Annotated in this window: 43 protein-coding genes, 1 tRNA gene, 1 pseudogene and 2 riboswitches; of the genes and pseudogenes, 17 read left to right on the top strand and 28 right to left on the bottom strand. The window is 64.0% G+C overall.

Annotated features, from left to right (window positions below; genetic code table 11):
- The 18 genes and pseudogenes from BM136_RS24145 to BM136_RS24060 form a co-directional block, all read right to left on the bottom strand.
- Positions 1-277: pseudogene (locus BM136_RS24145) on the bottom strand (transposase); the annotation flags it as partial.
- Positions 278-501: 224 nt separating this feature from the next.
- Positions 502-1,839, bottom strand: a complete 1,338-nt coding sequence (locus tag BM136_RS24140) for a hypothetical protein (RefSeq protein WP_139219405.1) — start codon at positions 1,837-1,839, stop codon at positions 502-504.
- A 70-nt stretch (positions 1,840-1,909) separates the two neighbouring features.
- Entirely contained in the window at positions 1,910-2,506 is a 597-nt protein-coding gene (locus BM136_RS24135) for a hypothetical protein (RefSeq protein ID WP_254775745.1), read from the bottom strand.
- Positions 2,507-3,017: 511 nt separating this feature from the next.
- A complete protein-coding gene (locus BM136_RS24130) occupies positions 3,018-4,073 on the bottom strand; it encodes a serine hydrolase domain-containing protein (protein ID WP_092976778.1) in 1,056 nt (351 codons plus the stop codon).
- 132 nt (positions 4,074-4,205) lie between these two features.
- A tRNA-Ala gene (locus tag BM136_RS24125) sits at positions 4,206-4,281 on the bottom strand.
- A 48-nt stretch (positions 4,282-4,329) separates the two neighbouring features.
- A complete protein-coding gene (gene soxB / locus BM136_RS24120; protein ID WP_092976775.1) occupies positions 4,330-6,051 on the bottom strand; it encodes a thiosulfohydrolase SoxB in 1,722 nt (573 codons plus the stop codon).
- Positions 6,048-6,560: a TlpA family protein disulfide reductase gene (locus BM136_RS24115; protein ID WP_092976772.1), complete on the bottom strand. Its 513-nt coding sequence runs from the start codon at positions 6,558-6,560 to the stop codon at positions 6,048-6,050. The genes soxB and BM136_RS24115 overlap by 4 nt, the downstream gene beginning before the upstream one ends.
- 12 nt (positions 6,561-6,572) lie before the next feature.
- Positions 6,573-7,235 (bottom strand): sulfur oxidation c-type cytochrome SoxX, encoded by a 663-nt coding sequence (soxX, locus tag BM136_RS24110; protein WP_092976769.1) that lies wholly within the window; start codon positions 7,233-7,235, stop codon positions 6,573-6,575.
- A 16-nt stretch (positions 7,236-7,251) separates the two neighbouring features.
- Positions 7,252-8,052, bottom strand: coding sequence for a sulfur oxidation c-type cytochrome SoxA (gene soxA, locus BM136_RS24105; protein ID WP_092976766.1), 801 nt, complete (start codon positions 8,050-8,052; stop codon positions 7,252-7,254).
- A 40-nt stretch (positions 8,053-8,092) separates the two neighbouring features.
- Positions 8,093-8,548: a DsrE family protein gene (locus tag BM136_RS24100; RefSeq protein ID WP_092976763.1), complete on the bottom strand. Its 456-nt coding sequence runs from the start codon at positions 8,546-8,548 to the stop codon at positions 8,093-8,095.
- A gap of 16 nt (positions 8,549-8,564) precedes the next feature.
- Entirely contained in the window at positions 8,565-8,876 is a 312-nt protein-coding gene (gene soxZ, locus BM136_RS24095) for a thiosulfate oxidation carrier complex protein SoxZ (RefSeq protein ID WP_004628733.1), read from the bottom strand.
- 19 nt (positions 8,877-8,895) lie between these two features.
- Positions 8,896-9,366: a thiosulfate oxidation carrier protein SoxY gene (gene soxY, locus BM136_RS24090; protein ID WP_092976761.1), complete on the bottom strand. Its 471-nt coding sequence runs from the start codon at positions 9,364-9,366 to the stop codon at positions 8,896-8,898.
- A 10-nt stretch (positions 9,367-9,376) separates the two neighbouring features.
- Complete coding sequence (locus BM136_RS24085) at positions 9,377-9,724, bottom strand: c-type cytochrome (RefSeq protein ID WP_092976758.1); 348 nt, start codon at positions 9,722-9,724, stop codon at positions 9,377-9,379.
- A 158-nt stretch (positions 9,725-9,882) separates the two neighbouring features.
- On the bottom strand, positions 9,883-10,770 hold the full coding sequence (locus BM136_RS24080) for an EamA family transporter (RefSeq protein ID WP_092976756.1): 888 nt from the start codon (positions 10,768-10,770) through the stop codon (positions 9,883-9,885).
- 122 nt (positions 10,771-10,892) lie between these two features.
- Positions 10,893-12,185, bottom strand: coding sequence for an NAD(P)/FAD-dependent oxidoreductase (locus BM136_RS24075; RefSeq protein ID WP_092976753.1), 1,293 nt, complete (start codon positions 12,183-12,185; stop codon positions 10,893-10,895).
- On the bottom strand, positions 12,182-12,538 hold the full coding sequence (locus tag BM136_RS24070; RefSeq protein ID WP_092976750.1) for a c-type cytochrome: 357 nt from the start codon (positions 12,536-12,538) through the stop codon (positions 12,182-12,184). Before BM136_RS24070 ends, BM136_RS24075 begins: the two co-directional genes overlap by 4 nt.
- A 133-nt stretch (positions 12,539-12,671) precedes the next feature.
- Positions 12,672-13,490, bottom strand: coding sequence for a BON domain-containing protein (locus BM136_RS24065; protein WP_092976747.1), 819 nt, complete (start codon positions 13,488-13,490; stop codon positions 12,672-12,674).
- Between the two features lie 51 nt (positions 13,491-13,541).
- Complete coding sequence (locus tag BM136_RS24060; RefSeq protein WP_045204725.1) at positions 13,542-13,919, bottom strand: YraN family protein; 378 nt, start codon at positions 13,917-13,919, stop codon at positions 13,542-13,544.
- 35 nt (positions 13,920-13,954) lie between these two features.
- Between BM136_RS24060 and rsmI the strand changes: the two genes are divergently transcribed.
- Positions 13,955-14,857, top strand: coding sequence for a 16S rRNA (cytidine(1402)-2'-O)-methyltransferase (gene rsmI, locus BM136_RS24055; RefSeq protein WP_092976744.1), 903 nt, complete (start codon positions 13,955-13,957; stop codon positions 14,855-14,857).
- 26 nt (positions 14,858-14,883) lie between these two features.
- Here the strand turns inward: rsmI and BM136_RS24050 are convergent, their stop codons facing one another.
- Positions 14,884-15,615: a septal ring lytic transglycosylase RlpA family protein gene (locus tag BM136_RS24050; protein WP_175537211.1), complete on the bottom strand. Its 732-nt coding sequence runs from the start codon at positions 15,613-15,615 to the stop codon at positions 14,884-14,886.
- A 201-nt stretch (positions 15,616-15,816) separates the two neighbouring features.
- Between BM136_RS24050 and BM136_RS24045 the strand changes: the two genes are divergently transcribed.
- The 3 genes from BM136_RS24045 (at position 15,817) to BM136_RS25780 (ending at position 17,742) form a co-directional block, all read left to right on the top strand.
- The gene (locus tag BM136_RS24045; protein ID WP_092976787.1) at positions 15,817-16,473 is read left to right on the top strand and encodes an MBL fold metallo-hydrolase; all 657 of its coding nucleotides are present in this window, start codon (positions 15,817-15,819) and stop codon (positions 16,471-16,473) included.
- A complete protein-coding gene (locus tag BM136_RS24040) occupies positions 16,470-17,201 on the top strand; it encodes a 3'-5' exonuclease family protein (RefSeq protein WP_092976738.1) in 732 nt (243 codons plus the stop codon). Before BM136_RS24045 ends, BM136_RS24040 begins: the two co-directional genes overlap by 4 nt.
- A gap of 274 nt (positions 17,202-17,475) precedes the next feature.
- Positions 17,476-17,742 carry a hypothetical protein gene (locus BM136_RS25780; protein WP_092976735.1) on the top strand — a complete coding sequence of 89 codons (267 nt, stop codon included), beginning with the start codon at positions 17,476-17,478 and terminating at the stop codon, positions 17,740-17,742.
- Between the two features lie 125 nt (positions 17,743-17,867).
- On the opposite strand, the gene arsC is transcribed toward BM136_RS25780, so the two are convergent.
- From arsC to alc, 4 genes are all read right to left on the bottom strand, one after another.
- On the bottom strand, positions 17,868-18,218 hold the full coding sequence (arsC, locus tag BM136_RS24030) for an arsenate reductase (glutaredoxin) (RefSeq protein ID WP_092976732.1): 351 nt from the start codon (positions 18,216-18,218) through the stop codon (positions 17,868-17,870).
- Between the two features lie 177 nt (positions 18,219-18,395).
- On the bottom strand, positions 18,396-19,670 hold the full coding sequence (locus tag BM136_RS24025) for a M20/M25/M40 family metallo-hydrolase (RefSeq protein ID WP_092976729.1): 1,275 nt from the start codon (positions 19,668-19,670) through the stop codon (positions 18,396-18,398).
- Between the two features lie 93 nt (positions 19,671-19,763).
- The gene (locus tag BM136_RS24020; RefSeq protein ID WP_092976726.1) at positions 19,764-20,291 is read right to left on the bottom strand and encodes an ureidoglycolate lyase; all 528 of its coding nucleotides are present in this window, start codon (positions 20,289-20,291) and stop codon (positions 19,764-19,766) included.
- Positions 20,288-21,298: an allantoicase gene (gene alc / locus BM136_RS24015; RefSeq protein WP_092976723.1), complete on the bottom strand. Its 1,011-nt coding sequence runs from the start codon at positions 21,296-21,298 to the stop codon at positions 20,288-20,290. Before alc ends, BM136_RS24020 begins: the two co-directional genes overlap by 4 nt.
- A 343-nt stretch (positions 21,299-21,641) precedes the next feature.
- Here alc and BM136_RS24010 point away from each other — a divergent pair, with 343 nt between their 5' ends.
- From BM136_RS24010 to BM136_RS24000, 3 genes are read left to right on the top strand one after another with little or no spacing between them, the layout of a single operon-like run.
- Positions 21,642-22,982 carry a C4-dicarboxylate transporter DctA gene (locus BM136_RS24010; protein WP_092976719.1) on the top strand — a complete coding sequence of 447 codons (1,341 nt, stop codon included), beginning with the start codon at positions 21,642-21,644 and terminating at the stop codon, positions 22,980-22,982.
- Positions 22,983-23,019: 37 nt separating this feature from the next.
- Positions 23,020-23,718, top strand: a complete 699-nt coding sequence (locus BM136_RS24005) for a GntR family transcriptional regulator (RefSeq protein ID WP_092976784.1) — start codon at positions 23,020-23,022, stop codon at positions 23,716-23,718.
- A 6-nt stretch (positions 23,719-23,724) separates the two neighbouring features.
- A complete protein-coding gene (locus tag BM136_RS24000; protein ID WP_092976716.1) occupies positions 23,725-24,309 on the top strand; it encodes an IMPACT family protein in 585 nt (194 codons plus the stop codon).
- A 3-nt stretch (positions 24,310-24,312) separates the two neighbouring features.
- On the opposite strand, the gene BM136_RS23995 is transcribed toward BM136_RS24000, so the two are convergent.
- Both BM136_RS23995 and BM136_RS23990 read right to left on the bottom strand, forming a co-directional pair.
- Positions 24,313-24,738 (bottom strand): hypothetical protein, encoded by a 426-nt coding sequence (locus tag BM136_RS23995; RefSeq protein WP_254775744.1) that lies wholly within the window; start codon positions 24,736-24,738, stop codon positions 24,313-24,315.
- A 112-nt stretch (positions 24,739-24,850) separates the two neighbouring features.
- Positions 24,851-25,762 carry a LysR family transcriptional regulator gene (locus tag BM136_RS23990; protein WP_024973988.1) on the bottom strand — a complete coding sequence of 304 codons (912 nt, stop codon included), beginning with the start codon at positions 25,760-25,762 and terminating at the stop codon, positions 24,851-24,853.
- 345 nt (positions 25,763-26,107) lie between these two features.
- On the opposite strand from BM136_RS23990, the gene gcl reads away from it, so the two are divergent.
- The 5 genes from gcl (at position 26,108) to pyk (ending at position 33,719) form a co-directional block, all read left to right on the top strand.
- Positions 26,108-27,883, top strand: coding sequence for a glyoxylate carboligase (gene gcl / locus BM136_RS23985; protein WP_092976710.1), 1,776 nt, complete (start codon positions 26,108-26,110; stop codon positions 27,881-27,883).
- Positions 27,884-27,926: 43 nt separating this feature from the next.
- Positions 27,927-28,709 carry a hydroxypyruvate isomerase gene (gene hyi / locus BM136_RS23980; protein ID WP_024977272.1) on the top strand — a complete coding sequence of 261 codons (783 nt, stop codon included), beginning with the start codon at positions 27,927-27,929 and terminating at the stop codon, positions 28,707-28,709.
- 622 nt (positions 28,710-29,331) lie between these two features.
- Positions 29,332-30,243 (top strand): 2-hydroxy-3-oxopropionate reductase, encoded by a 912-nt coding sequence (gene glxR / locus BM136_RS23965; RefSeq protein WP_027678495.1) that lies wholly within the window; start codon positions 29,332-29,334, stop codon positions 30,241-30,243.
- 65 nt (positions 30,244-30,308) lie between these two features.
- Positions 30,309-31,628 carry a glycerate kinase type-2 family protein gene (locus BM136_RS23960; RefSeq protein ID WP_092976707.1) on the top strand — a complete coding sequence of 440 codons (1,320 nt, stop codon included), beginning with the start codon at positions 30,309-30,311 and terminating at the stop codon, positions 31,626-31,628.
- A gap of 612 nt (positions 31,629-32,240) precedes the next feature.
- Entirely contained in the window at positions 32,241-33,719 is a 1,479-nt protein-coding gene (gene pyk / locus BM136_RS23945) for a pyruvate kinase (RefSeq protein ID WP_092976704.1), read from the top strand.
- Positions 33,720-33,743: 24 nt separating this feature from the next.
- Here pyk and hemN read toward each other — a convergent pair whose 3' ends face one another.
- Both hemN and BM136_RS23935 read right to left on the bottom strand, forming a co-directional pair.
- Positions 33,744-35,228: an oxygen-independent coproporphyrinogen III oxidase gene (gene hemN, locus BM136_RS23940; RefSeq protein ID WP_092976701.1), complete on the bottom strand. Its 1,485-nt coding sequence runs from the start codon at positions 35,226-35,228 to the stop codon at positions 33,744-33,746.
- 580 nt (positions 35,229-35,808) lie between these two features.
- Positions 35,809-37,929: a UvrD-helicase domain-containing protein gene (locus BM136_RS23935; protein ID WP_092976698.1), complete on the bottom strand. Its 2,121-nt coding sequence runs from the start codon at positions 37,927-37,929 to the stop codon at positions 35,809-35,811.
- A gap of 275 nt (positions 37,930-38,204) precedes the next feature.
- Here BM136_RS23935 and BM136_RS23930 point away from each other — a divergent pair, with 275 nt between their 5' ends.
- The 5 genes from BM136_RS23930 to BM136_RS23905 all read left to right on the top strand — a co-directional run bounded on the left by BM136_RS23930 (position 38,205) and on the right by BM136_RS23905 (position 45,403).
- On the top strand, positions 38,205-38,531 hold the full coding sequence (locus BM136_RS23930; RefSeq protein WP_092976695.1) for a hypothetical protein: 327 nt from the start codon (positions 38,205-38,207) through the stop codon (positions 38,529-38,531).
- 398 nt (positions 38,532-38,929) lie between these two features.
- A riboswitch (glycine riboswitch) is annotated at positions 38,930-39,027 on the top strand.
- A gap of 12 nt (positions 39,028-39,039) precedes the next feature.
- Positions 39,040-39,167, top strand: a riboswitch (glycine riboswitch).
- Between the two features lie 129 nt (positions 39,168-39,296).
- Positions 39,297-40,424, top strand: a complete 1,128-nt coding sequence (gcvT, locus tag BM136_RS23920; protein WP_092976693.1) for a glycine cleavage system aminomethyltransferase GcvT — start codon at positions 39,297-39,299, stop codon at positions 40,422-40,424.
- Between the two features lie 47 nt (positions 40,425-40,471).
- Positions 40,472-40,852 (top strand): glycine cleavage system protein GcvH, encoded by a 381-nt coding sequence (gene gcvH, locus BM136_RS23915; RefSeq protein ID WP_092976690.1) that lies wholly within the window; start codon positions 40,472-40,474, stop codon positions 40,850-40,852.
- An 84-nt stretch (positions 40,853-40,936) separates the two neighbouring features.
- Positions 40,937-43,876, top strand: coding sequence for an aminomethyl-transferring glycine dehydrogenase (gcvP, locus tag BM136_RS23910; RefSeq protein ID WP_092976687.1), 2,940 nt, complete (start codon positions 40,937-40,939; stop codon positions 43,874-43,876).
- Positions 43,877-44,026: 150 nt separating this feature from the next.
- Positions 44,027-45,403 carry an L-serine ammonia-lyase gene (locus BM136_RS23905; protein WP_092976684.1) on the top strand — a complete coding sequence of 459 codons (1,377 nt, stop codon included), beginning with the start codon at positions 44,027-44,029 and terminating at the stop codon, positions 45,401-45,403.
- 168 nt (positions 45,404-45,571) lie between these two features.
- Here BM136_RS23905 and BM136_RS25530 read toward each other — a convergent pair.
- The coding region (locus BM136_RS25530) for a hypothetical protein (RefSeq protein ID WP_217649371.1) at positions 45,572-45,756 on the bottom strand (185 nt) is incomplete at its 5' end.

The raw sequence follows: 45,756 nt of genomic DNA, 5'->3' as shown, positions 1-45,756 counted from the left end.
ACCCGGATTGCTTGGCAAAGTACGCTGCGGCCTTTTTTAGGATGTCGCGCTCCTCGGTCACCCGCTTGAGTTCAGCCTTGAGCCGGCGCACCTCCTCGGATTGCGATACCTGCCCTTGCGGCTCTGCCACGGGCTGGCGTCGCTGTTTGATCCACTGGTACAGGCTGTGCTGGCTCACGCCTAACCGCTGCGCGACCTCGGCCACGCTGTGGCCTCTATCCACGACCTGATTGACCGCCTCGACCCTGAATTCTTCGGTGTATCTCTGTGCACTCATCGCACCTCCTGTCTAACCTCTAGTTTGAGGCTCACAGGTGTCTACTGGGGCCGGGGCGATTCAGTTGGAGTTTTGCTTGACAAGCAATGTCGGTGAGTTGGTGCCGAGAGGTGGCCGGGCAATATCAAAAAGCGGCGGTTCAGTCGAATCGCTATGCGCACGCTCATAGCCCTTAAGGTTATGAGCCTCCTCCGATGGAGGAGGGCATCGCGTGTCCGTCATGGTCAAGTTTGTGCCGCTCCTGCTGCGGCCTTTTCAGATGTGGCCGCTTCCTCGGACGGGTCTTTGCTGACTACTGCTTTCAAGCGGCGAGCGGCATTCGGAAAGCGCTGCATGAACTCGAGAAACTCTTTGGACTGCAGCAGTTCGTGCCATGGACTTCCCGGGACATTAGTTTCGATAAGACGCAATGGAATCTCGTCCAATCGGCCCAAAGCTGTCGAGAACAATTGGGCTTGCAATTCTGCGTCAAGTGTCTTGGCTTCCGCTTTGTACCCCTCATAAGCCTTCGCCAAAGCAGCCTTATACCCATAGTCTTCGGCCAAGCGGAAGCGCTGCCCAATTTGCTTAGTGGCGACCCATGAAATCCATACGGCGGGAGCAAGGGACAGACAACTGAGGGTAATGTGCACCGCCACGACACCCCAATCCGGCTTACCTGTAACGGCAGCCAATATGACGGGAAAGCGTAACCATCCAATCACACCGCCCGCTGCGAGCGCTATCGCCAGAATGCCAGTCCATAGCCAAGTCGACAGACCGAGGGATTGGGATTTTTTGGCAAAGGCGGAAGCCAGACCTTGCGACGTGGCAGCGCTATACGCACTGTCCAACTTGCTCCGAACATCCATGGCCCCAGAAAGGGCCTCAGCAAGAGCAATTTTGGATTTTTCCGCTTCTTCTGCACTTTGCTTTGCTTCGACTTCATGTCGGACTGCAGCCTTCTTCGCCTCCGCCACCTCTTTGAGCGCATCGGCCAGATCTTTCTGCGTAGCAGGAAGGTCTTCCGCAGCATCGTGAGCATCTTTGATCGTTGCCAACATCAATCTGACTTGATTGATGTCACCCATCGCATCCTGCAGGTTACTCAAAGCAACTCTGGATTGCCGACGAAGAGTGACGGGGAGGGCCAATACGCCCTTCATATCCGATACCGAAACAGTTCGTCCGACCCACAACTCAAGGGCATACAAGAACGCGACAATAGAACACGCCGCCAGAGGCCCTTGATTTAGATTCGCCGCATTAGTGCTCGTTACGATTGACGTTCTGTCAGCGAAACTTTGTAGCTGCCCGGCGACCTGCTCGCTTGAAGTCGACCAGTCCAGGGCTTCAATCTTCGCAGCAACACCTAACGCAGCGTTGACCAAATCGTTGCGATCTAAAGGCGGTGCTTGCCATCCCCACACGTCACTGAATCGCCGAGGTTCCGGGGCCTCCTTTAACGTAGCCGCCAATTTTTGAAGGCCTTGTACAAGGGCGTCAGCGATCGATTGACTGGATGTTGATTCCGGCATGATAGGTAAAGAGTATTTTTTGACGATATCGAATATAGGACACAAGCTTATTCCGTCCTAACCGAGCGAAGACGCATATGTTGCTGTGGGGACTATTCTTCCGCGGATCGGCTCCCTAGCAATGCAACTCATTCATCCGCTTACGGATGTAGTTCAAGTTGTCCCGCCACGGCGACATCTGCTGCGTAGTCACAGACAGCCGCAAAATCCCATCTCGATCCGCCTTAAGCCGCGCGCATTCCGCGTTAACACTGCTGACCTGCTGCTGAACCGCAACCGCCTCAGCCGCCAAGTCCCGATCCCGCTGCGCCATCCGCTGATCCCACTGCCGCGCAAGCTGCTCTTCCGCGCGCTTCGCTGCTGCCGCAGCCTCTTCGATCTCGCGTTGACGAGCATTGCCCGGCGCATCGGTGGGCGCATTGCCCACGAGCGCGCGCATCGCCTGCCCGCACGGCGCTTCCGTGTAGACCGTCTGCCCGTTGATCACGCATTTGTTCACACCGGCCGGAGGCGTGGTGGCCCGCGCTGTGGGTTGCTGCACCGGGGGCATGGGCTGACGCTGTGGCGGCGCCGTGGTGGGTGCCGGCTGTGTTGAAGCAGCCTGCTGGCTAGGCACGGCTGCGCCATTGCCAGTGAGCCGCAATTGCTTCGCGGCGATGTAGACGACCAGAAGAACGGCCACCCACACCATCAAGGAAACGATCCAGTGCACGCCTTGCTTGGCGCCCTGGGGTGGCTTGCCATACCAGCGGGCGTATTCCTTCTGCCAGTCTGGATTGCGCAGCTGCGGCGCTCGACGGTCTCTGAACCAATCGCGATCTTGTACTCCCACGACCCTCACCCCTTTCTATGGCGGCTTGTTTGTTATTTGCTGGAACCGCGCCAGACATAATCCGCTGGCCGGATATAAGTGGTGCCCCTGCTCCCGGCGACGATCTACGCTACAACGAATTTATCCGGCGCGAAATGCCACAAATTGGGGTATCGAACACACGCCTTGCCAAGGCTCAAAAATACATAACGCCTTGCAACTGGCAAACGCCACCACCGGCTATTCGCCTGCTTTGATATTTCTCTTTGATTTTTAGTGGGAAAGCGCCGAGTACCTATGCGACGAGAACCGCGAGCCTCCCCGCTGGCGTTAGTCTCGTCGTAAATCAAATGGGTTAGGCAGCTTGTGACTGTGCGTAGAACTTAGGCCTTCAGTCGCCCGACCTTGGCTCTCAGCCCAGCATCGAAAAACGAAAGACACCGTGCTCTGCGGGAATGGTGGCCTGCGCGAGCGGAGCGGCCAATGGCATTCCGTCCGCGCTATTGGTAAAGAGGACGAATCCGTTTCGCGATGACAGCGACACCATGGCAAATGCGCGATACCCAGGGTTGTTTCCCCAATGCCAGAGGTAGGCGTCGTGGTTGGTCGTCTCGATGCCCCATCCGTATCCCCATGTCAGGCCCAATGCAGGGTCAACGGCGATGGGCTTGGCGAGGGTCAGCTCCAGCAAGGCGGTGTCGGCCAGCAGTGCCGAAATGAGCTTCGCGTAGTCCTCCGCCGTGGTGTAGAGCGACGCAGCCGCGTTGGCCTCGCTGAACACCAACTGCGAGCGTGAACTGCCGTTCACCAGGCGCTCGCGAATGTTGTCCGTCAGATGCAGTGCGGAATGCCGCATGCCGATCGGCTGGAAAACAGACTTCGACACGCAGGTTTCATACGCCTCGCCAGTGACGGCACTGATGACTGCCTGCAAGAGCACATAGCCCTCGCCCGAGTATTGCCACCGCGTGCCCGGCTCAAACGCAGGAACGAGCTTGCCGCTTGTCCAGTTTGGTAGACCCGAGCTGTGATTCAGCAGCGTCGCTACAGGAATCTGCGCCAATGTGCTCGCAGGGACGAGATCGACCAGGGCGGCCTTTTGGGGGTTAAAGGGGTGCTGACGGTGTTTGTAGCCATCGGGCAGATAGCGCGAAACCGGCGCCTGCAGATCGAGCCGCCCCTCGCGCACCAGATTCAGCGCAACAAACGCGGTCACGGGCTTGGTCAGAGAGGCCGCTTGATATACAGCTCCAGGCCGAATCGGGGGCTCTTGCGAGCAACTTGACACCACCGTGGCGGTGCTGGGCTTTCCAGCCGCGAGGATGGCGTAGCTTGCCGCGCAAACGCGGAGCCGACGAGCGAGAGCGGGAAAGGGTTCGCCGCCGAACTTGGAAAGGTCGGTTGCGCAAGACGCCAGGAACGGCGCCAGCGCTCCGGCTGCAATGAATGCTCGACGCGGAATTGCCATCTATCGCCTTCTCGTTGATCGTTGATCGTTGCCCGCCTATCTAACCCACGCCACGCCGGCAATAAAAAACCCGCGACGCTCAACGCTTCGCGGGTTTTTTGGGGCATCGCTCATCAAACGCTGCCAGTAACTTGGTGGACCGAAGGAGGATCGAACTCCCGACCTCCGCATTGCGAACGCGGCGCTCTCCCAGCTGAGCTATCGGCCCGTGGAAAATGAGTCTACCCGAACTCCCGGGGCGCTTTCAATCGGGGGTTTAACCCGCGTTTTCCATGCCCGGATTGCCTTCCATGCCCACAATGCGCGGCGTGTTCAGCGGCCTTGCGGTCACTTCGCGCTGGTCGCGCAGCCAGTCGGCCAGCACGTCCCACACGGGGCGCCCGCCCGCCTTGCGAGCTTCGGGCGACACGGCGGCCCAGCCGGCCACTTTGTAGCGGCGGTCGGCGTCGATGGGCTTGCCGTCACCCGGCCCCAGGCGCATGTCGGTAATGCGCTGGCCCATGGGCTTCATCGGGTCGATGGTGTAGCGCAGGCCGCCGGTGCGCACCATGTCGCCGCCCTGCTGGTAGTACGGGTCTGGGTTGAACAGGTTGTCGGCCACGTCTTCCAGCACGGTCTTGATGGTGGCACCCGTCATCTCGGTGAGCGTGGTGGCCGGGTAGGTGATGGCGGTCTGGGCCATCAGCGCTTCCATGGTCAGGGCCTCGCCGGGCAGCAGCGTGGTGCCCCAGCGGAAGCCGGGCGAGAAGGCAATCTCGGCGCCCTGCGCGTGCATGAGGCCATCAACGATGAGCTGGTCGAACGTGCCGTTGAAGTTGCCGCGCCGGTACAGCAGGCCGCGGTTGGTGGCCAGCGTTTCGCCCAGCTTGTCTTGGTACGGCGCCCGCACGCGGTCAATCAGCGCCGTCATGGCGGGGTCGGGCGGCAGCAGGTCGGCAAACACGGGCAGCAGCGTATAGCGGATATCGCGCACGGTGCCGCCGCGCACATCCAGATCGAGCACGCCGACAAACTTGCCGTTGGCGCCCGCATTGGTGACGAGCGTCACGCCGCCCGGGTTGCTGACCTTGACGGGCGCGGGCACGGCATCGTGCGTGTGCCCGCCCAGGATGGCGTCCAACCCGCGCACGCGCGAGGCGAGCTTCAGGTCGACATCCATGCCGTTGTGCGACAGCAGCACGACCACCTTGGCGCCCTTGGCGCGCGCCTCGTCAATCATCTTCTGCAGCCGCTCTTCCTGAATGCCGAAGGTCCAGTCGGGCGTGAAATCCGCCGGGTGGGCGATGGGCGTGTACGGAAACGCCTGCCCGATGATGGCGACCGGCACGCCGTTCAGCTCGCGCAGCACATACGGGTCGAACACCGGGTCACCAAAGTCCGCGGTCTGGATGTTCTGCGCAACAAAGGCGACCTTGTTCTTGAAGTCGTGATCGACCACGTGGCGCACGCGGTCTGCGCCGTAGGTCATCTCCCAGTGCGGGGTCATGACGTCCACGCCCAGCGCCAGGGCCGCGTCGACCATGTCCTGGCCGTTGGTCCACAACGCGGTGGCGGAGCCCTGCCACGTGTCGCCGCCGTCCAGCAGCAGCGCATTCGGGCGCGTGGCGCGCAGCCGCTTGATGAGCGTGGCCAGATGCGCGAAGCCGCCCATGCGGCCGTAGCGGCGGGCGGCCTCGGTAAAGTCGAGCGCGGTAAAGGCGTGCGCGGCGCGCGAGCCCGGCGCAATGCCGTAACGCTTGAGCAGCGCGTGCCCCACCAGATGCGGCGGCTGGCCGGCCCATTGCGCCACGCCCAGGTTGACGCTGGGTTCGCGGTATTCGATGGGCAGCAACTGCGCGTGGCAGTCGGTGAAGTGCAGCAGGTGGATGTTGCCGAAGCGCGGCACGTCATAGCTGAACGTATCTGCGTGCGCGTCGGTCAGGCGCAGGCCGGCGGCTGCGGCAATCGCCAGGGCTTGAACGAATTCGCGACGGTTCATTGCTTGGGGCTGTGTGCGTAGCGGGCCAGGTCGGCCACGTCGTCTTCCAGCATCTCGCCAACTTCCTTGCGCACCACGCGGCCCTTGGCGTCGAGCACGAGCAGTTCGGGCAGGCCCTTGCGTGGGCCGGTGGCGGCGCACAGCGCGTCGGTTTCCATCGTCACCGGAAAGGTGAAGGCGCGCTTGGCGACGTAGTCCTTCGCGAGCTGCGGGTTGGCGTCGATGCTGATGGTGAGGATGCGCAGGTCAGTACCGCGCGTGGCGTCGTAGAGCTTTTGCAGGCGCGGGTTCTGCAGCGCGCAGAACGGGCACCACGACGCCCACGTGGCGATGATGACGGGGTGCCCGCGCCATGCATCGCCCGGCACGCGCGTGCCGTCGAGCAATTGCACGTCGGGCAGCGTCACCACATCGCCCACTTCGACGGCCTGCGCATGATTGGCAAACTGCGTGGCGGCAAACACCATCGCCACTGCCGTCCACATCAGGAACCGTCGAAGCGTATGCATGGCGTTATCGCCTTACTGGTTCACAGGCGAGGCCGGGTCGAACAACAACGCCATCACGTCGCGAATCTGCTGCTCGGTGAGGATGCCCTTGTGCCCAAAGCGCGGCATGTTGGAGCACGCCGCATACGCGTTGGAGTTGTAGATCTTGCCCCACGTGTAGCGCAGGATCGCTTCCGAATCCCCACGCAGCTTGCCGTACTGGTACAGCGACGGGCCGATGGTGCCGTACGACACCTCGTCTTTCGACAGGCGGTGGCAGGCATAGCAGTTGGCGCCGTTCGCGCCGCCGGCCGGGTCGGAGAACTGCATGCCGCGGCCGCTCTGCGCAGTCTTCTCGCCTTCCTTCCAGTCGCCCAGCCAGGTGTTGTCAGCCGGGTAATGGATGGTCTTGAGCTGCGCATCTTCCAGCTTCTTGGCCACGGCGGCGGGCACGGCGTTGCGGTCTGCAAACTGGCTGCAGACCTTCTGCACGTCGTCGCGGTCGGTCACGCCTTCCACGGTGGCCGGGCCCTTGGAGACAAAGCTCTCTTGGATGACCTTGGCGAGGGCCGCGTCGGCCTTTGCATCGGGCTTGGGCGCGGTGACGGCCTTGGAGGTGGCGTCCGCTGCGTGCGCGGTGCCGGCAGCCAGCGCCAATGTGAGCGCCGTCAGAACGATGGGGGTCAGTCGGGTCATACGTGGCCTCATCGTGTCATCGTTTGATGGACGGCGCGTCCATCTTGCCGCCGTTGGCGTTGCGGGCGAGGAACATCTCCAGCGCGGTAATCACCTCGCTGCCGTAGAGCGGTTCCGGAAAGCGCTGCTGGCGCAGGCAGTCGTACAGGCGGTGCTGCATCGTGCGTACCTCGCCCTGCGACACGCGATACCCCGGCCATGTGGAATACGCAAAGCGCGCACCGTCGGCGGTCAGCAAGTCAGGCAGCTCCTGCAGGCGGATGCGCAAACCCGGCTGGGCATGGCACGTGGCGCAGGCAAAGTCATACGCGCCGCCACGGTAGAAGAACATGCGGCGGCCGAGTTCATACACGCGCTTTTCTTCGGGGTGGGCGAGCGGAATGTCGATGGCCGCGCCGCGCGATTCCGAAGCCACGTACGCCATCAGGCGTTCAATGTCCGACGCCTTGCCGGGCGACGAGAACGGGCGGGCCGATGCCTCTTCCTTGGTCAGCCCCTGCAGCGTCATGCGGCAATGCATGAGGCGCTGTTCGGCGTCCATCACGCGGCCGGTGTCTTTGAAGAAGCGCGGCAGCTTGGCGTAGGCGCCCTTCACCACGCCGGGGCCCAGGCCCAGGTCGCACGCTTCGAGCGAGGCCTGCTTGGGGCCGGCGGGCTTCTTCCAGAGTTCTTCGCCGGCGGCTTCCCAGAGTTCGGCCGGGTTGCCGTCGGCCAGCATCTCGCGGTACTGCGCGATGCCGGCGGCGGTGCTGTCCTTGGCGTCCTGCGCGGATGCCATTACGGCGCCGCCGGCTGCCAACGCCGCAGCCAGCACCATCGTCCATGTCTTGTGTTTCACGGTCCCCTCCGTGGGTCGCCTACGGTTTGATATAGGCGAAACCTTCTTCCTGCTGCAAGCGGGTGATTTCCACCACACCGGCCGGCACCACCTTGGCTTCGAGCAGCAGCTTGTCTTCCGGCACCTTGAACGCCATCAGCGAGTTGTGGCACACGCGAAACTCCACGCCCATGCTGGCCAGCGCCGCCACCGGTGCATCAAACGGGCGACCCTGCGCATCCTTGGCGCCTTCAACCAGAAACTCGATGCCGTGGCCGAGTGCCACCACCACGATCTTCGTGCCGGGCGCGCCGTTCAGATGGTTGCGCAGGTTGCCGATGGCGCGCATGGCTTGGTCGATGCCTTCGCTCAGTTGGTAGACCACCTTGTAGCGGGCACCGGCGCCGCCAGCGCGCGGGGCATTCTGGGCTGCGGCCTTGCCGGCCACACCCAAAGCCGCCAGCGCGGCGGTCACACGAAAGAAGCTGCGTCGCATTTGGGCCTCCGGGCCTTTACTGGATAGACGTCTCGTCGGTGCGCTTGTCGCCGTGGTTGTCGACCCACGTGACCGTCACCTTGTCGCCCTTGGCGCCGCCCTTGAACTTGAAATTGAGGAACGGATCCTTCGACACGGCCGGGCCAAACTGGGCGTCGAGCACCGTCTTGCCGCTGTGCTGCACCGTCACGTTGGTGATGTGCCAGGCCGGTACGACCTTGCCGGACGCGTCTTTGCGCTGGCCGGTTTCCATGTCGTGCTTCATCAGGATCTTCACGTCGGTGGTGCCGCCGTTTTCCATTGCGCGAATGCGCATCGGGTCTGCCATGGTGTGTTTCTCCTGATGTTTAACCGCCGCAGCCACCAAGGGTGACCTTCACTTCCTTAGCTGCCAGCACCCATTTGCCGTTGGCGCGCACGGCGGCGTAGACCGTTGACGTCTCGCCCATCTTCACGCGCGTGCTCACAAACGGGTCGGTCCCGGCCGGAATGGCGAACGTTGCAGCCAGCGTGTTCGGGTTCTTTTCAACCAGGATGGCGATGAGGTCGGTGCCGGGCAGCGTGCTCGTCACGACCAGCGGCACCACGGCGCCGTTTTCGGCGATGTCCGGTGCGGTGAGCTGGATGCCCGCGCCGCCCTTGTCGACCGCGCCGCCGCCCAGTTGCTTGAGCACGTCGTTCACGCCCTTCACGGCAAAGGCGGCCTTGTTCCATTCGGCCGCCTGGGCCGGCGTGGCGATGCCGGCGGACACCAGCAGCGCCATCATGGCGCCGGCGCGCAGCACGTCGCGGCGGCTCAGGTTGATTGCGTCGTTCATCGTCCGTTCCTCACTTGGCCGGGGCGCCCGCGAGCACCCAGTCAATCACGGTCTTCAGATCGGCATCGGCGATCTTCGGGTTGGCCGGCATCGGGATCTGGCCCCAGTTGCCCATGCCGCCTTCGCGCACTTTCTTGATGAGCTTGGCTTGCGCGCCCGCATCGCCCTTGTATTTGGCGGCAACGTCCTGGTAGGCCGGGCCGACGAGCTTGCGGTCGACGGCGTGGCAGCCCATGCAGGCGTTCTGGTTGGCGATGGACTGCGCGCGGGCAGCATCAACGGCAGCCAGCGCGTGCGTGGCGGACAGCGCCAGGCCGGCCAGCACCGCCGCAGCGGCGAGCGTGGGGGCGAACTTCATGTGGTCTCCAGAAGACGAGGCTGCCCGCATGCGTGTGCGGGCGAAATGGCGGGAATCGGACCCGGTATTGTGCCCGAAACGGGCCAAATCCTATGTCGCCCGCAAAGCAAAACGCCCGGTACCTTTCGGCCCGGGCGCTTGTTTTGGGAATGCGGCGATCAGGCCATCGCCCGCCGCGCGGCCAGCCGACCACCAAATACGTTGAGCAGCAGCCCGGCCATGACCACGGCGCCGCCCAGCCATTGGGCAGGCACCAGGCGCTCGCCAAGCAGCACGGCCGCCGACACCAGTCCCACCACCGGGACCAGCAGCGTGAGCGGCGCGACCTGGCTGGCCGCATAGCGCGCCAGCAGGCGGCTCCACAGGCTGTAGCCGAAGATGGTGGCACCAAAAGACAGGTAGACGATCGCGCCGATGCTCGACGCACTGATGTTCGCCAGGCTGTGCGCGATCTGCTCCGGCCCCTCCAGCCAGTACGACAGCAGGAAGAACGGAACCGGCGGGATGACGGCGCCCCACACCACCAGGCTCACCACATTCACCGGCCCGATCCGCTTGGTGACGATGTTGCCGCTGGCCCACGAAAACGCCGCGCACAGCGTCAGCAGGAAACCGGCGGTGGTCATGCCCGTGACCGAGCCGCCACCCGCCATGCCGATGATCGCCAGACCGCCCGCGGCCACCGCCATGCCCCCCAGATGGAACCAGCGGATCGGCTCGCGCAGCACGATGGCGGCAATCGTCAGCGTAAAGAAGGCCTGCGACTGCAGCACCAGCGAGGCCAGCCCCGCCGGCATGCCCACGTACATGGCCGAGAACAGGAACGCGAACTGCCCGAAGCTGATGGTGGCGCCATAAGCCACCAGCCACTTGAGCGCAATCTTGGGGCGCGGCACGAACAGCACGGCCGGGAACGCGACCAGCGCAAAGCGCAGCGCACCCAGCAGCATGGGCGGCACGCCATGCAGGCCCACCTTGATGACGACGAAGTTGACGCCCCACACCAGCACAACGGTCAGGGCCAGCAGCAGATCCTTGGGAGACATGATGATCGGAAGGTTCAGACGGCCGCCCGTGCGGCCACATGACGCACTGTAGGCGCGGGCCGCTTAGGCGACTTGCACAATCTTGCGCATTGTTTGTGCCGGGCGCCTCGGCCTTGCCCTCCTTAGCCCAGCATGTCCGACCAGATGGCGCGGCTCCAGCCCTGGGCCAGCTTGCCCTCCGCTGCGGAAGGTGCATCGGAAAGCCCACCGGCGCCGGGCACCGTCACCATGGTGTGCTCGGCCACGTCGTAGCGGTGCACGGTTGCCACGTGCATCGCTTCGTCGGGCGTGGCAAAGCTGTAACAGGTGTTGGTGTACAGCGGTGACGCATCGGGCGCGTGGCCGGCCAGCATCGCCACCACGGCGGCGGCGGCCACCTTGCCGTGCTGATTGGCCATGTGACCCGACTTGGGCATCAGCGGCGCAGTCTGGATGGCATCGCCAATCACATGCACGCCCGGCGCCACCTTCGATTCGAACGAGAGGAAGTCCACCTCGCACCAGCGCCCATTGGCCGTCGCCAACCCGGCTTGCACGGCAATCGCTCCGGCGCGCTGCGGCGGGATCAGGTTGACGACATCGGCCTGCACGTCGTCTTGCACATCGAACTTGAGCACGCGGCCCGTGGCATCGATGTCGACGGCGTTGTATTGCGGGCGATATTCAATGTGCTGCGGATAACGTTCAGCCCAGACGCGCTTGAACAGCGCGCCCTTGGAGGTGACGTCATCGTTGGCATCGAGGATGAGTACGCGCGAATCCGGCTTGGCGCGCTGCAACCAATGGGCGATCAGGCACGCGCGCTCGTACGGCGCGGGCGGGCAGCGGTACGGCGCCAGCGGAATGCTGATCGCCACCGTACCGCCGTTGGGCATGGCTTCGAGCCGGTGGCGCAACGCCTGCGTCTGCATGCCGGCCTTCCATGCGTGCGGCGCCTGTGCGGCAGTGGCCGCATTGGCGAGACCGGGAATCGCCCCCGGCACGAAGTCGATACCGGGCGAGAGGATCAGCCGGTCGAAATCGAGCGTGCCGCCGCCGGTCAGCCGCACCTGCTTTGCGCCAAGGTCGATGGCCGATGCGCGATCGCGCACCCACCGCACGCCGTGGCGCTCAACCAGTGCGTCATACGGCACGGTGATGGACGCCATGTCACGGTCGCCCGACAGCACGAGATTCGACAGCGGGCACGAGACGAACGCGGCGTTCGGCTCAACCAGCGTCACGTCGACACGGCCACCGGAAAACACTCGCACGTATTTGGCTGCCGTCGCGCCGCCGTAGCCGCCGCCCACCACCACCACGCGCGCATTGCGCACGCCCGACAGCGATGCGCATGCGGCCAGCGGCCCCGCCAGCGCGGTTGCCCCGAGCGCGCGCAGGAGTGCGCGTCGATCCTTGCGCAAGGATTCACTCATGGCGCCTCCTGCGGTTGGCGCGACAGCCAGCCGGCAATGGCAACAATCTGCCCATCGTCATAACCGCGGGCGATCTGGCCCATCACCGTAGACGGGCGCGTGCCGCTGCGGAAGGCCTGCATCGCGTCGATCAACTCGGCTTGGGAGCGACCGGCCAGCGGCGGCAGGGTCTGCGCGGGAAGCTTGGCACCGGGCGCGGTATCGGCGTGATGGCAGCTGGCGCACGTGGCAGCCCAGGTGCGGGCCTGCAGATTGGTGGGGGGATGATCGGCCGCATGGGCCACATCGGGCGCGGGGGCCGTAAGCAGCGCCGCAAGCAATGCTGCGAGGGCAAGGCGGTGGACGACGGGCATCGGGAGGCTGCGAAGTCGCGGAAGCGTCATACGCTAACACGCACGGCCAGCCGTGTGCCCTGTGATGCGTGCAGCCAACAAAAAACGCAGCGCGGTGGCTGCGTTCCTTGCGAATCGATGTTGCGGACGTGGCTTACGGCAATTGCTTGCCCGGCGGCAGCGCTGGTGAGTTGGTCGGCTGCACCGTCACGCCCGGCGAGGCCGATGTGACGGGTGCCGGTGCCTGCGTGGCCGTCGGCGTACCCTGCACCGGCGCCGGCGTGCCTTGCGATGCATCGGGCGCCGTCGACGCGTTGGTCGACGTGGCGTTGGCGTCCAGGCGCTTGCGCTCGTCTTCGCTCACGTAGTCGAACACCTTGACGACCTTGTTCACGCCGCCCACCGTGCGCACGGCTTCGGTGGCCTTGTTGCCTTCGGCCTCGGTCACCACGCCCATCAGGAAGACGGTCTGCGCTTCGGTCGTCACCTTGATGGAGTTCCAGGGCACGCCTTCCGTGCCGGCCAGCACGCTCTTCACCTTGGTGGTGATGTACGTATCGTTGGTGCGCGAGCCGAACGTGCTCGACACCGGCGTCACCACGATCTCGTTGACGACCTCACGTGCGTTCTGCAACTTCTGTGCGTATTGGCCGATCTCCTGCTTGGTCTGCTCGGTGCCGGCCTCGCCGGTCAGCAGGACCTTGCGGTTGTAGACCGTCACGTTCACGTGGGCGCGGCCGTCGTAGCGCGAGATCAGCGTGTTCTCGGCTTCCATCTGCAGGCCGCGGTCGATGGTCTGGGTGGCGGTCGGGCGGCGGTCGGTGGCGAGCGCCACGCCGCCGGCCACGGCACCGGCAAACAGCGGGAAGCAGGCGGTCAACTGCGTTGCGGTAATGCCGGCCAGGGCGGCCAGCACGGCGGTGCGCTTGACCGTGTGACGGAAGCGGGCAAACGTAGGCGACGAGAGTTTCATGCTGTCCTTGAATGAAGTCCGGAAGAAAGAAGAGCGAGGTTCATGCGAGGTTTAGGCGTCGGCACCGAAGGCATCGCGCATCCATTCGATACGCGCACCATCGATGGCGATAACGTCAAAACGGCAGGCGGGCACCTCTTCAGCCTGCCGTGCGAGAAAATCTTCGGCCGCGGCAATCAGGCGACGCTGCTTGGCGGGCGTGACACTCGCGGCCGCCCCGCCGAAGCGCTGCGTGGAGCGCGCCACGCGGGCACGCACTTCGACGAATACCAGGGCGCCAGCCGCATCGCGCATCACCAGATCGATCTCACCGCCCTTGCAGCGATAATTGCGGCTGACCACCGCCAACCCGCGCGCTTGCAAGTAGCGCAGCGCACGGTCTTCACCGGCTTCACCGGTGGCGGCTGTGATGGTCTGCGGCGCATGCATGTGCGGTTTGAACCAAGTGACTGAGAGAAGTTCTCGTGAGTGATCCTGACTGGACCCTGCTGGCGCATGACCAGCACTATCCCGCCGGCGCATTATATGTGGTGGCCACCCCCATCGGGAACGCTGCCGACGTGTCGCTGCGGGCGCGTTACGTGCTGGGCCTCGTCGACGCGGTGGCCTGCGAAGACACGCGCAACACCGGGCAACTGCTCAATCGGCTGGGCCTGTCTCGACCGATGCTCGCGGCGCACCAGCACAACGAGCGAGAAGCCGCTGCACGCATCGTCGCGCGCTTGGCGCAGGGCGAGCGCATCGCCTATGTGTCCGATGCAGGCACGCCCGGCGTGTCGGACCCGGGCTCGCGCATTGTCGAGGCGGTGCGCGCGGCGGGCCAGCGCGTGATTCCGCTGCCTGGCGCCAGCGCCGTGGTGACGGCGCTTTCCGCCGCGGGCGAATTGCTCGACACGTCGGAAGGGCAGTTCACCTTTGTCGGCTTCCTGCCACCCAAGGCCGGCCAACGCGAGGCGGAGATCCGCCAATGGGCGGCGCACGGACCGGCATGGGTTCTGTACGAGGCGCCGCATCGCATTGAGGCCACACTCGCCGCGTTGGCCGAGCACCTGCCCGCGCGACGCATCCTGATCGGCCGCGAGTTGACCAAGCTCTTTGAGCAGATCGTCGTGCTGCCCGCTGCGCAGGCACCTGCATGGCTTGCCGCCGACGCCTCGCACGGCAAGGGCGAATTCGTGTTGGTGGTGGAAGGCGCAGGCGCGCAGGACGCGGCACCGACCGCGATGGCGGCGGATCAGGTCTTGCGTCTGCTGTTGACCGAGCTGCCCGCCAAGCGCGCAGCCAAGCTGGCCGGCGCGATTACAGGCGCGTCGGTCGACACGCTGTATCAGAGCGCGCTGGCGCTGAAAAACGAAGGGAAAGACTGAGGCAGGAAGGCGGCCGGATCAGCGGATCAGCGGCGCTTGGCGCGACGCTTGATCGCCTTCTTCTTGACCGGTGCGGGCTCGTCACCGCCCACATCGGCATCGCCGTCGTTGCTGGCGACATCGGTTTGCGTCAGCTCAGGGCGCAGCGCTTCGACTTCAGCGCGCGACAGGCGGCGGATTTCCACCTGCGTCGAACCGCGCTTGACGAAGTCGAGTCGCTTGGCAGCGGCATACGACATGTCGAGGATGCGCTTGCCGTAGTACGGGCCGCGATCCGTCACCTTGGCCACGACCACGCGGTCGTTGGCGAGGTTGCGCACCAGCACCCAGCTCTGCAGCGGCAGCGACGGGTGCGCCACCGTGAAGGCGTTCATGTTGAAGCGCTCGCCGCTGGCGGTGCGGCGGCCGTGGAAGCCGCGGCCGTACCACGAGGCCAGGCCGCGCTGTTCAAACGTACCGAGGTCGGCGCGCAGGCCGGGGCTCGTATCGGTGTTCTCGTCGAGCTTGAGGCTGCTCGAGTCCGGCACGCCGCGGAACGACAGCGTGCCCCATGCATCGGGGTTGTCGCGCGGGTCGGCCACCTTCAGCGCGGGCGCGGCGGGCTTGCTCGCCTGCAGACCGGATTGCCCACCCGCGGGCGGCTCGCCAGGAACAGCGGCACAGCCCGCCAGCACCAGCAGCGCGGTGCCATGCGTCAACCAGACACGCAGCGTGCGGCCGGCCGAACGGCTGGAATTGAGGTGGGTCAACTTAAGCATGGCCGCGAGTCTAACATGCATGCTTCGACCGATTATTTACATTTCCTATTAAAACGATCACATCATGCTGTCATCTCGCACCAATTTTGTAAAATTTTCTTTCCGATGTAACAGCACACCCCGCGAGCCCAGTGCTGGCGCGGGCTCGGGCCGATACAATCGGGTTATCCCTGCCATTTGCAAATGCGCACACAAGATCACATGAAAGTCGTTGTCGTCCCCGTTACGCCGTTTGAACAGAACTGCACGCTGCTGATTGGCGACGATGGTGCTGCCGCCGTCACCGATCCGGGCGGCGATATCGACCGCATCCTGGCCGCCGCCCAGCAGCACGGCGCGCGCATCGAAAAAATCCTGCTCACGCATGGCCACGTCGACCACTGCGCCGCCGCCGATGCCCTGCGCACGCAGCTTGGCGTGCCCATCGAAGGGCCGCAGAAGGATGAGGCGTTCTGGATCGATCAACTGCCCATGCAGAGCCAGCGCTTTGGCTTCCCGCCCGCCAAGGCCTTCGTGCCCGACCGTTGGCTGGAAGACGGCGACACCGTAGAAGCCGCCGGCCGCACGCTGCAGGTGTTCCACTGCCCCGGCCACACGCCCGGCCACGTGGTGTTCTTCAGCCCGGAAGACCGCGTTGCCATCGTCGGCGATGTGCTGTTCGCGGGGTCGATCGGCCGCACGGACTTCCCGCGCGGCAACCATGCGGACCTGATCAACGCAATCCGCACCAAGCTTTGGCCGCTCGGCGACGACGTTACGTTTGTGCCGGGCCATGGGCCTGTTTCGACCTTTGGCGATGAGCGTGCCAGCAACCCGTACGTCGCTGATCGCCTGTTTGCCAACGAAGGCTCAACATGAGCGGGACCGCCAACACCAGCCCCAAGGACGGCGCCAACGAAAGCGACGACCCCTTCGCCGACACCGCACCTGCTGCGCCGGCCGACAAGCCCCGCCGCAAGCGCGGCAACCAGCCGCCCGATACGCGGCCCGAAATCTACGTCAGCACCGACATCGAGGCCGACGGCCCCATCCCCGGCCCGCATTCGATGCTGAGCTTTGCCAGCGCGGCGTACCTGGCCGACAAGACGCTTGTCGGCACCTTTGAAGCGAACCTCGAAACGCTGCCGGGCGCCGAGGGCCATCCGATCCAGATGCAATGGTGGAAGACGCAGCCCGAGGCGTGGGCGGCATGCCGCGCCAACCTTGAAGCGCCCGAGCTGGCCCTGCCGCGTTACGTGGAGTGGGTCGAGAGTCTGCCGGGCAAGCCGGTGTTCGTGGCGTTTCCGGCGGGCTTCGATTTCACGTTCATGTTCTGGTACATGATGCGTTTTGCCGGGCGCTCGCCGTTTGGCTGGGCGGCGCTCGACATCAAGACGCTGGCCTTTGCGCTCACGGGTATGCCGTATCGGCGCAACGTCAAAGCGGCCTTTCCCGATCACTGGCACGACCCGCTACCGCACACGCATATCGCGCTGGATGACGCGAAAGAGCAAGGCGCCCTCTTCTGCAACATGCTTACCGAGTTGCGCAAACGCGAAGCCGAGCGCGCTTCGGCACAAGTGTCCCAGCAATCTGCTCAGGATTGAGCGCCGGGCACGTCACGCATTTCACGAAGACCCGCACGCGGTTTGCCTCTTGCCCGCGTGATGCGCGCACCATGCCGCAACGCAACTTGCAGCGCCGCAAACCCCCGTCTACGCTGGGCTTGTGCGAGCGACCAGACGACTGCGCCACCAGGCGCCGACAAGCAAAGCCACTCGCATACGCCATTTGCTTGCCGTATCGTTTTCGGGCCGCACGTGCCCCCGACGCCGGTGCGTGCCGGCGTCGGCTATCAGCCAACAACGGGGAGGTACCGCGATGCGATTTTCCCGTGACGCGTTTGACACGCAACACTTGCGAGCGATGACGGAGCGCTTGCATTGGCATCGCAAATCATCTGCGAAGGCGGTTCCGTTGAGCATGCGTGCGCAGCATCTGCATCACACGCACAGCAACGCACACCACGACGCAGACGTCATGAAAGTCGCCATGGTCTCGACCGCGGCGGCGCTGGCAGTGGTGCTTGCCGCCCTGCTGGCAATTGGTTTCGGGTCAGAAATGGCCCGATGGATGGGCCTGGAATAAACCGGTGCCCTTGCGCGTCTTGACGGACGCAGCCCCGGCCCTCGCGCAAGGCGAGATACGGCCACCCCTGAACGGCCTGTCCGATGGAAATCGGCAGGCCGTTCAACTTTGTGGGGCACGGTGAATTACTTCAAGAACGCATCGAGCGCCTCGGGCGTGCGACCGATGGTGGCGCGGCCATTGCGAACGAGCACCGGACGCTGCAACAGCTTGGGATGTGCTGCGATCGCCTTGAGCAGCGCGTCGTCGGATGCATCGGCCAGATTGAGCTGCGCGTATTCGTCTTCGTTTTGGCGGACAAGGCTGCGCAGCGGGGTGTCGAGTTGCGCTGCGAGCTTTTTGAGGTCAGCCAGCGTGGGCGGCGTCGTCAGATATTCGATGACGTCGAGTTGTTCGCCTTTTTCTGCGGCGAAGGATTGCGCTTGTTCGAGGGCGGTGCGGGATTTGGAGCAGCGGGGGTTGTGGTAGATCTGCATGGGCTCTGGTGTTGGCTTGATGGAACGTGCCCCAATCTTAAGGGCTGGCGCTTGGTGGTTGGTTTCGTGGTTGGTGTTGGGGGGATTCGTGATTTTTGTTTTTGTGGTGCATCCCTTGTTTCATCCCCTGCCGGGGCTGAAAGGGGGATGGACCACCAAGACAAAAACAAAACAACATCACCCGCCCAACAACTCCCCCACAGCACACCCCACCACCACAGTCGCGCCCCGCAAATCATTCAACCGCAGGTTTTCATCGGTGTTGTGCCCACGCGCTTCCATCAATGTACGCGGGCCCGCGCCATACAGCACCGTCGGCACGCCATGCGCCGTGTAATGCCGGGCATCGGTATACAGCGGCACGCCGTGCACCGGCACATCGCCACCGAACACCGCCAACGCATTCCGTCGCAGCGCGCCAATCAGCGCGTCCACACCCGGCAGTTCAGCAAGCGGCTGCGCCAGCAGAATGCGTTCGACTGAAACCTCGATCCCCGGCCGTTCTGCAGCCGCGCGCTCAATCACCGCGCGCAGTTCGCCTTCTGCATCGCGGCCGGCTTCTTCAGGAATCATCCGGCGGTCAACGCGGAACGTCACCAGATCGGGCACTACGTTGGTGTTGATGCCACCTTGGATCAACCCGACGTTGAGCGTCGCGTGGTCAATGCCCGGCACGGCGGATTTGCGCGTCGCGAGTTCCGCGCGATAGGCATACACGGCTTGCAGGATGTGCGTGGCCGCTTCGATGGCGTCGATGCCCGTATGCGGCATGGCGGCGTGCGCCTGCTTGCCGCGCACCGTCACCTGCACGTGCAGGCAGCCGTTGTGCGCCGACGTTATGCCATAAGCAAAACCCGCCGAGATCGCGTAATCGGGCTTGCTCAGGCCTTGATCGAGCAGCCACTTCGGGCCGATGTCACCGCCGGTTTCTTCGTCGTATGTGAAGTGCAATTCGACCGTGCCGTTGAGCTTTGCGCCACGCTTCTCCGCATCGATCAGCGCGAGGAGCGCCCACGTGTAGGTTGCAAAATCTGACTTCGACACCGCCACGCCGCGGCCGAACATGGTCGGGCCGTGTTCGGTCTCGACGATCTCGCCACCGTAGGGGTCGTGCGTCCAGCCCAGGCCCGGCGGGACGACATCGCCGTGTGCATTCATGGCGACCGTGAGGCCGCCACTGCCGAACGTGTGACGCACGATCAGGTTGGTGGCGCTGACCATGCCGGCGGCGCGTACCTGCGCCTGCGGCACGGCATGCGCCTCGACCTTCAGGCCCAGCGCCTCCAGCAGCGCCTTGGCACGCGCGGCATGCGGTGCGCAATCGCCGGAAGGGTTGTCCGACGGCACCTTCACAAGCTCGCGCAGGAAATCAATCTGCTGCGCGTGCGCGGCCTCGACAAACGCGCGGATATCCGCATCGATGCCGGGGGTGGCGAGTTGAGCCTGGGTCATGTCGATGTCTCCCTGCTTGTAGTGGGACGAAGATTGAAAGTGACTGAGCCCCCGTTGTGCGGGGGCTCAGTATTGATGCCGATGAAGAGAGACTTATAGCGCGGCCTGCATGGCCTCGGCGGTCAACCACACCGATTCGGCCAGGTCTTGCTCGTCGCAGTTGTGGCCTTCGCCACCGCGGTCGACGACAAGGAAATCGCTCACCTCGCCCAGCGCCAGCAGCGGGTGATGCCACACGCCGCGCGCGTAGTTCACCCCTTGCCAGCCGCGTGAGACGAACGCGCGCAACTTGGACGGGTCCAGCTCGCCGGCCGGCGCCACGACCACCAGATACGGCTTGTCGTTCTGTGGGATGAAGGCCTGGCTGCCACGCGGGTGGCGCTCCAGCATCTTCACCTCGAACGGCAGCGCACGCGGCTGGCCACGGAACAGGCTGATCAGCGCGCGGCCGCCCTCGCCCACATCCACGTTGGCGAGGTCATGAAAGCGGATGGTCGTGCCCTGGTTGATGGGGAATTGCTTGGCCCCGTCCAGCTCGATTACATCGCCGAACGGCGCGAAGGCTTCGCGCGTGAGCGGCTCGATTGTCAGCGCAACGCGTGCAGCGGTCTCTTGGCTCATTCGAGCACCCCCCACAAGCGCAGACGCGACACGCCGCCATCCGGGAACATGTTGAAGCGCACGTGCGTCACGATGCCGAGGTCGGCGATTTCCGCCTCGTAGTAGTGCTGCAGATCCATCTGCAGCTTCTGCTCGGGCAGCAGCGTCTGCCAGAACATCGCTTGCGTCTTCAGCGAGCTGTCGGTGCCGCCCACCACGCGTGCGGCCTGGATGGAAACGCGGTCAGCGAAGTTGCCCTTGAAGTGCGCGGTGTCGACTTCGATCTTGCGGATGCGGCCCGGGTTGGCCAGGGCGATCACGCACCAGTCGTTGCCCGGTTCGCGGCGGCGGCGCGTTTCCCAGCCGTCGCCCATGTTCACGCCACGGCCCGGCATCAGCATACGCGAGGCCGGCCCGAAGTGTTCGTTGTTGGCTTCGACCACATAGGCGCCGTTTTCCATGGCGGCCAGGTCGAACAGCTTGGTGCGGTCTGCGCCCTTCCAGTCGACTTGCGGCTGGCCGTACACGCGCAGCCGCGCGATGCCGCCGTCCGGGAAGATGTTCACGCGCAGGTGCGTGAAGGCTTGCGCGCACGTCACGGCCACGTAGGCGTGGCTGTTGCCTTGCAGCGTGGTCGACGGAACGATTTCGGTCCACTGCGTAGCTTCGGTCGGCTCGCCATCCGGCAGATAAGCGGCTTCAATGGAAGCGGCCGGCGGGAAGTTGCCGGTGAAGTGGCTGGTGTCGATATCCACACCCTTCACCACGCCCGGGCGGGCCAGGCGGACGATGCAATGGTCATAACCACCGTTGCGGCGACGGCGCGTTTCCCAGCCATCCATCCACTTGCCGTGATCGTCGTACTTGCCGGGAATGAAGACCGCCGGCTCGGGGTTGAGCATGCGGTCTTTCGGCGCGAAGAATTCGTCGGTCGCGAACGTGGCCTCTGCGCCAAGGCGGGGGTCCGCCAGGTTCGGATATCGGCGCGTGAAATCCGGCGCGTTCGGATCGAGCGTGGGCATCGCCATGTGGAACTCCTTGGTATTTGTCTCTGGATGTTATACGGCCGCCCCATCGAACAAAAACGGCGAGTAAGAACACTCGAAACTGTAGCGATGGGAACGCCGGAAGTGCAGCGTAGATGGCGGAAACACAAGGCTTCGCGGGACTGCATGAGTCGATCCTAGCATGTGAATTCAAAAATTGCATACAAAAATTGGATGACCTATGATGCCGTCAACGCTCAACAATTCATCGCGACAATTTGTTGCGACGCAGCGAGCGAAACAAGGCCGTGACGACAATCGCAACCAACTGAATTAGACGATTGGGCGCGGCTTGAGACATCAGTAATCCAAAGGAGGATTCACCATGCAACGCTTTACGCGCCCGTTGTTCGGGCAGGTTTTGATTGCCCTGGCGGTGGGCATCGCGCTGGGCATCTGGGCGCCGGAGTTTGCGCAGAAACTGCAGCCGCTCGGCGATGGCTTTCTGAAGCTGATCAAGATGCTGATCGCGCCGATCGTGTTCTCCGTGGTGGTGGTGGGGATCTGCGGTGCCGGCGAGCTGAAGAAGGTTGGGCGCGTAGGCGGCAAGGCCGTCATCTACTTTGAGATCGTCACGACGATTGCGTTGGCACTGGGCATTGCGCTGGCCTATCTGTTCGGGCCGGGCCATGGCATGAATGTGGACCCGAAGACGCTCGATCCGGCGGCCATGGCGTCGTACATGACGACCGCCAAGCAGGTGGAATCGACCGGCGTGGCAGCCTTCTTCCTCAAGCTGATTCCCGATACGTTCGTCAGCGGTTTTGTGAAGGGCGACATCCTGCAGGTGCTGCTGGTGTCGATCCTGTTCGGCTGCTCGCTGTCGCTGCTGGGTGAGCGGACCAAGCCGCTGGTCAACCTGATCGATCAGCTCTCGCATGTGCTGTTCCGCATGATGGCCGTGATCATCCGTCTGGCACCGCTGGGCGTCCTGGGCGCGGTAGCCTTTACCGTTGGCAAGTACGGCGCGGGCTCGCTCAAGCAGCTCGGCTTCCTGGTGCTGCTGTTCTATGCGGCAGTGGCGCTGTTTGTGTTCGTCGTGCTCGGCACCATCCTGCGCATGGCGGGCTTCAACATCTTCAAGCTGATCCGCTTCCTGCGCGCTGAACTGCTGGTGGTGCTGGGCACGGCGTCGTCCGACGCGGTGCTGCCGTCCATCATGAACAAGCTGGAGAAGATGGGCATCAAGCGCTCGGTGGTCGGCCTTGTCATCCCGACCGGCTACTCGTTCAACCTCGATGCGTTTTCGATCTACCTGACGCTGGCTGCCGTGTTCATTGCACAGGCGACCAACACGCCGCTGGCCTTCCAGGACTTGCTGCTGATCCTGGGCGTGGCGCTCGTCACCTCCAAGGGCGCGCACGGCATTCCGGGTTCGGCCATCGTGATTCTGGCGGCCACGCTGTCGGTCATTCCGGCCATTCCGGCGATCGGCCTGGTGCTGGTGCTCTCCGTCGACTGGTTCATCGGCATTGCCCGTGCGCTGGGCAACCTGATCGGCAACTGCGTCGCCACGGTGGTCATCGCCGCGTGGGAAAAAGACATCGACCGCGTGCGCGCCAATGCGGTGCTCGACGGCAAGATCGACATCACCGAAGAAGGCGAAGCGATTCCGCACGGCCTTGGTGTGGCGGCACCGGCAGCACATACGCTGCCGCATGCCTGAAGCCGCGCTGTTGTCGGACGGCGGTAAAATCGGCGCCATGACCGAAACCACCGCCGCCGCCGACATCTCCTCCGAAGGCATTGCCGACGACATCGCGCAGGCGATCGTCGCGCATCGGCTGCCGCCGGGCACCAAGCTGCGCGAAGAGGCGCTGGCGCGGGTCTACCACGTCAGCCGCACGAAGATTCGCGCGGCGCTCCTGATGCTGGCCAAGGACAAGCTGATCCGCATGGAGCCGGATCGCGGTGCGTTCGTGGCCAAGCCAGACGAGACCGAAGCGCGCGAGGTGTTTGCCGTGCGCCGCGTGCTGGAAGTCGCGCTGGTGCGCGAGTTCATCGCCAAAGCGACGCCGGCCGATTACAAGCGGCTGGAAAAGCACCTGGCCGAAGAACACAAGGTGGCGGCAAGCGGCGATTTGTCCGACGTCCCGCGCCGCAACCGCCTGATGGCCGACTTTCACCTCCTGATGGCCGACGTGGTCGGGAACAGTGTGCTCAAGGAAATGCTCTACGAGCTTTCCGCGCGCAGCTCGGTGATCACGATGATGTACCAGTCCACATACGATGCCGTGCGTTCATCCGACGAACACACCGCTTTCCTGGAAGCCGCCAAGCGCGGTGATGTGGAAGGCGCCATCGCCCTGATGGAAGAGCACATGGCGCACACCGAGGCGTCGCTCAAGTTCGAATCGCCGGGCGGCCGGGCGACAGATCTCGTAGCCGCCCTCCTCGCCTGACCGCGCGTGCCGACGTACACGCTGCGCGCGCCGGTTTCTGCCGAGCTGGAAATCAAGAAAAGCCGCTTTATCGGGTTGGCAATGCCGGTTGAAGACCGGGCCGCCGCCATGGACGTCATTGCACGCCTGCGCGCCGAACACCCCGCTGCCACGCACGTCTGCTGGGCGCTCCTGGCAGGTGGCCAATCCGGCATGTCCGATGACGGCGAGCCCTCCGGCACAGCGGGTCGCCCCATCCTGGAAGTGCTACGCCATCACGATCTGGACGGCACACTGGGCGCCGTGGTGCGTTACTTCGGCGGGGTCAAGCTCGGCGCGGGCGGTCTTGTGCGCGCCTACACGGATGCCATTGCCACCGCGCTCATGCACGCCGAACGCGTTGAACGCATCGCCAGCGCCACGCTCACCCTCGCCACCGATTACGCCGATGAGGCGCGCATCCGCCGCTGGATCGATGATGGCGGGTATGCGCTGCTGGATGCTGCGTACGATGCGGGCGTCACGCTCACGGTGCGATTGCCGGTGACGGACGAAGCGGCTGCGCGGGTCGCGTTGCGGGATTTGACGCAGGGGCGTGTGGCAATTACCTAGCGCTTATCGCTGGGGAGCGAGCGGAGTGGCGGGCGCGGCGCCCGGGCAACACGGGTTCTGACAGTCCGGTTGGAAAACTACGTAGGCGGCTGTCGGCATTTTGGGCGCGACACCCTCGCGCTCCACGGCACGTAGATGCGTATCGGCTTCGGACGACTCGACTTTGTCGCCCTCGATTCCGACAGCGTCCAGCACGGCCTGGATGCTTCTGAGGCGCAGCACAGCCAGCTCTGGGTCAGGAGCAGGCTCGGACGCCTCCCGCAAGCGCACCCGGTACTTGCCACCGCTGCGGAAATCTTCTTTGAGCTGCGAATCCCATTCCGCCAGTTTCAGGATTTCGGTGGTCGGCAGCGCAGACTCGCCGGGCGAGAACACCAGCGGGTGCTCAAGCCCGGTCAGATCGCACGCCAGGGCGGACGTGCTGAGCATGAGAGCGCCGACAACTGCAGTTCTGTGTAGCATCTTCAGTCTCCGGCATTGAGCGCGCCACCCGCGACGCGTCTGATGACAAGTTTAGGAACCGTCATCCATTTCCGCACGCTCAACCCGTTCGCGACCAATAACCTGCCTGCCCATACACCGTCTTCAGGTGTTCGATAAAGAAGCGGATCTTCGCCGGCACCGGCCGCTGCTGCGGGTACACGGCGAGGATGTCGTAGTCGGGCAGCGCGTAGTCGTCCAGCACCGTCATCAGCGCGCCGGATTCCAACTCGGGCTGGATCTCCCACGTTGAGCGCCAGCCCAGGCCGAGGCCTTCGCCCATCCAGCGGTGCAGCAGTTCACCGTCGTTGCAGTCGAGGTTGCCGTTCACCTTCACGGTGACGGCCTTGCCGTTCTGCTGGAAATACCAGCCGCGCTGCTGCCCGCCCTGCAGGTTGAAGGCGAGGCAGTTGTGGCGCGCGAGATCATCCAGCGTGCGTGGCACACCATGCTTGGCGAAATACGCAGGCGTGCCGCAGACCACGCGCTTGTTCGACGCCAGGCGGATCGCCACGAAGTTCGGATCGATCGCGCCGCCAATGCGGATGCCCACGTCGTAGCCTTCGCGCACGAGGTCGACCACGCGGTCGGTCAGGTTGAACGAGATGCGCACGTCGGGGTTGGCACGCAGGAAGTCCGGCGCATGCGGCGCGACGTGCTTGCGGCCGAACGCTGCCGGCGCCGAGACGATCAGGTGCCCAGTCGCCTTGTGGCGGCCTTCGGCAACGAGCAGCTCTGCGCGGTCCAGCTCGCCCAGCGCCTTCTTGCACTGTTCCATGAACACCGCGCCCTGCTCCGTCACCGCAATGCGGCGAGTTGACCGGTGCAGCAGCTTCACGCCCAGCCGGGCTTCCAGCGCGTTGATGCGGCGGCCGATCATGACGGGCGTCACGTCCTGCGTGAGCGCGGCGGCGGCCATGCTGCCGTGTTCCACCACGGCGATGAACGCCTCGATCTGCTTGAGCTTGTCCATTCCATCATTCCAGTTCGCAATGTCTGACCATTTTAGTGAGCATTCCGTACCCGGATTGCGGCTTTCTGGCGCATATCACTTGTGATGAATGGCAAAAATGGCGAAGGACGATGTGATCGATGCAGATAGCTCCCGGCGATATTTTGCATCGCACAAAATCAAGGAAGACGGCTTCACTGTGCGGTTTTCCGTCTCCCTGATTACCCCTTGATTGGTGCAGCACGCAAAATGATTCGATATGCTGAGTTAGCAATCAACTGACGAAAGCTGCGTTTATCGATATCGGCATGCGGGAATAGGATCAACTCCAACGTATTCCCACCTTCCCCTTCCTGGAGACACCCCATGCCGAAGATGAGAGCGATTGATGCCGCAGTTGCGGTGATGGAAAAAGAAGGCATCACCACGGCCTTCGGCGTGCCCGGTGCCGCCATCAACCCGTTGTATTCGGCGTTGCGCCGCGCCGGCAACATTGACCACGTGCTGGCGCGCCACGTTGAAGGCGCCTCGCACATGGCCGAGGGCTATACCCGTGCCGAACCCGGCAACATCGGCGTGTGCATCGGCACGTCGGGCCCCGCAGGCACCGACATGATCACCGGCCTGTACTCGGCCTGGGCAGACTCGATTCCCATCCTGTGCATCACCGGTCAGGCACCCCGCGCCCGCCTGTACAAGGAAGATTTCCAGGCCGTCGACATCGAGTCGATCGCCAAGCCGGTCACGAAGTGGGCCGTCACCGTGCGCGAGCCGGCCCTGGTGCCGCGCGTGTTCCAGCAGGCGTTCCACCTGATGCGCTCGGGCCGCCCGGGCCCGGTGCTGATCGACCTGCCGTTCGACGTGCAAGTCGCTGAGATTGAATTCGACCCTGACACGTACAGCCCGCTGCCGGTCTACAAGCCTGCGGCCACGCGTGCGCAAGCCGAGCGCGCCATCGAGATGCTGTGCCAGGCCGAGCGCCCGCTGCTGGTGTGCGGCGGCGGCGTGATCAACGCTGATGCGGCCAAGCTGATGGTCGAGTTTGCCGAGCTGGTGAACGTGCCCGTGGTTCCGACGCTGATGGGCTGGGGCGTGCTCGCCGATGACCACCCGCTCAACGCTGGCATGGTCGGCCTGCAAACGTCGCACCGCTACGGCAACGCCACGCTGCTGGCGTCGGACTTCGTGTTCGGCATCGGCAACCGCTGGGCCAACCGCCACACCGGCAGCGTCGACGTCTACACCAAGGGCCGCAAGTTCGTGCACGTCGATATCGAACCGACCCAGATCGGCCGCGTGTTCGGTCCGGACCTGGGCATCGTGTCGGACGCCAAGGCAGCGCTGGAGAGGTTCATTGAAGTGGCCCGCGAGCTGAAGGCCGCCGGCAAGCTGCCGTGCCGCAAGTCGTGGAATGCCGATGTGCAGAAGCGCAAGCGCACGATGCTGCGCCGCTCGGACTTCGACAACGTGCCCATCAAGCCGCAGCGCGTGTACCGCGAGATGAACCAGTACTTCCCGCGCGACGTTCGCTATGTGTCGACCATTGGCCTGTCGCAGATCGCTGCTGCGCAGTTCCTGTCGGTCAACCAGCCGCGCCACTGGATCAACTGCGGCCAGGCAGGCCCGCTGGGCTGGACGATTCCCGCCGCCATCGGCGTGAAGGTGGCCTCGCCCAACAGCGACGTGGTGGCCATCTCGGGTGACTACGACTTCCAGTTCATGATCGAAGAGATGGCGGTGGCCGCGCAGTTCAAGGTGCCGTACATCCACGTGGTGGTGAACAACTCGTACCTGGGCCTGATCCGCCAGGCGCAGCGCAACTTCGACATGGACTACTGCGTCCAGCTCGCCTTTGACAACGTCAACGCACCCGAGCTGAACGGCTACGGCGTCGACCACGTGAAGGTAGTGGAAGGCCTGGGTTGCAAGGCGATCCGCGTGTTCAAGCCGGAAGACATCGAACCCGCATTCGCGCAGGCCCGCCTGCTGATGGCCGAGTTCTCGGTGCCCGTGATGGTGGAAGTGATTCTCGAGCGCGTGACCAACATCGCCATGGGCACGGAGATCGACAACGTGGTCGAGTTTGAAGACGTGCTCGACCTGGAAGACACCCTCACGGAAGCCGAAGGCGTCACCGCATAAAGACGGCGCGCTGTTCCCTCACCGTCCGATACAAGGAGAAACCATGACAAAGCTGGCAGCCAACCTGACCATGCTCTTCAACGAGCAGGCCTTCCTTGACCGCTTCGAAGCCGCCGCGCGTGCGGGCTTTCGCGGCGTGGAATTCCTGTTCCCCTACGCGTTCCACGCAGACCAGATTGCCGATCGCCTGAACCGTTTCCAACTCGACCTCGTCCTGCACAACCTGCCGGCCGGCAACTGGGACGGCGGCGAGCGCGGTATCGCCATCCTGCCGGACCGCGTGAGCGAGTTTCAGGACGGCGTGGGCGAAGCCATCAAGTACGCCAAGGTGCTCGGCGTGAAACAGCTCAACTGCCTGGTGGGCATTCGCCCCGAAGGCGTGAGCGAAGACGCTGCGCGCAAGACGCTGGTGGAGAACCTGAAGTTTGCGGCGAAGGCGCTGAAGGCCGAGAAGATCGATCTGCTGATCGAGCCAATCAACACGTTCGATATTCCGGGCTTTTACCTGAACCGCACGCAGCAGGCGCTGGATCTGATCAACGACGTGGATGCGTCCAACCTGTATGTGCAGTACGACATCTATCACATGCAGCGGATGGAAGGCGAAGTGGCTAGCACGCTGAAGCGCCATCTGGACAAGATCAAGCATGTGCAGTTGGCGGACAACCCCGGCCGTAACGAACCGGGTACCGGTGAGATCAACTACCAGTTCCTGTTCCGTTGGTTAGATGAGATTGGCTACCAAGGCTGGATTGGTTGTGAGTACAAGCCTAAGGCTGGGACTGTGGAAGGTCTTGGCTGGCGCGCGGCTCACAACGTTGCTTGAGATTTTGTTCGGTTTGGTTTTGCTCCGGTGGTGCATCCCTTGTTTCATCCCCTGCCGGGGCTGACTCACTTTTCTTTGTCTTGCCAAAGAAAAGTAAGCAAAAGAAAGGCGCGCCCGAGATGGCGAAAGATTCCTTGAATTTATGTCGCAGAGAGGGAGTGCAGGCAACTCGCTTCGCTCAGACAGGCCTGCCCTCTTTTTCCTCTCTGCAACAGAAATTCAAGGCGCCATCTAGGGCTCCAACGGCCAAACCATCGGAACACGACTGCAGCAGGAACCAGCAACACAACGCGAAGCAGAGCGAGCAACACAGCAACAAACAAGAGCCACCTAGGTCAGCACACAGATTGTGTGGCCGTACCTTGCCCTAGATGGCGCCTTGAATTTGTGTAAGCGGGCAGAAAACGGAAGGAGGCTGTTTGAGCGCAGCGAGTTTGCCTCCTTCCCCGCCCGGTTACACAAATTCAAGGAAGGGGTCGCCATCTCGGGCGCGCCTTTCTTTGCTTACTTTCTTTGGCAAGACAAAGAAAGTGAGTCGCCCCCGGCAGGGGGTGAAAAGGGAGTGGACCACCAAGGTCCAAACCAACAACCACCAACATCCAAACCAAGGAGATCCCTCACCATGGCAACCACCCTCAACCTCGGTTTCATCGGCCTCGGCATCATGGGCGCCCCCATGGCAGGTCACCTGCGCGCCGCCGGCCACACGCTGTTCGTGCACGACGTCAACCCGGCCCCCGCCGCACTGGTGGAAGCTGGCGTGACGGTCTGCACGAGCGCGGAAGAAGTCGCCAAGCGCGCCGACATTATCTTCATCATGGTGCCGGACACCCCGCACGTTGAAGCCGTGCTGTTCAGCGAGAAGGGCGTCGCCAAGGCGCTGAAGGACGCAGGCAAGGACGCTGCTGCCGGCAAGATTGTGGTCGACATGAGCTCGATCTCGCCGATCGCGACGAAGGACTTCGCATCGCGCATCAACAAGACCGGCGCGCAATACCTGGACGCTCCGGTGTCGGGTGGCGAAGTGGGCGCGAAGGCTGCATCGCTGACGATCATGGTGGGCGGTGAGCAGGCTGCGTTCGACCGCGTTGCTCCGCTGTTCAACTTGATGGGCAAGAACATCACGCTGGTCGGCGGCAACGGCGACGGCCAGACCACCAAGGTGGCCAACCAGATCATCGTGGCGCTGAACATCCAGGCCGTGTCGGAAGCGCTGCTGTTCGCATCGAAGGCGGGCGCGGACCCGGCGAAGGTGCGTCAGGCGCTGATGGGCGGCTTCGCGGCCTCGCGCATTCTTGAAGTGCACGGCGAGCGCATGGTCAAGCGTACGTTCGACCCGGGCTTCCGCATCGAGCTGCACCAGAAGGACTTGAACCTGGCCCTGCAGGGCGCCAAGACGCTGGGCGTGGCCCTGCCGAACACGGCCACCGCGCAGGAGCTGTTCAACACCTGCGCCGCCAACGGCATGGGCAAGCAAGACCACTCGGCACTGTGCCGCGCGATCGAGATCATGTCGAATCACGATATTGCCTAAGTTGTGTGCACTGTCGCAGCCTTCGGGCGGCGGCAGTTCTTTTTGCTGTCTCCCCGCTTTCTGCCATGCACCACGACCAGTCTGCCCAGGCCGCCCTGCGCGCTGCCTTGCCCAATCCGTCGCCGCGCGCGTTGCTGCACGGCCTGTTTGATACCGCGGTGGCTGCGGTCAGCGCGGCGCAATGCTTGCCGGCATTCCTGCCCGAATCGCCGCGTGGCCGCACCATCGTCATCGGCGCCGGCAAGGGCGCAGCCGCGATGGCAGAGGCGGTGGAGCAGCACTGGAAGGGCGAGCTGTCTGGCTTGGTCGTCACGCGTTACGAACATGGCCGCGCGCCCGGCACACAAGGCCGCATTGAAGTGGTTGAAGCCTCGCACCCCGTGCCCGATGCAGCGGGCCAACACGCTGCGCAACGCATGGTCGGCCTGCTCGAAGGTCTGACAGAAGACGACCTTGTCCTGTGCCTTATCTCGGGCGGTGGCTCGGCCCTGCTGGCCGCTCCGGCCGAAGGTCTGACGCTGGCCGACAAGCAGTCCGTCAACCGCGCGCTGCTCAAAAGCGGCGCGAGCATCGGCGAGATGAACTGCGTGCGCAAGCACCTGTCGTCGATCAAGGGAGGGCGCCTGGCGCTGGCGTGCGCACCGGCACGCGTCGAGACCCTGCTGATCTCCGATATTCCTGGCGACGACCCGACGCTCATCGCCAGCGGCCCGACGCTGCCCGACGCCACCACCTGCGCAGATGCGCTGGCCGTGATCGACAAATACGGCATTGATGTGCCTGAAGCCGTGCGCCGTCATCTGGATACCGGCGCAGGCGAAACACCCAAACCCGGCGATGCACGTTTCGAAGGCCATCGCAGCCACGTCATCGCGACAGCCCAGCACGCGCTGGAAGCCGCTGCCGCGCAGGCACGCGCGCTCGGCTACGAGGCACACATCCTGTCAGACAGCATTGAAGGCGAAGCGCGCGATGTGGCCGAAGTGCACGCCGGCATCGTGCGGCAGATCGTGGCGCGCAATCAGCCGTTCACCAAGCCGTGCGTGATTCTGTCGGGTGGTGAAACTACGGTGACCGTACGCGGTAATGGGCGCGGCGGGCGCAATGCCGAGTTCCTGCTGGCGCTGGGCGTGGCGTTGGATGGCCTGCCGGGTGTGCATGCGATTGCTTGCGATACCGATGGCATTGATGGGTCTGAAGACAACGCTGGTGCGATCTTGACGCCGGATAGTCTGGCGCGTGCTGAAGCGCTTGGGTTGAAGCCGAAGCAGCTGCTGGACAACAACGATGGGTATGGGTTTTTTGATGCGCTTGGCGATTTGATTGTGACTGGGCCTACGCGGACTAATGTGAATGATTTTCGGGCGATTTTGATTACTGCTTGAGGTTGGGCGAGGGATGGATTGATGTTTGTGGTCCATCCCTTGTTTCATCCCCTGCCGGGGCTGACTCACTTTCTTTGTCTTGCCCAAAGAAAGTAAGCAAAGAAATGCGCGCCCGAGATGGCGACTTCCCCTTGAATTTATGTCGCAGAGAGGGAGTGCAGGCAACTCGCTTCGCTCAAACAGGCCTGCACTCTTTTTCCTCCCTGCAACAGAAATTCAAGGCGCCATCTAGGGCTCCAACGGCCACACCATCGAAGCGCAACGGCAATAGAAAACAGCAGCACAACGCGAAGCAAAGCGAGCAACACAACAACACAGCAACAAACAAGAGCTAACTAGGACTGCGCACAGATTGTGTGGCATTTCACTGCCCTAGATGGCGCCTTGAATTTGTGTAAGCGGGCGGAAACAAGACGGGGAACTGTCTGAGCGCAGCGAGTTTTCCCCGTCTCCGCCCTGTTACACAAATTCAAGGAGGGTGTCGCCATCTTGGGCGCGCCTTTCTTTGCTTACTTTCTTTGGCAAGACAAAGAAAGTGAGTCGCCCCCGGCAGGGGGTGAAAGGGAGTGGACCATCAAGGTCCAAACAAACAACCCCACCGGAAACACCAACATGCGCCGCTTCCGCAACACCAAAATCCTAGCCACCCTCGGCCCCGCCAGCAGCGACAAAGACACCATCCGCGCCCTCTTCGACGCTGGCGCAGATGTCTTTCGCCTGAACTTCAGCCACGGCTCGCACGAAGACCACCGCAAACGCTACGACACCGTACGCGCGGTGGAGGCCGAGACCGGTCGCCCGATCGGCATCCTCGCTGACATGCAAGGCCCGAAGCTACGCATCGGCACGTTCGCCGACGGCCGCGTCGTGCTCAAGAACGGCGATCGCTTTGTGCTCGACCGCGATCCGACGCCGGGCGATGTCACGCGCGTGCACCTGCCGCATCCGGAGCTGTACGCCGCTACGGCACCGGGCCAGTCGCTGTTGCTGGACGACGGCAAGATCCGCCTGGCCGTGGAAGCCGCCGACCCAACGGCCATCGTCACCCGCGTGGTCGATGGCGGCCCGCTGTCAGACCGCAAGGGCGTGAACGTGCCGGATGCGGTGATCCCCATTCCGGCGCTCACCGAGAAAGATCTGCGCGACCTAGACTTCGCCCTGTCGCTGGGCGTCGACTGGATTGCGTTGTCGTTCGTGCAGCGCGCCGAAGACGTGATCGCCGCGCGCGAGATCATTGGCGACCGCGCCGGCCTGCTCTCCAAGATCGAGAAGCCCGCAGCACTGCTGCATCTGGAAGACATCGTGCAGGCGTCCGATGCGCTGATGGTGGCGCGCGGCGACCTGGGCGTGGAGCTGCCGCCCGAGCGCGTGCCCGGCGTACAGAAGCGCATCCTGCGTATGGCGCGCCACCACGGCAAGCCGGTGGTCGTGGCCACGCAGATGCTGGAATCGATGATCGAGGCGCCGGTGCCGACGCGTGCCGAAGCCTCCGATGTGGCCAGCGCCGTGTACGACGGCACCGATGCCGTGATGCTGTCGGCCGAGTCGGCCAGCGGCAAGCATCCCGTGGCGGCGGTCAGCATCATGAACCGCATTATTGCCGAGACCGAGCGCGATCCGCTGTACCGCAACCTGATCGACGCGCAACATCAACCGCCGCTGCCCACACGCCAGGACGCCATCTGCGCGGCCCTGCGCGACGTGACGCACATCCTGGGAGCGGTGGCCACCGTCACCTACACGTCCAGCGGCAAGACCAGCCTGCGCGCCGCACGCGAGCGGCCGCTGGCGCCCATCGTGAGCATCACGCCGCGCCTGGATACCGCGCGCCGTCTGGCGATCACGTGGGGTGTGCACAGCACGGTCAGCCCCGATGTGAGCAACGTCGACGAGATGGTGGATGCGGCGTGCCGTGCCGCCGCGCGTGAAGGCTTTGCCGTGTCGGGCGACCAGATCGCCATCACGGCGGGCATGCCGTTCGGTCAGGCTGGTTCGACCAACCTGCTGCGCTTGGCGGAAATCTGGCCGCAGACGCTGGTCAGTGCGCAGACGCAAACCGCTGCGCAGCAGCCCGAACCGGCAACGGTCTGACGTGACTTCGGGTCAGTAGGCGGATCAAACCACTTTGGAGTAGCGCGGGACGAAGGTGACGGGCTCGCCCTCGGCTTCCACCGCGCGCTCCGTCCCCGCCTCGCGCAGGTGCGAATCGAACACCATGGCGATGCGGCGCACGAGCAGCCGCCCTTGCGGCGTGATGACGATACGCTCGTCCCCCACCCTCACCAGCCCGGCCTCCTCCAGCGGCGCCAGCGCCCGCAGCTCGTCCGCAAAGCTGCGCTTGAAGTCCAGCCCGTGGCGCGCACCGAATGCGCGCATGTTCAGTTCAAATCCGCACATCAACTCGCCAATCAGCGCGCGGCGCACGTGGTCGTCCGGTGTAAGCGACATGCCGCGCAGCACGGCAAGTTCGCCCGCATCGATGCGTGCATAGTACGCGTCGAGATCCTTCTCGTTCTGCGCATACACATCGCCCACGCGGCTGATGGCGGACACGCCAAAGGCCAGCATGTCGCAATCAGCGTGCGTCGAATAGCCCTGGAAATTGCGCTGCAGCCGCCCTTCACGCTGCGCGATGGCGAGTGCATCGTCAGGTCGCGCGAAGTGGTCCATGCCAATGTAGACATAGCCCTCGGCAACGAGGCGCTCCACCGTCATCGCCAGCAAATCGAGTTTTTGGTCGGCGGTCGGCAGGGTCAGCATGTCGATACGGCGCTGCGCCTTGAACAGGTGCGGCAGATGCGCATAGCTATAGACGGACAGCCGATCAGGCGCCATCTCCAGCACGCGATCCAGCGTAGCGTTGAAGGTTTCCGTGCGCTGATACGGCAGGCCGTAGATCAGGTCGAAGCTAATCGATTCGAAGCCCAGCCGGCGCGCAGTGTCGACCACGCGGCGTGTCTCTTCCACGCTTTGGATGCGGTGGACCGCGCGCTGGACGTCGGGATCAAAGTCTTGAATGCCGAGGCTTGCGCGGTTGAAGCCGATCTCGGCCAGTACTTCGAGCGTGGTGTCGTCGGCATGACGTGGGTCAAGTTCGACGGAGATCTCGCCATCGTTGGCCAGATCGAAATGCTCACGCGTGGCGGCCATCACGGCGCGCATTTCGTCGTGCGCAAGGAACGTCGGCGTGCCGCCGCCCCAATGCAACTGCGTCACGCGGCGCAGCGGGCCAATCTGATTGGCCACCATCGCCATCTCGCGCGCGAGGGTTTCAACATAGCGTGCGCTGCGCGCGCGATCCTTGGTGATGACCTTGTTGCAGCCGCAGTAGTAGCAAAGGTTCGCGCAGAACGGCAGGTGCATGTACAGCGACAGCGGCGCATGCAGCGCGGGCGCAATCGCGGCGCGGCGGTGCAAGGCGTCGAGGTAATCGGCGTTACCGAATTTGTTGTGAAAGCGGTCGGCTGTCGGATACGAGGTGTAGCGCGGGCCGTGCGTATCGAAGCGCTGGGCCAGCGCGCGTACCTGCGGAGCCGACCAGCGGAAGGCGGTGTCGTTGGCGGCGGACGGAGGGTCGGCCGGCTTGGCGAACGGAAACATGGGGCGGTTCTAGTGGGGGCGATAGTTCATCCTAAAACCGCGATGTGGGCTCCGCGTTGATGTGTGTCAACGTCGGTCAACGCGTGTTCCAAAGCGTTGTGTGCGGCACGCGGGTCGTCACGGCGGCACAACAGGGCTGGGGGCTGATGGGTGTTTTTTGGGTTTTGGGTTGTCGGTGCATCCCTTGTTTCATCCCCTGCCGGGGCTGACTCACTTTCTTTGTCTTGCCAAAGAAAGTAAGCAAAGAAAGGCGCCATCTAGGGCAGGAAAGTCAAAGGACAAAAGCCGAACCATCTGGGCGCCAACCCAAACGACAAGGCCAACCTCACGATGGGTTGGCCTTTGCCTTTTGACGTTGAGCCCTTGATGGCGCCTTGAATTTTCGTAAGCGGGCGGAAAAAAGAACGGGAACTGTTTGAGCGCAGCGAGTTTTCCCGTTCTCCGCCCGGTTACGCAAATTCAAGGAGTGGGTCGCCATCTCGGGCGCGCCTTTCTTTTGCTTACTTTTCTTTGGCAAGACAAAGAAAAGTAAGTCGGTCCCGGCAGGGAACGAAAGGGGAATAGACCACCAACAAAGAACTCAGGAAACCACCGGCTTCTTAGCCGCCAACAACCCCTTCAACGCCCCCAACCGATCCTTCGGCGACATCGCCGGCATCGTGTCTTCAGGCGTCGGCCCGGCATCCTCCCCAAGCTTCATCTCAGCGATATAGCGCGACGGCTCGCACACCACCGTCTCCCGCGCCCGCTTGCGCTTCTTGCACCAGCTGATATGCAGGCTGCGCTGCGCCCGCGTGATGCCCACATACATCAACCGCCGCTCTTCTTCGATCTTCTCGTCGGTCAGATCATCGTCTTCGCGGCAGTGCGGCAGGATGCCCTCTTCCACGCCCACCAGGAACACGTGCGGATACTCCAGCCCCTTGCTCGCATGCAGCGTTGAAAGACGCACCGCATCCGGGTCCTCTTCCTTGCCTTCGAGCATGCTGATCAGCGCGATGGTCTGCGTGAGCTCCAGCAGGTTCTTGCCGGCGTCCATCAGGCCATCGGCGTTGTCGAAACCGGTGGCCTCTTCGTCGTCATCCTTCTCGGGCTTGGTGCCCTTGCGCTTGAGCCAGTCGAGGAACTCCAGCACGTTGGTCCATTTGTTCTGGGCCTGGCGCTCGTCGTAGGTGTCGTACAGGTAGGCCTCGTAGTGGATGCCTTCCATCATCTCGTCGAGCAGCGTGGCGGCGGGCTCCTTGGCAGCGCGGTCCGAGAGCCGCACGATGAATTCGCAGAACACCCGCAGCGGCTCCAGCTGGCGCGGCGCGAGTTGCGCTTCGATGCCGCCCATCATCGCAGCCTCGAACAGCGACACCTTGGCCTGCCCCGCGAACGAACCCAGCACCTCCAGCGTCGCATTGCCCACACCGCGCTTGGGCGTGGTGATGGCGCGGATGAACGCAGGGTCATCATCCGCATTGGCAATCAGCCGCAGATAGGCGCACAGATCCTTGATCTCGGCCTTGTCGAAAAAGCTCTGCCCGCCCGAGAGCACATACGGAATGCGCTCGCGGCGCAGGATCTGCTCAAACAGGCGCGCCTGGAAGTTGCCGCGATACAGGATCGCGTAATCCCGAAACTGCGCACGGCGCTCGAACTTGTGGGCGGACAGCTTGAAGACGACGCTCTCGGCTTCGTGCTCCTCGTCATTGGCGCTGGTCACGTTGATCGCGTCGCCCATGCCGTGCTCGCTCCACAACGTCTTCTCGAACAGCTTCGGGTTCTGCGCGATGACCGCGTTGGCGGCATTCAAAATGCGCACCGTGGAGCGGTAGTTCTGCTCCAGCTTGATGACTTTGAGGTTCGGAAAATCCGTCTGCAGCAGCTTGAGGTTGTCGAGCGTGGCGCCGCGCCAGCCGTAGATCGCCTGATCGTCGTCGCCCACCGCCGTGAAGGCCGGCGCACGCAAGTGTGAGCCACCCGCCAGCAGCTTCAGTAGCTGGTACTGGCAGGCGTTGGTGTCCTGGTATTCGTCGACGAGGAAGTAGCGCAGGCGGTTCTGCCACTTCAGCCGCACCTCTTCATTGCGGGCGAACAGCTCGGCGGGAATGCGGATCAGATCGTCGAAATCCACCGCCTGATACGCGTGCAGCGTCGCAACGTAATTGCGATAGACGAGCGCCGCCTGGTGGTCATCGACGTTGTTGTTGGCGAGCGCCTCGGCAATCGCGGTGTCCGGGTCGACCAGACCGTTCTTCCACAGCGAGATCGTGCTCTGCACGCGGCGGATCAACTGCTTGTCGGTGGTCGCCAGCTGCTCCTGGATCATGCCGAAGCAATCATCTGAATCCATGATCGAGAAGCGCGGCTTGAGGCCCACGTGCTCGGCTTCGGCCCGCAGAATCTGCACACCGAGCGAGTGGAACGTACACACCGTCAACTGCTTGATGGGAATGCGCTTGCCGTCTTCGCGGGTCTTGCCGTCCATCAGCTTGGCCACGCGTTCCTGCATTTCCTTGGCCGCCTTGTTGGTGAACGTGACCGCGGCGATGTGCTTTGGCTCGAAGCCCTTGTCCAGAATCAGGTGCGCGATCTTCTGCGTGATCACGCGCGTCTTGCCCGAGCCCGCCCCGGCCAGCACGAGGCACGGGCCGTCGAGGTAGTGCACACCTTCGGATTGGGCAGCATTGAGCCCGTGGGCAAGACCGGAAGACATGGGAACAGGCAGAAGGAAAAGCAGGCGGGAACGACAGCGGAGGGCGATGGTAGCACGGCGCCTTTGCATCGATTGAGCCTGCGAGAAGCCACCTGCGTCGAGCCTGACGGAGGTGCGCCAAGCCGCACTGCATGCGTTTGCGCCCCCCCCTTTTTTCGCACGGGCGTTACACCGCTTACGCGCCGTTACACGAACCGCGTAAGCGGCCATGCGCGGCACCTCGTTATGGACAGGACAGCGGCTGAATCGGTCGGCCGCCCACCGGAGAATCCACCATGAACCGCATCGTCAAAGCCCTGGCCGTTACCGCCGTCGCCCTGTCTGCCACCACCGGCGCCTTCGCCCAGACGCAGTGGCAAAAAGACCACCCGCGCCGCGCCGAGGTCAACCACCGCCTCGCCAACCAGAACAAGCGCATCCACAACGAAGTGAAGGAAGGCGAAATCACCAAGAGCCAAGCGCGCCAGCTGCACAAGGAAGACCGCCAGATTCGCCAGGAAGAGCGCGACATGGCCGCCCAAAACGGCGGGCACATCACCAAACAGGAACAGCGCACGCTGAACCAGCAGGAAAACCAGGTCAGCCGCCAAATCGGCAAGTAAGTCAAAGCAAGAGCAGCCACACCCGCACTCCGGCCACCCCCGAACAAGGCGCTCCCGCCCGCGCCCCGACGGTGTGGCCGTTGTCTTTGGCCTTTGACGGTCCTGCCCTAGATGGCGCCTTCAATTTTCGTAAGCGGGCGGAAAAAAGACGGGGAACTGTCTGAGCGCAGCGAGTTTTCCCCGTCTCCGCCCGGTTACGGAAATTGAAGGAGTCTTTCGCCATCTCGGGCGCGCATTTCTTTGCTTACTTTCTTTGGGCAAGACCAAAGAAAGTGAGTCAGCCCCGGCAGGGGATGAAACAAGGGATGGACCACAAGCACAAAAATCCAGCCCTCCCCCAACCCGAAACCGCCAAGTCCCCCCCAATTGACAATCCCATCCCCCTTCCGTAAATTCCGCCCATCCATCCGGGAGAGCGTGCCCGCCGTATACGGCAAGGCGCCGCCGAAGGGGTAGCACCCGAAAACTCTCAGGCATCCAGGACCGGGCGGATCGGCGGACATGCGTCCGACCGCACTCTGGAGAGCTGGCGCCGCACGACCACTGCGGGCGCCCACCGAAGGGGCTCACGAACGGCGCGCACCGCTATGCGCCCCGCTTCGCAATCTCTCAGGTACCAAGGACAGAGGGGCCATCTGCGCAGCTTGTTGATCTTCATGGCGTCACCATGAGGGATCAGGCTGCGCGGGTGGCCTTTTTGCTTTTCTGGTTCCCGATCCATGCGCCGCGCCCAAGCCACGGCGGCGCGCTCAGCCGAGAGATTCCATGACGCTCCAACACACGCCGCTCAATGCCATCCACCGCTCGCTGGGCGCCCGCATGGTCGACTTTGGCGGCTGGGACATGCCCGTCAACTACGGCTCCCAGATCGAAGAGCACCACGCCGTGCGCCAGGACGCAGGCGTCTTCGATGTCTCGCACATGTGCGTGGTCGACCTCACCGGCGCGCGCGTGCGTGATTTCCTGCGCGGGCTGCTCGCCAACAACGTCGACAAGCTGCAGACGCCCGGCAAGGCGCTCTACAGCTGCATGCTGAACCCCAAGGGCGGCGTGATCGACGATCTGATCGTCTACTTCTTCCGCGAAGACTGGTTCCGCCTGGTTGTCAACGCCGGTACCGCGCCGACGGACCTGGAGTGGATCGTCGCGCAGAACGCCGCCGCCAGCACCGACGTGACGATCACGCCGCGCCGCTCCGACAACAACGCTGGCGCTGAGCCGCTGGGCATCCTCGCCGTGCAAGGCCCGAATGCGCGTGCCAAGACTTACACGGCGCTGCCCGGCACGCAGGCCGTGGGCGAGGCGCTCAAGCCGTTCAACGCCGGCTTCGTCACCGTGGAAAACGTGGGCGAAATCATGGTGGCCCGTACCGGCTACACCGGTGAAGACGGTTTCGAACTGGTCGTGCCGGCCGCGCAGATCGCTGGCGTGTGGGAGCGCCTGCTGCAGGCAGGTGTGCGCCCGGCAGGCCTGGGCGCGCGCGACACGCTGCGCCTGGAAGCCGGCATGAACCTCTACGGCCAGGACATGGACGAGCACGTTTCGCCGCTCGACGCCGGCCTCGCCTGGACGGTCGATCTGCAAAGCGAACGCGACTTCACCGGCAAGGCCGCGCTGCAAGCCGGCGGCCAGCGCGAACAGTTCGTCGGCCTGATCCTGCGCGACAAGGGCGGCGTGCTGCGCGCCCACCAGAAGGTCATCACCACCGCCGGTGACGGCGAGATCACCAGCGGCACGTTCAGCCCGAGCCTGTCGCTCTCCATCGCACTGGCGCGCCTGCCCAAGGACGTGGCCATCGGCACCGACGTGCAGGTGGAAATTCGCGACCGCAAGTTGACCGCGACTGTGGTTAAACTGCCGTTCGTGCGCAATGGCAAGGCGCTGGTCAGCTGAACACCGAATCTGCATTCCCCCATACCCATCTTCCGGAGAAACCTTTCATGAGCAACGTCCCCGCCGATCTGAAGTACACCGAACACGACGAGTGGATCCGCGTTGAAGCCGACGGCACGCTGACCATCGGGATCACCGACTTCGCGCAGGACGCACTGGGCGACATCGTCTTCCTGGAACTGCCGGAAGCCGGTCGCGCCGTCGCCAAGGACGAGGCGATTGCCGTGGTCGAGTCGGTCAAGGCCGCCTCCGACATCTACGCCCCCGTGTCGGGCGAGATCATCGCCAACAACGCCGACGCCGCCGGCGCGCCGGAATCCGTGAACGCTGGCGCCTACGAGGCCTGGCTGTTCAAGATCAAGCCGACCAACGCCGACGACGTGAACGCCCTGATGTCGGCCGCTGACTACGAAGCCAAGATCGGCTAAGCCGATCCTCCGGCCGATGCGCGCGCCCTGACCTGCGCTGCGCATCGGCCATTGCCTGCATCGCCTGAATTTCGAGCCCTTGCCATGAACGCTCCGCACCCCGCTTCCTCGGCGCTTGCTGCCGAACGCCCCACTTTGGCTGACCTGGAGGCGCACGACGCCTTCGCGCAGCGCCACATCGGCCCGTCTGCCGACGAGCAGACCGCCATGCTCGGCACGCTCGGCTACGCCAGCCGCGCCGCGCTGATCGACGCCGTGATCCCGCCGGCCATCCGCCGCCAGGACGGCATGCCGCTGGGTGAATTCACGCAGCCGCTGACTGAGGAAGCAGCGCTCGCCAAGCTGCGGGACATCGCCGGGCAGAACCGCGTAGTCAAGAGCCTGATCGGCCAGGGCTATTACGGCACGCACACGCCGGGCGTCATCCTGCGCAACATCCTCGAAAACCCCGCCTGGTACACGGCCTACACGCCGTATCAGCCGGAAATCTCGCAGGGCCGCCTGGAAGCGATGCTGAATTTCCAGCAGATGGTGATCGACCTCACGGCCATGGACATCGCCAATGCGTCGATGCTGGACGAAGCGACCGCCGCTGCTGAAGCCATGACGCTGCTGCAGCGCATTGGCAAATCGAAGTCGACGGTGTTCTTTGTGGCGGACGACGTTCTTCCGCAAACGCTGGAAGTCGTGCGCACGCGCGCCGAGCCGATCGGCGTGCAAGTGGTGACAGGCCCGGCAGCCGACGCCGCCAAGCACGACGCGTTCGGCGTGCTGCTGCAATACCCGGGCGCCAACGGTGCGTTGCTGGGCGATCTGGCGACGTACCAGGCGCTGACCGATGCCGTGCACGCTGCCGGCGGTTTGGTCGTTGCGGCTGCAGACCTGCTGGCGCTCACGCTGCTGGCCGCGCCGGGCGAATGGGGCGCCGACGTCGTGATCGGCAACACGCAGCGCTTTGGCGTGCCGTTTGGTTTCGGCGGCCCGCACGCTGGCTACATGGCCGTGCGCGATGCGTTCAAGCGCTCGATGCCCGGTCGCCTGGTCGGCGTGACGATCGATGCGCAAGGCAATTCGGCCTACCGCCTCGCACTGCAGACGCGCGAGCAGCACATCCGCCGCGAGAAGGCCACCTCGAACATCTGTACCGCCCAGGTGCTGCTGGGCGTGATGGCCTCGATGTACGCCGTCTACCACGGCCCGCAGGGCCTGAAGCGCATCGCCCAGCGCGTGCACCGCCTGACCGCCACGCTGGCGGCCGGCCTGCGCGCGATCGGCTACACCCTGGAAGCCGACGCCTTTTTCGACACGCTGACCGTCGCCACCGGCGCGCGCACTGCCAACCTGCACATCGCGGCACAGGCGCACGGCATCAACCTGCGCCAGATCGACGATGCACGCCTGGGTATCTCGCTGGACGAGACGGTCACGCGCGCGGATATCGTTGCGCTGTGGGAAGTCTTCGCGCACGCCGCACACGCTGCCGCCCCTGACTTCGACCAGACCGAGGCGGGCGTTGCCGATGCGTATCCCGCCTCGCTCGTGCGCCAGAGCGCGTACCTGACGCACCCGGTGTTCAACGCGCACCATTCCGAGCACGAAATGCTGCGCTACCTGCGCAGCCTGGCCGACAAGGATCTTGCGCTCGACCGCACGATGATCCCGCTGGGCTCGTGCACGATGAAGCTCAACGCCACCGCAGAAATGCTGCCGGTGACGTGGCCCGAGTTCTCGAACATCCACCCGTTCGCGCCGGCCGACCAGACCGTCGGCTACCGCGAGATGATCGATCAGCTCGAGCAGATGCTGTGCGCCGCCACCGGCTATGCCGCCGTCAGCCTGCAGCCGAATGCCGGCTCGCAAGGTGAATACGCTGGCCTGCTGATCATCCACGCCTACCACGCCAGCCGTGGCGAAGCGCACCGCAACGTGTGCCTGATTCCGTCATCGGCGCACGGTACGAACCCTGCATCGGCACAGATGGCCGGCATGCAGGTTGTTGTCGTGGCGTGCGATGAGCGCGGCAACGTCGATCTGGCTGATCTGGAGAAGAAGGCGGCCGAGCACAGCAAGAACCTGGCGGCGATCATGATCACCTACCCGTCCACGCACGGCGTGTTCGAGGAAGGCGTGAAGCGCGTCTGCGAGATCGTGCACAGCCACGGCGGCCAGGTCTACGTGGACGGCGCCAACATGAACGCCATGGTCGGCACCGCCGCACCGGGCCACTTCGGCGGCGACGTCTCGCACCTGAACCTGCACAAGACGTTCTGCATTCCGCACGGCGGCGGCGGCCCGGGCGTCGGGCCGGTGGCGGTGGGTGCGCACCTCGCGCCGTTCCTGCCCGGCCGCGCGGCGTCGGGTGAAGATGCCAGCCAGAACATCGGCAACGTGTCGGCATCGGCGTTCGGCTCGGCGTCGATCCTGCCGATCTCGTGGATGTACATCGCGATGATGGGCGCCGCGGGCCTGACCGCCGCTACCGAGACGGCCATCCTGTCGGCCAACTACGTGGCCAAGCGGCTCGCTCCGTATTACCCGGTGCTGTACACGGGCGCGCACGGCCTGGTGGCCCACGAGTGCATTCTCGACATCCGTCCGCTGCAGAAGGAATCGGGCATCAGCAACGAAGACATCGCCAAGCGCCTGATGGACTTCGGCTTCCACGCACCGACGATGAGCTTCCCGGTGCCCGGCACGCTGATGATCGAGCCGACCGAAAGCGAGCCGAAGGTGGAACTCGACCGCTTCATCGACGCGATGATCGCCATCCGTGGCGAAGTCGACAAGGTGATCTCGGGCGAATTCGACCGCGAAGACAACCCGCTGAAGCACGCACCGCACACCGCAGCTGTGGTGATGGCCGATAACTGGCAACACAAGTACACGCGTGAGCAGGCCGCCTACCCGGTGGCGTCGCTGCGCAAGCAAAAGTACTGGCCGCCGGTCGGCCGCGCCGACAACGTCTACGGCGACCGCAACCTGTTCTGCGCCTGCGTACCGATGAGCGAGTACGCGCAAGACTAAAGCCGGCGACCCCAGGCGCGATTGTCATCGCGCCGCGCCTCAGGCGGCCGCCTCGCACCACGGGGCGGCCGTTTGCATCTGAACACCCCGTGTGCGGGCGGCCACAAGCCGACCCGCTCCTTTTGCAAAACGCCCCCGGAGCCTCACCCCATGGCTGTTTCCGTTTTCGACCTCTTCAAGATCGGCATTGGCCCGTCCAGCTCGCACACCGTCGGGCCGATGCGCGCCGCGCTGATGTTCGCCTCCGCCCTCGAAGCCGATGGGCTGATGCCGCAAGTCGCCAGCGTGCGCGTGGAGCTGTATGGCTCACTCGGCGCCACCGGCAAGGGCCACGGCACCGATCGCGGCGTCATCCTCGGCCTGATGGGCGAGGCGCCGGACACCATCGACCCCGACACCATCGAAGACAAGCTCGCGGCCCTGCGCGCGTCGCAGTCGCTGTCGCTGCTGGGCCGTCACGCGGTGCGCTTCACCGAAAAGGAGCACATCGCCTTCTATCGCCGCGAAGCGATGGCCGAACATCCGAACGGCATGAAGTTCCACGCCTTCGATGCCGCAGGCGAGCGGCTGCGCGAAGCGCGCTACCTGTCGGTGGGCGGGGGCTTTGTCGTCACGGCCGGTGCGCCGAATACGCAAGTGCTGGCCGCGCACGACCAGTTGCCGCATCCATTCCGCAGCGGCAAAGAACTGCTGGCGATGTGCGAATCGACGGGCAAATCCATCGCCCGGCTGATGCTCGAAAACGAACTAACGTCGCGCACGGAAGCTGAAGTGCGCGCTGGTCTGCTCAACATCTGGCGCGTGATGCAGGCATGTGTGGCCCGCGGGTGCCGCACGGAGGGCGAATTGCCGGGCCCGTTCCACGTGCGTCGCCGTGCCGCCGAGTTGTATTCACGGCTCACGGTGCAGGCCGAGCGCACGCTGTCCGATCCGCTGTCAGTCATCGACTGGGTGAATCTGTATGCGATTGCCGTGAACGAAGAGAACGCCGCAGGCGGGCGCGTCGTCACGGCGCCGACCAACGGCGCCGCGGGCATCATCCCGGCCGTACTGCATTACTACGACCGCTTCGTGCCCGGCGCGAATGACGACGGCATCGTGGACTTCCTACTCACCGCCGGCGCCATCGGCATGCTCTACAAGATGAACGCCTCCATCTCCGGCGCGGAAGTCGGCTGCCAGGGCGAAGTGGGCGTGGCGTGTTCGATGGCTGCCGGGGCGCTGGCAGCGGTGCTGGGGGGCACGCCTGCCCAGGTCGAAAACGCGGCTGAGATCGGCATGGAGCACAACCTAGGGCTGACGTGCGACCCGGTGGGCGGGCTAGTGCAGATTCCGTGTATTGAGCGCAATGCGATGGCGTCTGTGAAGGCCGTGAATGCGGCGCGCATGGCGTTGCGTGGGGATGGCACGCACTATGTTTCGCTCGACTCCGTGATCAAGACGATGCGGGAGACGGGGGCGGATATGAAGACGAAGTACAAGGAGACGGCGCGGGGTGGGTTGGCGGTGAATATTGTGGAGTGCTGATTTTTGGTTTGGGTCTTGGTGGTGCATCCCTTGTTTCATCCCCTGCCGGGGCTGACTCACTTTCTTTGGTCTTGCCCAAAGAAAGTAAGCAAAGAAATGCGCGCCCGAGATGGCGAAAGACTCCTTCAATTTTCGTAACCGGGCGGAGGCGGGGAAAACTCGCTGCGCTCAGACAGTTCCCCGCCTTTTTTCCGCCCGCTTACGAAAATTGAAGGTGCCATCTAGGGCAGGAACGGCCAAACCTTCGGTATGCCCGTGCAAACGAAAAAGCGGGCCGTGGTGGCTCGCTTCGTGTTCGACGGTTTGCTTTTCCCTTGCCCTAGATGGCGCCTTGGATTTTTGTTGCGGGGAGG

The organism is Ralstonia sp. NFACC01 (assembly GCF_900115545.1).
GTDB classification, from domain to species: domain Bacteria; phylum Pseudomonadota; class Gammaproteobacteria; order Burkholderiales; family Burkholderiaceae; genus Ralstonia; species Ralstonia mojiangensis.
The sequence above is the reverse complement of the archived record's forward strand: the minus strand, read 5'-3'. Positions and strand labels throughout refer to the sequence as shown.

Excerpts from the sequence above, each read along its gene's own strand:
- BM136_RS24130 (WP_092976778.1), bottom strand. The coding sequence starts at position 4,073 with ATGGCAATTCCGCGTCGAGCATTCATTGCAGCCGGAGCGCTGGCGCCG.
- soxB (WP_092976775.1), bottom strand. The coding sequence starts at position 6,051 with ATGAACCGTCGCGAATTCGTTCAAGCCCTGGCGATTGCCGCAGCCGCC.
- BM136_RS24115 (WP_092976772.1), bottom strand. The coding sequence starts at position 6,560 with ATGCATACGCTTCGACGGTTCCTGATGTGGACGGCAGTGGCGATGGTG.
- soxX (WP_092976769.1), bottom strand. The coding sequence starts at position 7,235 with ATGACCCGACTGACCCCCATCGTTCTGACGGCGCTCACATTGGCGCTG.
- soxA (WP_092976766.1), bottom strand. The coding sequence starts at position 8,052 with ATGGTGCTGGCTGCGGCGTTGGCAGCCGGCGGCGCCGTAATGGCATCC.
- BM136_RS24100 (WP_092976763.1), bottom strand. The coding sequence starts at position 8,548 with ATGCGACGCAGCTTCTTTCGTGTGACCGCCGCGCTGGCGGCTTTGGGT.
- soxZ (WP_004628733.1), bottom strand. The coding sequence starts at position 8,876 with ATGGCAGACCCGATGCGCATTCGCGCAATGGAAAACGGCGGCACCACC.
- soxY (WP_092976761.1), bottom strand. The coding sequence starts at position 9,366 with ATGAACGACGCAATCAACCTGAGCCGCCGCGACGTGCTGCGCGCCGGC.
- BM136_RS24085 (WP_092976758.1), bottom strand. The coding sequence starts at position 9,724 with ATGAAGTTCGCCCCCACGCTCGCCGCTGCGGCGGTGCTGGCCGGCCTG.
- BM136_RS24080 (WP_092976756.1), bottom strand. The coding sequence starts at position 10,770 with ATGTCTCCCAAGGATCTGCTGCTGGCCCTGACCGTTGTGCTGGTGTGG.
- BM136_RS24075 (WP_092976753.1), bottom strand. The coding sequence starts at position 12,185 with ATGAGTGAATCCTTGCGCAAGGATCGACGCGCACTCCTGCGCGCGCTC.
- BM136_RS24070 (WP_092976750.1), bottom strand. The coding sequence starts at position 12,538 with ATGCCCGTCGTCCACCGCCTTGCCCTCGCAGCATTGCTTGCGGCGCTG.
- BM136_RS24065 (WP_092976747.1), bottom strand. The coding sequence starts at position 13,490 with ATGAAACTCTCGTCGCCTACGTTTGCCCGCTTCCGTCACACGGTCAAG.
- BM136_RS24060 (WP_045204725.1), bottom strand. The coding sequence starts at position 13,919 with ATGCATGCGCCGCAGACCATCACAGCCGCCACCGGTGAAGCCGGTGAA.
- BM136_RS24050 (WP_175537211.1), bottom strand. The coding sequence starts at position 15,615 with ATGCTTAAGTTGACCCACCTCAATTCCAGCCGTTCGGCCGGCCGCACG.
- BM136_RS24045 (WP_092976787.1), top strand. The coding sequence starts at position 15,817 with ATGAAAGTCGTTGTCGTCCCCGTTACGCCGTTTGAACAGAACTGCACG.
- BM136_RS24040 (WP_092976738.1), top strand. The coding sequence starts at position 16,470 with ATGAGCGGGACCGCCAACACCAGCCCCAAGGACGGCGCCAACGAAAGC.
- BM136_RS25780 (WP_092976735.1), top strand. The coding sequence starts at position 17,476 with ATGCGATTTTCCCGTGACGCGTTTGACACGCAACACTTGCGAGCGATG.
- arsC (WP_092976732.1), bottom strand. The coding sequence starts at position 18,218 with ATGCAGATCTACCACAACCCCCGCTGCTCCAAATCCCGCACCGCCCTC.
- BM136_RS24025 (WP_092976729.1), bottom strand. The coding sequence starts at position 19,670 with ATGACCCAGGCTCAACTCGCCACCCCCGGCATCGATGCGGATATCCGC.
- BM136_RS24020 (WP_092976726.1), bottom strand. The coding sequence starts at position 20,291 with ATGAGCCAAGAGACCGCTGCACGCGTTGCGCTGACAATCGAGCCGCTC.
- alc (WP_092976723.1), bottom strand. The coding sequence starts at position 21,298 with ATGGCGATGCCCACGCTCGATCCGAACGCGCCGGATTTCACGCGCCGA.
- BM136_RS24010 (WP_092976719.1), top strand. The coding sequence starts at position 21,642 with ATGCAACGCTTTACGCGCCCGTTGTTCGGGCAGGTTTTGATTGCCCTG.
- BM136_RS24005 (WP_092976784.1), top strand. The coding sequence starts at position 23,020 with ATGACCGAAACCACCGCCGCCGCCGACATCTCCTCCGAAGGCATTGCC.
- BM136_RS23995 (WP_254775744.1), bottom strand. The coding sequence starts at position 24,738 with ATGCTCAGCACGTCCGCCCTGGCGTGCGATCTGACCGGGCTTGAGCAC.
- BM136_RS23990 (WP_024973988.1), bottom strand. The coding sequence starts at position 25,762 with ATGGACAAGCTCAAGCAGATCGAGGCGTTCATCGCCGTGGTGGAACAC.
- gcl (WP_092976710.1), top strand. The coding sequence starts at position 26,108 with ATGCCGAAGATGAGAGCGATTGATGCCGCAGTTGCGGTGATGGAAAAA.
- hyi (WP_024977272.1), top strand. The coding sequence starts at position 27,927 with ATGACAAAGCTGGCAGCCAACCTGACCATGCTCTTCAACGAGCAGGCC.
- glxR (WP_027678495.1), top strand. The coding sequence starts at position 29,332 with ATGGCAACCACCCTCAACCTCGGTTTCATCGGCCTCGGCATCATGGGC.
- BM136_RS23960 (WP_092976707.1), top strand. The coding sequence starts at position 30,309 with ATGCACCACGACCAGTCTGCCCAGGCCGCCCTGCGCGCTGCCTTGCCC.
- pyk (WP_092976704.1), top strand. The coding sequence starts at position 32,241 with ATGCGCCGCTTCCGCAACACCAAAATCCTAGCCACCCTCGGCCCCGCC.
- hemN (WP_092976701.1), bottom strand. The coding sequence starts at position 35,228 with ATGTTTCCGTTCGCCAAGCCGGCCGACCCTCCGTCCGCCGCCAACGAC.
- BM136_RS23935 (WP_092976698.1), bottom strand. The coding sequence starts at position 37,929 with ATGTCTTCCGGTCTTGCCCACGGGCTCAATGCTGCCCAATCCGAAGGT.
- BM136_RS23930 (WP_092976695.1), top strand. The coding sequence starts at position 38,205 with ATGAACCGCATCGTCAAAGCCCTGGCCGTTACCGCCGTCGCCCTGTCT.
- gcvT (WP_092976693.1), top strand. The coding sequence starts at position 39,297 with ATGACGCTCCAACACACGCCGCTCAATGCCATCCACCGCTCGCTGGGC.
- gcvH (WP_092976690.1), top strand. The coding sequence starts at position 40,472 with ATGAGCAACGTCCCCGCCGATCTGAAGTACACCGAACACGACGAGTGG.
- gcvP (WP_092976687.1), top strand. The coding sequence starts at position 40,937 with ATGAACGCTCCGCACCCCGCTTCCTCGGCGCTTGCTGCCGAACGCCCC.
- BM136_RS23905 (WP_092976684.1), top strand. The coding sequence starts at position 44,027 with ATGGCTGTTTCCGTTTTCGACCTCTTCAAGATCGGCATTGGCCCGTCC.